This is a genomic window from Brachybacterium sp. JB7 (assembly GCF_003335205.1).
Taxonomy (GTDB): Bacteria; Actinomycetota; Actinomycetes; order Actinomycetales; family Dermabacteraceae; genus Brachybacterium; species Brachybacterium alimentarium.
Map to the genome: position 1 here is coordinate 57,672 of NZ_QPGN01000011.1, position 42,780 is coordinate 100,451.

37 protein-coding genes (1 of these 37 cut by a window edge) are annotated in these 42,780 nt (G+C 71.1%); 19 read left to right on the forward strand and 18 right to left on the reverse strand.

Annotation, left to right across the window (positions count from 1 at the left end; genetic code table 11):
- Both CIK81_RS12955 and CIK81_RS12960 read left to right on the forward strand, forming a co-directional pair.
- Window positions 1-529: the 3' portion of a ThuA domain-containing protein gene (locus CIK81_RS12955; RefSeq protein WP_241964158.1), read on the forward strand. The gene continues 287 nt to the left of window position 1, outside the view; 529 of the gene's 816 nt are visible here — the last part of the coding sequence; its start codon lies beyond the left edge, outside the window; its stop codon occupies window positions 527-529.
- Window positions 530-567: 38 nt separating this feature from the next.
- Window positions 568-1,647 (forward strand): Gfo/Idh/MocA family protein, encoded by a 1,080-nt coding sequence (locus CIK81_RS12960; protein ID WP_096163765.1) that lies wholly within the window; start codon window positions 568-570, stop codon window positions 1,645-1,647.
- A gap of 109 nt (window positions 1,648-1,756) precedes the next feature.
- On the opposite strand, the gene CIK81_RS12965 is transcribed toward CIK81_RS12960, so the two are convergent.
- The 4 genes from CIK81_RS12965 to CIK81_RS12980 all read right to left on the reverse strand — a co-directional run bounded on the left by CIK81_RS12965 (window position 1,757) and on the right by CIK81_RS12980 (window position 6,088).
- Entirely contained in the window at window positions 1,757-2,752 is a 996-nt protein-coding gene (locus CIK81_RS12965; protein WP_241964159.1) for a M23 family metallopeptidase, read from the reverse strand.
- 5 nt (window positions 2,753-2,757) lie between these two features.
- Entirely contained in the window at window positions 2,758-3,345 is a 588-nt protein-coding gene (locus CIK81_RS12970; protein WP_096163696.1) for a helix-turn-helix transcriptional regulator, read from the reverse strand.
- A 217-nt stretch (window positions 3,346-3,562) separates the two neighbouring features.
- A complete protein-coding gene (locus CIK81_RS12975; RefSeq protein WP_096163697.1) occupies window positions 3,563-5,134 on the reverse strand; it encodes an aspartate:alanine exchanger family transporter in 1,572 nt (523 codons plus the stop codon).
- A 228-nt stretch (window positions 5,135-5,362) separates the two neighbouring features.
- On the reverse strand, window positions 5,363-6,088 hold the full coding sequence (locus tag CIK81_RS12980) for a maleylpyruvate isomerase N-terminal domain-containing protein (RefSeq protein WP_096163698.1): 726 nt from the start codon (window positions 6,086-6,088) through the stop codon (window positions 5,363-5,365).
- 349 nt (window positions 6,089-6,437) lie between these two features.
- Between CIK81_RS12980 and CIK81_RS12985 the strand changes: the two genes are divergently transcribed.
- From CIK81_RS12985 to CIK81_RS13005, 5 genes are all read left to right on the forward strand, one after another.
- Window positions 6,438-7,592 carry a Gfo/Idh/MocA family protein gene (locus tag CIK81_RS12985; protein ID WP_114355791.1) on the forward strand — a complete coding sequence of 385 codons (1,155 nt, stop codon included), beginning with the start codon at window positions 6,438-6,440 and terminating at the stop codon, window positions 7,590-7,592.
- Between the two features lie 100 nt (window positions 7,593-7,692).
- Window positions 7,693-8,781, forward strand: coding sequence for a Gfo/Idh/MocA family protein (locus tag CIK81_RS12990; RefSeq protein WP_096163700.1), 1,089 nt, complete (start codon window positions 7,693-7,695; stop codon window positions 8,779-8,781).
- Window positions 8,782-9,143: 362 nt separating this feature from the next.
- A complete protein-coding gene (locus tag CIK81_RS12995; protein WP_096163701.1) occupies window positions 9,144-10,460 on the forward strand; it encodes an extracellular solute-binding protein in 1,317 nt (438 codons plus the stop codon).
- 110 nt (window positions 10,461-10,570) lie between these two features.
- Window positions 10,571-11,416: a carbohydrate ABC transporter permease gene (locus CIK81_RS13000; RefSeq protein ID WP_176485518.1), complete on the forward strand. Its 846-nt coding sequence runs from the start codon at window positions 10,571-10,573 to the stop codon at window positions 11,414-11,416.
- A gap of 1 nt (window position 11,417) precedes the next feature.
- Window positions 11,418-12,239 carry a carbohydrate ABC transporter permease gene (locus CIK81_RS13005; protein WP_114306208.1) on the forward strand — a complete coding sequence of 274 codons (822 nt, stop codon included), beginning with the start codon at window positions 11,418-11,420 and terminating at the stop codon, window positions 12,237-12,239.
- A gap of 160 nt (window positions 12,240-12,399) precedes the next feature.
- Here CIK81_RS13005 and CIK81_RS13010 read toward each other — a convergent pair whose 3' ends face one another.
- The 3 genes from CIK81_RS13010 to CIK81_RS13025 form a co-directional block, all read right to left on the reverse strand.
- On the reverse strand, window positions 12,400-13,815 hold the full coding sequence (locus CIK81_RS13010) for a GntP family permease (RefSeq protein WP_096163704.1): 1,416 nt from the start codon (window positions 13,813-13,815) through the stop codon (window positions 12,400-12,402).
- Window positions 13,816-14,005: 190 nt separating this feature from the next.
- Complete coding sequence (gene dgoD, locus CIK81_RS13020; protein WP_096163705.1) at window positions 14,006-15,154, reverse strand: galactonate dehydratase; 1,149 nt, start codon at window positions 15,152-15,154, stop codon at window positions 14,006-14,008.
- A 223-nt stretch (window positions 15,155-15,377) separates the two neighbouring features.
- Window positions 15,378-16,013, reverse strand: a complete 636-nt coding sequence (locus CIK81_RS13025; protein ID WP_096163706.1) for an SRPBCC domain-containing protein — start codon at window positions 16,011-16,013, stop codon at window positions 15,378-15,380.
- Window positions 16,014-16,315: 302 nt separating this feature from the next.
- Between CIK81_RS13025 and CIK81_RS13030 the strand changes: the two genes are divergently transcribed.
- From CIK81_RS13030 to CIK81_RS13045, 4 genes are all read left to right on the forward strand, one after another.
- Window positions 16,316-17,830 (forward strand): mannitol dehydrogenase family protein, encoded by a 1,515-nt coding sequence (locus CIK81_RS13030; RefSeq protein WP_199586369.1) that lies wholly within the window; start codon window positions 16,316-16,318, stop codon window positions 17,828-17,830.
- Window positions 17,830-18,834: an L-idonate 5-dehydrogenase gene (locus tag CIK81_RS13035; protein WP_096163708.1), complete on the forward strand. Its 1,005-nt coding sequence runs from the start codon at window positions 17,830-17,832 to the stop codon at window positions 18,832-18,834. Before CIK81_RS13030 ends, CIK81_RS13035 begins: the two co-directional genes overlap by 1 nt.
- 108 nt (window positions 18,835-18,942) lie before the next feature.
- Window positions 18,943-19,596: a bifunctional 4-hydroxy-2-oxoglutarate aldolase/2-dehydro-3-deoxy-phosphogluconate aldolase gene (locus CIK81_RS13040; RefSeq protein WP_096163709.1), complete on the forward strand. Its 654-nt coding sequence runs from the start codon at window positions 18,943-18,945 to the stop codon at window positions 19,594-19,596.
- Window positions 19,593-20,576, forward strand: coding sequence for a sugar kinase (locus CIK81_RS13045; RefSeq protein WP_096163710.1), 984 nt, complete (start codon window positions 19,593-19,595; stop codon window positions 20,574-20,576). The genes CIK81_RS13040 and CIK81_RS13045 overlap by 4 nt, the downstream gene beginning before the upstream one ends.
- 9 nt (window positions 20,577-20,585) lie before the next feature.
- Here CIK81_RS13045 and CIK81_RS13050 read toward each other — a convergent pair whose 3' ends face one another.
- Window positions 20,586-21,668 carry an alkene reductase gene (locus CIK81_RS13050; RefSeq protein ID WP_096196218.1) on the reverse strand — a complete coding sequence of 361 codons (1,083 nt, stop codon included), beginning with the start codon at window positions 21,666-21,668 and terminating at the stop codon, window positions 20,586-20,588.
- Between the two features lie 240 nt (window positions 21,669-21,908).
- Here CIK81_RS13050 and CIK81_RS13055 point away from each other — a divergent pair, with 240 nt between their 5' ends.
- Window positions 21,909-22,349, forward strand: a complete 441-nt coding sequence (locus CIK81_RS13055; protein WP_241964160.1) for a MarR family winged helix-turn-helix transcriptional regulator — start codon at window positions 21,909-21,911, stop codon at window positions 22,347-22,349.
- 149 nt (window positions 22,350-22,498) lie between these two features.
- Window positions 22,499-23,803, forward strand: coding sequence for an MFS transporter (locus tag CIK81_RS13060; RefSeq protein ID WP_096196220.1), 1,305 nt, complete (start codon window positions 22,499-22,501; stop codon window positions 23,801-23,803).
- A 201-nt stretch (window positions 23,804-24,004) separates the two neighbouring features.
- On the opposite strand, the gene mgtE is transcribed toward CIK81_RS13060, so the two are convergent.
- From mgtE to CIK81_RS13080, 4 genes are all read right to left on the reverse strand, one after another.
- Window positions 24,005-25,363, reverse strand: a complete 1,359-nt coding sequence (mgtE, locus tag CIK81_RS13065) for a magnesium transporter (RefSeq protein WP_096163714.1) — start codon at window positions 25,361-25,363, stop codon at window positions 24,005-24,007.
- A gap of 126 nt (window positions 25,364-25,489) precedes the next feature.
- Complete coding sequence (locus CIK81_RS13070) at window positions 25,490-27,319, reverse strand: aryl-sulfate sulfotransferase (RefSeq protein ID WP_114355794.1); 1,830 nt, start codon at window positions 27,317-27,319, stop codon at window positions 25,490-25,492.
- Between the two features lie 143 nt (window positions 27,320-27,462).
- Window positions 27,463-28,710 (reverse strand): D-mannonate dehydratase ManD, encoded by a 1,248-nt coding sequence (gene manD / locus CIK81_RS13075; RefSeq protein WP_114306219.1) that lies wholly within the window; start codon window positions 28,708-28,710, stop codon window positions 27,463-27,465.
- Window positions 28,711-28,834: 124 nt separating this feature from the next.
- Entirely contained in the window at window positions 28,835-30,265 is a 1,431-nt protein-coding gene (locus CIK81_RS13080; RefSeq protein WP_338075608.1) for an MFS transporter, read from the reverse strand.
- Window positions 30,266-30,518: 253 nt separating this feature from the next.
- Between CIK81_RS13080 and CIK81_RS13085 the strand changes: the two genes are divergently transcribed.
- On the forward strand, window positions 30,519-31,322 hold the full coding sequence (locus CIK81_RS13085) for an IclR family transcriptional regulator (protein ID WP_158542034.1): 804 nt from the start codon (window positions 30,519-30,521) through the stop codon (window positions 31,320-31,322).
- Here CIK81_RS13085 and CIK81_RS13090 read toward each other — a convergent pair.
- Entirely contained in the window at window positions 31,278-32,048 is a 771-nt protein-coding gene (locus CIK81_RS13090) for a hypothetical protein (RefSeq protein ID WP_114306222.1), read from the reverse strand. The genes CIK81_RS13085 and CIK81_RS13090 overlap by 45 nt on opposite strands.
- Window positions 32,049-32,452: 404 nt before the next feature.
- Between CIK81_RS13090 and CIK81_RS13095 the strand changes: the two genes are divergently transcribed.
- From CIK81_RS13095 to CIK81_RS13105, 3 genes are all read left to right on the forward strand, one after another.
- Window positions 32,453-33,415 (forward strand): Gfo/Idh/MocA family protein, encoded by a 963-nt coding sequence (locus tag CIK81_RS13095; protein WP_096163723.1) that lies wholly within the window; start codon window positions 32,453-32,455, stop codon window positions 33,413-33,415.
- A 251-nt stretch (window positions 33,416-33,666) separates the two neighbouring features.
- The gene (locus CIK81_RS13100) at window positions 33,667-34,680 is read left to right on the forward strand and encodes a Gfo/Idh/MocA family protein (RefSeq protein ID WP_096163724.1); all 1,014 of its coding nucleotides are present in this window, start codon (window positions 33,667-33,669) and stop codon (window positions 34,678-34,680) included.
- A 214-nt stretch (window positions 34,681-34,894) separates the two neighbouring features.
- Window positions 34,895-36,193, forward strand: coding sequence for an MFS transporter (locus tag CIK81_RS13105; protein ID WP_241964161.1), 1,299 nt, complete (start codon window positions 34,895-34,897; stop codon window positions 36,191-36,193).
- Window positions 36,194-36,391: 198 nt separating this feature from the next.
- Here CIK81_RS13105 and CIK81_RS13110 read toward each other — a convergent pair whose 3' ends face one another.
- Together CIK81_RS13110 and CIK81_RS13115 are read right to left on the reverse strand one after the other, a co-directional pair.
- Window positions 36,392-37,006, reverse strand: a complete 615-nt coding sequence (locus CIK81_RS13110) for a DinB family protein (protein ID WP_096163725.1) — start codon at window positions 37,004-37,006, stop codon at window positions 36,392-36,394.
- 63 nt (window positions 37,007-37,069) lie between these two features.
- Window positions 37,070-37,645 (reverse strand): DUF664 domain-containing protein, encoded by a 576-nt coding sequence (locus tag CIK81_RS13115; RefSeq protein WP_096196222.1) that lies wholly within the window; start codon window positions 37,643-37,645, stop codon window positions 37,070-37,072.
- 113 nt (window positions 37,646-37,758) lie between these two features.
- On the opposite strand from CIK81_RS13115, the gene CIK81_RS13120 reads away from it, so the two are divergent.
- The gene (locus CIK81_RS13120) at window positions 37,759-38,886 is read left to right on the forward strand and encodes a YafY family protein (RefSeq protein WP_241964162.1); all 1,128 of its coding nucleotides are present in this window, start codon (window positions 37,759-37,761) and stop codon (window positions 38,884-38,886) included.
- Window positions 38,887-38,978: 92 nt separating this feature from the next.
- Here CIK81_RS13120 and CIK81_RS13130 read toward each other — a convergent pair whose 3' ends face one another.
- The 3 genes from CIK81_RS13130 to CIK81_RS13140 form a co-directional block, all read right to left on the reverse strand.
- Window positions 38,979-39,851: a sulfite exporter TauE/SafE family protein gene (locus tag CIK81_RS13130; RefSeq protein WP_114355795.1), complete on the reverse strand. Its 873-nt coding sequence runs from the start codon at window positions 39,849-39,851 to the stop codon at window positions 38,979-38,981.
- A 203-nt stretch (window positions 39,852-40,054) separates the two neighbouring features.
- Window positions 40,055-40,783 carry a DAK2 domain-containing protein gene (locus CIK81_RS13135; protein WP_114306225.1) on the reverse strand — a complete coding sequence of 243 codons (729 nt, stop codon included), beginning with the start codon at window positions 40,781-40,783 and terminating at the stop codon, window positions 40,055-40,057.
- A 10-nt stretch (window positions 40,784-40,793) separates the two neighbouring features.
- A complete protein-coding gene (locus tag CIK81_RS13140; RefSeq protein WP_114306226.1) occupies window positions 40,794-41,792 on the reverse strand; it encodes a dihydroxyacetone kinase subunit DhaK in 999 nt (332 codons plus the stop codon).
- Window positions 41,793-42,080: 288 nt separating this feature from the next.
- Between CIK81_RS13140 and CIK81_RS13150 the strand changes: the two genes are divergently transcribed.
- The coding region (locus CIK81_RS13150) for a histidine phosphatase family protein (RefSeq protein WP_147272360.1) at window positions 42,081-42,780 on the forward strand (700 nt) is incomplete at its 3' end.

Below are 42,780 nucleotides of genomic sequence, written 5' to 3' on the forward strand. Positions count from 1 at the left end.
CGACGCCGTCGAGGCGGGCACCGGTCTGGCCGGCTGGCACGGCGGCATCGCCGACAGCTACCGCAACAACTCCGACTACCTCACGCTGATCGGCGGTCAGTTCGGCTGCCATCCCGGCAAGCACCCCGACGAGCGCACGGGCGAGCAGTCCGACAACTACGTGCCCTACACCGTGGACATGCTGCCGGCGGCCGCGGAGCACCCGATCACCCGCGGCATCGGCGACTTCGACCTGGTCACCGAGCAGTACTGGGTGCTCTCGGACGACTACATCGACGTGCTCGCGACGACCACGCAGAAGGTGCGCGCATGGGATCCGTGGCACCGTCCCATCACCTCGCCGGCGATCTGGACCCGCCAGTGGGGCGAGGGCCGGATCTTCGTCTCCACCCCCGGCCACCGCGTCGAGGTGCTCGAGGACCCGAACGTCCGCACCGTGATCGAGCGGGGCATGCTGTGGGCGGCGCGCGGCAGCGAGCAGCCCTACGGCGAGCACGGCGGGCGCAGCGCGAAGGAGGCCACCCGATGAACGCGCAGGGCATCCCCGCCACGACGGAACGCTCCCCGATGCGCATCGGCATGATCGGCTGCGGCGTCATCTCCAAGCAGTACTTGGCCAGCTTCGACCAGCTGCCGGACGTGCAGCTCGTGGCCGTGGCGGACCTCGACCGCGCCCGCGCCGAGGCCGCCGTCGAGGGCCGTGACGGGGTGCGGGTGCTGAGCGTGGACGAGCTCATCGCGGACCCCGAGGTGGACACGGTGCTGAACCTGACCATCCCCGCGGCGCACGCCGACGTGGATCTGCGCGCGATCGCCGCGGGCAAGAACGTGTACTCCGAGAAGCCCTTCGCGGTCACCACGCAGGAGGGCGCGCAGGTGCTCGAGGCGGCGCGGGAGGCGGGCGTGCTCGTGGGCAGCGCCCCGGACACCGTGCTGGGCACCGGCACCCAGACGGCGCGGGTCGCGATCGACGACGGCGAGATCGGCACCCCGATCGCCGCGGTGGCCACCATGGTCACCCCCGGCCATGAGCGCTGGCATCCGCAGCCGGACTTCTACTACGTGCCCGGCGGCGGTCCTCTGCTGGACATGGGCCCGTATTACATCCACTCGCTGGTCACGCTGCTGGGACCGGTGGCCGAGGTGATCGGCGCCGGCAGCCGCCTGCGCACCGAGCGCACGATCGGCTCCGGCCCCCGCGAGGGAGAGGTCATCCCGGTCTCCACGGACACCCATGTCACCGGCGTGCTGATCCATGAATCCGGGGTGCTCTCCACTCTCGTGATGAGCTTCGACGCGGTGGGCACGTCGGCTCATCCGATCGAGGTCCACGGCACCGGCGGCACGCTCGCCGTGCCGGACCCCAATCGCTTCGACGGGGACGTGGAGATCAAGCGTCTGGGCGGCGAGGGCTGGGAGACCGTGCCCGTGGCCGGCGGCTACGCCGACGCCTCGCGCGGCATCGGCCTGCAGGACATGGCCGTGCGCGGTGCGGACCTCCGGGCCAGCGGCGACCTCGGCCAGCACGTGCTCGAGGTGATGAACGCGGTGCTCGAGTCGGCCACCAGCGGTGCGCGCGTGGGGGTGGCCAGCACGGTGGCCCGGCCCGAGGCCGTCGAGCAGCAGGACGCCCGCGTCACCGCCTGACGGCCGGACACGGGGGCTCGCGGCTGCCGTCGGGCGTCACCCCGAGCAGCGGCTCGGTCGGGAGCGCGGCAGTGGACGGAAGGGGCACCCCTCCCGCCCGCTGCCGATCTCACCTCGGCTCCGCCGCGTTCTCGATCGGGACCGTCATGTGCTGGCCGTTCTCGGGCAGCCCGTCGACGCACTCGGCCCCAACGCCCTCCCTGGGGACGACGCCGGACCCGGACGCGACGTCGGACCCAGAGGCATCGCCGACCTCGGAGGCGTCGTCGGACCCGGGGGCCATGTCGAGCTCGGGCGGGGCACCGAGCTCGACGTCGGCGAACGCCATGGGCAGCCCCTGCCCGGTCCAGCAGGAGGCGCGATCCATCAGCTGCGCGTGCACGTGGGGTTCGCTGGAGTTCCCGGTGTTCCCGCAGCTGCCGATCTGCTCGCCTGCTCTCACGCGCTCGCCGACCTGCACGAGGACCGAACCGCGTTGGAGGTGAGCGACCATCGCGCAGACGCCGTCGTCGCCACGGATCGTGACGTGATTCCCGACGACGAAACCCGGCCCTCCGATCTCGCGGATCACGCTCTCGAGCATCATCCAGGCCACGCCCCACCGGTTCGAGCGGGCGCGGTGGTCCCGATGCCGGTCCGAGACGCGCACCACCGTTCCGTCGAGCATCGCGTGCACGGGCCGGCCGAAGGCGGGGTACTCCTCCGCAGCCCGCATCGCGGGGCCGCCGAACTCCGGCCGCGGCACATCCAGCGGATCGTGCACGAGGTCGATCGCGTAGGCCTGGCCATAGGCGCGCACGCCGTGGCTCGGCACGACCGAGGCCGGACTGTTGATACCCATCCAGCGACCTCGCACCGGCGACCCGACCACTCGCGCTTCGGGGACCGGCAGCCACCGCGGTGCCACGAAGGTCAGCACCACGCACGCCAGTGCGACGGCGAAGGCGAGGGGCACGAGGGTCGCCTGGACCTCCCGGATCCCGTCCTGCAGGGCCCGGCCCATCGTGACGACATCGCCGAGCAGATCGCTGAGGATCGCCGCGAAGATGACCAGCATGGCGGCGTAGAAGAACGGGCCGCGCACCCGGTAGAGCGACAGCACCATGCCCGTCATCGTTGCGCTCCGGCCAGGCTGGCCAACAGGGGCACGACGCGCGCCGCGGGCACCTCGTAGCTCCCCCGTCCGCTCTGACGGACCCATCCCGCCGCGACGAGCTGGCGCAGATGGTGGTGCAGCTGCCCGGTGGTGCCGAGCGCCGCGACCTCTGCCAGCTCGGCGGTCGCGTGCACGCCCGAGAGCAGATGACGCAACAGCTCCAGCCGAACGGGATGGCCGAGCGCAGCGAACTCCGCAGCCCGGTCGGACCAGTCCGTCTCCAGCATCCCCGTGGTGCCGGCGCTCTGCTGCCACGCGACCGGGGCACCGCCGGGCAGGGTCATCGACCCGATCAGCATCACCGCACCCTCGGCCGTCGCAGGATGATCGCCCAGGCGCGAGCGCAGGCCCGTCAGCGCCCAGTACTGCTCCTCGTCCACCGCCGACGCCTCGGACCGCTCCGGGTGCGCTGATCGGTGCTGGCCGCCCTGGTGCCCGGGCTGCTCCTCCCGGACGCGGCATTCCGTGGCGCTCTCCAAGCGGCTGACCCGCTCGGTCAGCGCCTCCAGAGCCCGCCTCATCTCGTCATCGCTCTCATCCATGGCGCGATAGTACGCTACTCCATACTTACGAACTAGACCTCGACGGGTCCCGCTCGTCCGCCGACTGCGCCGACTGCGCCGACTGCGCCGACCGCGCCAGCTGTCGACTGCCGGACTCAGAGGTGCCCAGTGCCGACCGCCAACCGCCGTCGTCAGCAGTTGCTGGTGCCGACCGCCTGCCGCCGACCGCCGAGTTTCCTGGTGCCGACCGCCGGACTCAGAGGTTCCAGATGACCGGGACCAGCACGATCTTCACCACGATGGAGAAGGCGAAGAGCGTGGCGTAGGCGGTCTCGATGCGCTCGTCGGCCCGCTTGGAGTTCGCGGCGTCGAGCACGGCGGGCTGGCCGAGGAAACCGGCCATGGCTCCGGCGACGCGCGGGGCGGAGAGGTCGAGAACCCAGCGACCCGCGAGCAGCAGCGCCACGCAGCTGAGCGCCGCGACGACCACGGAGAGCACCGCCGCCCGCCAGGCCGTGGGCGAGGAGAGCACGGAGGCGACGTCGGGCCCCGCGGTGAGGCCGAGCCCCGCGAGGAAGAGCAGCAGGCCCAGCTGGCGCAGCGTGATGTTGGCGCTGCCCGGGAGGGCCCAGACCACCGGTCCGGTGCGGCGCAGGGCGCCCAGTACCATGCCCACCAGCAGAGGGCCGGCCGCCGGGCCGAGCGAGAAGCTGCCACCGCCGGGCATCGGCACGGTGACCAGGCCCAGCGCGAAGCCGAGCACGAGGCCCAGCCCGAGCGAGAGCACGTCGAGCTCGCTGGCCTTGCGGTCCGAGTCGCCGAGCAGGGCGTGGACGGCTTCCAGCTTCGAGCGGTCCACGGCCACGGCCATGCGGTCGCCCGGTTCGAGCACGAGGTCATCGCGAGCCAGGAGCTCGAGGTCGCCGCGGCGCACCCGGGTGGGCACCGCCCCGAAGCGCACCGGGAGGTTCAGCTCGGCGATGGACCGCGAGGCGAGGTCCGGGTTGGAGACGGTGAGGCGGGTGAACTCGACCAGCGAGCGGTCATGGGCGATGTGCCGGGCGCTGCGCTCCCCGAGCTCCTCGGTCACCGCCTCGACCGCGTCCGGCATCCCGACGGCGACGACTTCGTCCCCGACCAGCAGGTCCTCCCCGGGCACGATCACCCGCACCGTGCCTGCGCGGCGCAGGTAGGAGAAGCGCACCTGCTGCTCCTGCCACTGGGGGATGTCCCGCAGGTTCGCCGGGCGCAGCACGTGCACGGTGGCCGAGTCGAGGCTGGTGCCGGCGAGCGCGGGGGTGTCCTTGCGGCCGGGCCAGTTGCGGGTGACGACGGTCGAGACCAGCACGATCCCGACGATCACGCCGATCGGATAGCCGAAGGCATAGCCCACCGACGGCGCGGACGTCGAGGTCAGACGGTCGGCGGCGTCCAAGGCAGGGGCAGCGGTGAGCGCACCGGTGAACAGTCCCAGCGAGAGGTCGCGGGCCAGGCCCAGCGTGTGGCCGAGCACGATCGTGGCGATCGCCGCGATCACGGTGCTGGCGGTGGCGGCGAGCAGCAGCGGCAGCTGACGGTTCAGCGTGCTGAAGAAGGCGGCACCGGCGGAGATGCCCACCGTGTAGACGAACAGGGCGAGGCCCAGGGACTGCACGAAGTCCATGCCTGCGCCGAGATGGGGAGCTGCCGCGGAGAGGGCGAGGCCGGTGAACAAGGCCCCCGCCGCACCGAAGCGCACGCGGCCGAACGGGATGGCTCCCAGCACGGCCCCCGTCGCGACGACCAGGAACAGCGTGAGGAGCGGGCTCCCCTCGAGGACGTCGATCACGTGGAACCTTTCCAGAGCCCGCGACCGCGCACCGGCAGGTGCGCATCGAGCGCGGGCACCGCGGTGTGGAGTGGCCTTCCACGATAGTCGCGGCCGACGCGCACCGGGAGGGGAGTTGTCCGAGGTCACGACGTCCGTGACGGCAGGTGACGCGGACGCCTGGGCGCAGGGTCCCGTGGATGCTCTGCTGCAGCGATCTGCGGCTGCTCGGCCGACGGCCGGGGCTGCTCAGCCGAAGGCGAGCGGCAGCATCTGACCGCGCTCGCCCAGAGCGTCGAGTTCGACCTGTTCCGCCTCGGTCGCGGGGCGCCGGCCGGTGGCGACGCGCAGGGCATCGGGGTCGGTCCAGGTCTCGGGGAGCCGCAGCCGCAGGCGGCGTTCGACCATGTCCCGGGCGGCAGCCAGCCCGTCTGCGGGCGGTCCGGCGGCGGGTGCGTGGGAGGCCAGACGACTCTCGGCGGCCGGTCTCTCGGCGGCCGGTCCGTCGGCCGTCGGAAGATGCGCGACCAGGTCCAGATGATGCAGCGTCCACTCGAGCACGTGGGCGCCGAGGTAGTCCCGCACCGTGAGGGTCTTGCCCTGGGTGCTCACCGGGAGGTCGGGGTGGGCGATCAGCGCGGCGCGACCGGCCGCTGCACCGAGGTCCTCGAGATGATGCCGCAGCAGGCCAGGATCCTCGTAGGCGTGGGCCAGGCGCACGACGAGCGCGTCGTGGGGGTCCTGGCCGTCCGGCATATCCGGCGACGGGGTCCAGTAGCTGAGCAGGTCGTGGGTGGGGGCGGTCTCTGCGGGAGTGGCGAGCGTGATCAGCACGTCCTGGGCGTCGATCACCAGATGGGTGACCAGATCCCGCACGAGCCAGCCCCGGCAGCCGGACGGTTCCGCGAAGGCGTCGTCCGGAAGGGCGGCCACCGCCGAGCGCAGGGCCGACCAGGTCAGCGAGAAGAGGTCCACGGGGGCACGCTAGCAAGCAGCCCCACAGCGACCCGGCGCGATCCACGCCGGTCCAGTGCGGTCCGAGCCGGCCCAGCGCAGTCCAGAGCGGGCCCACCCACCCCAGGGCGCGCCAGCTCAGCTCGCCCCAGGGCGCCCCCAGCTCAGCTCAGGCCAGAGCGCGCCAGCCCAGCCCATGGCAACATCCGGCACCTGCCTGCCGCCTGCGGCGTGGTGCAGGACACTTCAGGGCAGTGCCCACCGGACCAGGTGCGCCTGTCCGCGACGACGCGGTCCGTCGACGTCGCCGTGCAGCATCGGTCCGCCCGGGCAGTCCCGCACTCCGTCAGCCTCGCCGGAAAGGCGCCCCATGCTCAACGTCGCGATCATCGGCACCGGTTCCATCTCCGATGCACACCTGCGCGCCTACCTGGCCGCCCCTGACCTGGTGCGCATCGTCGCCCTGGGCGATCTGACCGTCGAGAAGGCCGAGGAGAAGCGCCAGGCATTCGGGCTGGAGGACGCCCGCACCTATGGCGATGCCGGCGAGCTGCTGGCGGCCGAGGATCTCGACCTGGTCTCCGTGACCACGCCCCCGTCGGCCCATCGCAGTGTGAGCGTGCAGGCGCTCGACGCCGGGGCGCATGTGATCGTCGAGAAGCCGATGGCGCCCTCGCTCGAGGACTGCGACGCGATGCTCCAGGCGCAGCGCCGCAGCGGGAAGCTGCTCTCGGTGATCGCGCAGAACCGGTTCCGCCCGGAGATGATGCGCCTGAAGGCCGTGCTGGACAGCGGGAAGATCGGACCCGTCGCGCATGCCCGGATCTCCTCGGAGTGGTGGCGCGGCACCTCGTACTACGACCTGTGGTGGCGCGGCACGTGGGCGTCCGAGGGCGGCGGCTGCACCCTGAACCACGCCATCCACCACATCGACCTCGCGCTGTGGCTGCTGGGGTCCCCGCAGGCCGTGGTCGCGATGATGACCAACGCCGCGCACGACAACGCCGAGGTGGAGGACCTCTCCGTCGCGATCCTGCAGTACGAGCGGGGCCTGGCCGAGCTGACCAGTTCCGTCGCGCACCACGGGGAGCGGCAGGAGATCGTGATCCAGGGCGAGCAGGCGCGCATCTCCCAGCCGTGGGAGGCGATCGCCGAGACGGCGATGCCCAACGGCTTCCCCACCCCGGACGGCAACCCCTCGCTGACCGACGAGCTCGAGAGCCTGGTGGCCGATCTGCCCCCGCTGCCGCACACCGGGCACGCCGCCCAGCTGCGCGACGTGATCGGCGCGATCGGCGAGGGCCGTGCGCCGTTCATCGACGGCGAGGACGGCCGACGAGCGGTCGAGCTGGTCACCGCGATCTACGCCTCGGCCATCGAGCGCCGCACGGTCGACCTGCCGCTCGCGCCGGAGAACCCCTACTACCGCTCCGGCACGCTGGTGGAGCGGGCGCCGCATTTCTTCGAGAAGACGGCCTCGGTGGGCGCGCTGGACGGCGACATCACCGTCGGCGGAGACTCCTAGCGGTCGAAGGGCCCCGTCCCGCGGTCCATGACGCCCCCGCCTCACCTCCCCTCCCCGGCCTTCTCCCTCCCGCCCTGACCACCCCGTTGAAAGGATCCCCATGGCAGTCTCCGAAGGAGCCAACTACGCCCCCGCCGCGATGCCGAAGCCGGTCGTCGAGCCCGGCGAGTTCGTCTTCGCCGTCATGCACCTCGATCATGGCCACATCTTCGGCATGACCCAGGGCCTGATCGGTGCCGGCGGCACCCCGAAGTGGGTCTACGACACCGACGCCGAGCGCGCCGCCGCCTTCCAGGAGAAGTTCCCGGAGGTGAAGATCGCCAGCAGCGAGGAGGAGATCCTCGCGGACGACGACGTGCTGCTGGTCGCCGCCGCGGCCATCCCCTCCGACCGCGCCGCGCTGGGCATCCGGGTGATGGAGGCCGGCAAGGACTACTTCACCGACAAGACCCCGCTGACCACCCTCGACCAGCTCGCCGAGGCGAAGGCCGCCGTGGAGCGCACCGGCCGGAAGTACATGGTCTACTACTCCGAGCGCCTGCACGTCGAGGCCGCGGTGCTCGCCGGCCAGTACATCGAGCGCGGCGCGATCGGTCAGGTCATCCAGGTCCAGGGCATGGGCCCGCACCGCCTGGGCGATCCGGCCACCCGCCCTGACTGGTTCTACGAGCGCGCCCGCTACGGCGGCATCCTCACAGACATCGGCAGCCACAACTTCGAGCAGATGCTCACCTTCACCGGCTCCGACGACGCCGAGATCCTCTCGAGCGCGATCGGCAACTTCGCCCACCCCGACCACCCTGAGCTCGACGACTTCGGCGAGGCGCACATCGCCCTCTCCTCCGGCGCCTCCGGCTCGGTGCGCGTGGACTGGTTCACGCCCGACGGTCTGCGCACCTGGGGCGACGGGCGCACGTTCATCGTCGGCACCGAGGGCTACATGGAGCTGCGCAAGTACGTCGACGTCACCACCGACAACGGCGGCGGCCAGGTGATCCTGGTCGACGGCGAGGGCGAGCATCGCATCGACGCCACCGGCAAGGTGGGCTACCCGTTCTTCGGGGACCTCATCCTCGACGTCCTGCACCGCACCGAGAACGCCATGACGCAGGCCCACGCCTTCAAGGCCGTGGAGCTGGCGCTGAAGGCCCAGGAGCAGGCGCGGGTGCTGCAGGCTCCGGGCGCCTGACCCTCCGCGCCCCGCGGGACGCACGCCTCTCCTGCAACGGCCGCTGTCCCCTCGGGGACGGCGGCCGTCGGCGTCGTGAGGCCCTCCCCACCGTCCCGACCCGCTCTGCCCCTCGCCCCAGCGCCTCCTCCACCGCCACCGCGCGCCCATCGCGCGCCCACGTGGAGGGGCGTGACCTGGGACGCCATCGCACCCCAGTCCCATGACCGACATCCCGACGTGTTTTCTGCTGTATTTCGGACGTTAATCCACCTCTGGCCACCGCTTGACCTGAGGGTAGGCCTGGGCATACCGTGTCGATATCGACAGAAGTTTCCGAAATCTTTTCGGCATGGACGCCGAACTTGCGAACTGGAGCAGCAATGAAGCCTGTCACTCGCCGTGCGACTCTCGCCGGCCTCGGGATCTCCGTGCCCGCCCTCGTCACCCTCAGCGCCTGCGGCGGAGGCAAGCAGCCCGCCGGCGGCGCCGGCTCGTCGTCGAGCCTGTCCGTCTGGGCGCTGACCGGGGCCAAGGAGGACACCTACCAGCAGTCCTTCGATGCCTGGGACGACGCGAACCCGGACTCCCCCTTCGCCGTCGAGTTCTTCGCCAATGACTCCTACAAGGAGAAGATCCGCACCTCAATCGGCTCCGGCAACGCTCCGACCCTGGTGTTCAACTGGGCCGGCGGCACGCTGGAGGACTACGTCTCCAACGAGTCGGTCGTGGGCCTCTCCGGCAAGGTGGACGACGTCCTCTCGCGCACGATCGAGTCGATCGCCAAGGTCGGCGAGGTCGACGGGAAGCAGTACGGCGTCCCGAACAACGACACCCAGCCGGTGGTCCTCTACTACAGCACCGAGCTCTTCGAGGAGCACGGCGTCACCCCGCCCACCACCTGGGCAGAGCTCATGACCGCGGTGGAGACCTTCGTCGAGGCGGACATCATCCCGATCGCCCTGGCCGGGCAGAGCGTGTGGCCCGAGCTCATGTACATCCAGTACCTCACCGACCGCATCGGCGGCGAAGGGGTCTTCGAGAAGGTTCTGAGCGGCGAGGCCGATGCCTGGTCCGACCCGGCCATCACCTCCGCGCTGGAGTCGATCGTGGAGCTGGTGGACGCCGGCGCCTTCGGCTCGAGCTTCGGATCGGTCGCCGCGGATGCGGGCGCCGATGCGGCCCTGGTGCACACCGGCCAGGCCGCGATGCTCCTGCAGGGCAGCTGGGTCTACGGGACCTTCAAGCAGGACGCGCCCGACTTCGTGGCCGACGGGAAGCTCGGCTTCCTGAACTTCCCGGCGGTCGAGGGCGGCGACGGCGACCCGTCCAACGTCGTCGGCAACCCTGCCAACTTCTGGTCCGTCTCCTCCGACGCGGACGAGGAGGTGCAGGAACTCGCCATCCAGTACCTCAACGATTTCAACCTCAACGAGGAGATGGTGGAGAGCTTCCTGGCCATGGGCGCGATCCCCGCGGTCAAGGACCTGGAGGACAAGCTGCCCGACCTCGACGACGGCGACTTCCTGTCCTTCGCCTACGACATGGTGACCAACGCACCGCACTTCCAGCTGTCGTGGGATCAGGCGCTGCCCGCGGCTCCAGCCCAGGAGCTGCTCACCAACCTCTCGCAGATCTTCCTCGGCGAGAAGGAGCCGGCCGATCTCGTCAGCGCGATGAACGCGACCCTGGACTCATGACCGCAGCGCAGTCCCCTGCTCCGCCCGTTCCCCGGGAGGGTCGGGCGCCCTCCCGGGGCTCGGCGCGGTCCAGGGCCCGCACGAGCCTGCGCACCGCGCCGAGCAACTGGATGCTGGCCCCGGCGCTCGCCTTCTTCGGCATCTTCGCGCTGCTGCCGCTGGCGGGCGTCGTCGTGCTGTCCTTCTTCGCCTGGGACGGACTGGGCACCCCGTCGTTCGCCGGGTTCGATGCGTGGGTCTCGGTCTTCCAGAACCCGGTCACGCTGAACGCGATGAAGCTGACCTTCCTGATGACGGCACTGAGCTTCGTCGTCCAGTTCCCGCTGAGCCTGCTGCTGGGAACCTTCATGGCGGGGCACCAGCGGTACCGCGAGGCCTTCTCCGTGCTCTACTTCCTGCCGCTGCTGTTCTCGGCGGCGGCGACCGGTATCGCCTTCAAGGCGCTGCTGGACCCGAACTTCGGGCTCTCCCGGGCGTTCGACGCGGACTTCCTGCGACAGGATTGGCTCGGTTCGCCGAACCTGGCGTTCTACACGCTGATCATGGTCATCTCGTGGTCCTTCGTGCCCTTCCACTCCCTGCTCTACCAGGCAGGGGTGCGGCAGATCCCGAAGTCGATGTACGAGGCGGCCACCCTCGACGGCGCGGGACGCACCCGGCAGTTCTTCAACGTCACCCTGCCCCAGCTGAAGTACACGATCGTCACCAGCTCCACGCTGATGCTGGTGGGCTCTCTGACCTACTTCGACCTGATCTTCATCCTCACCGGGGGCGGGCCCGGCAACGCGACGCGAGTGCTTCCGCTGGACATGTACCTGACCGGCTTCCGCTCGTATCAGATGGGGCCCGCGAGCGTCATCGCCGTGATCCTGATCGCCGTGGGACTGCTGCTGTCCCTCGGCCTGAACAAGGTCTCGGGCGCGGACAAGATGGAAAGCCAGATGGAGGGCGCCTGAGATGAGAACCCGCAATCCGAACGTCGTCGGCGGGATCCTGGGCTTCGCCTGGCTGCTGGTCATCCTGGTGCCGATCTACTACATCGTCATCACCAGCATCCGTCCGCGCGAGGACTACTTCAGCTCCAACCCGCTGTCGATCCCCTCCGAGTTCACCCTCGAACCGTTCCGCTACGTCCTGGAGAACGACTTCCTGCGGTACTTCGCCAACAGCGTCTTCGTGACCGTCGTGACCGTCGTCGCGGTGGTGGTGTCGTCGCTGATGGCCAGCTACGTGATCGTTCGCAGCCGCACCCGGCTGGCCCGCTTCAGCCAGAAGCTGTTCCTCATGGGCATCGCGATCCCGCTGCAGGCCACGATCATCCCGATCTACTACCTCATCGTGCAGCTCGGGCTGTACGACACCCTCTGGGCGCTGATCCTGCCCAGCGTCGCGTTCGCCATCCCGATCACCGTGCTGATCCTGACGAACTTCCTGCGCGACGTGCCCAAGGAGCTGTACGAGTCGATGACGGTGGACGGCGCCACCGACCTGCAGATGTTCCGGCGCCTGGTGCTGCCGCTGGCGAAGCCCGCGGTGGTCACCGTGGGCATCTACGACGCCCTGCAGGTGTGGAACGGCTTCCTGTTCCCGCTCGTGCTCACGCAGAGCTCCGAGATGCGCGTGCTGCCGCTGTCGCTGTGGGCGTATCAGGGGGAGTTCACCACGAACATCCCGGCGGTGCTCGCGGCCGTGATGCTCTCGGCGCTGCCGATCCTGGTGCTCTACATCGCCGGTCGGCGCCAGCTGATCAGCGGTCTCACCGCTGGGTTCAGCAAGTAGCAGAGCAGGCGGTTCCCGGCCCGAGGACTCGGGCCGGGAACCGCCTGCTCATGCGGCCGACGTCCGACGGTCATCAGGCATCGCCATATAGGAGTCATCGGCCGTCGACCATCAGGCATCAGCCGTCAGCCGTCAGCCGTCAGCCGTCAGCCGTCAGCCGTCAGAACAGGGTCGCGACCCCGTAGATGGCCAGCACCATGGCGAAGGCCACCACGGATTCGATCGCCTGCTGCACGGTCCAGACCCGCAGCGTGGTCTTCACGTCCATGTCCAGCAGTCGGCCCACGAGCCAGAAGCCCGAGTCGTTGACGTGGCCGGCGAACACCGAGCCCGCCGCGAGCGCTAGCACCATGCAGGCCGTCTCGAAGGGGCTGAACCCGCCGGTGATGATCCCGGGGGCGACGAGCGCCGCGGCGGTGGTCAGCGCGACGGTGGCCGAGCCCTGCGCCAGGCGCAGCGCCACGGCGATGAGGTAGGCAGCCAGGATCAGTGGGATGCCGAGGTCCGAGAGCGAATCGGCGAGCGCATCGCCGATGCCGGTGGCCTGCAGGACGCCGCCGAACATGCCGCCGGCACCGGTGATGAGGATGACCGCGCAGACCGGGCCGAGGGCGTTGTCCATCGTCTTCTCGATGGTGGTGCCGCTCTTGCCGCGGCGGAAGCCGAGCACGATCACGGTGAAGAGCGCCGTGATCAGCAGCGCGATCGGCGTCTCGCCGAGCATCCGCATCGCCTGCACGATCGTCGAGTCCGGATCGACGGCGCCGACGCTGCCGAGAGCATCGAAGCCGGTGTTCAGCAGGATGAGGATCAGCGGCAGGATGAGGATCAGCATGATCGTCCACGGGGCGGGAGGGTTCTCGACCTCCTCCTCGTCACCGGTGAGCCCGGCGAAGGCGGTCTCCGGCACGTTGATGCGGAAGCGGTTCGAGACGACCTTCCCCCACAGGTGACCGGAGACGTACCAGGTGGGGAAGGCCAGCACGAGGCCGAGGAGCAGCACGTACCCGAGGTTCGCCTCGAGGAACGCGGTGGCGGCGACCGGGCCGGGGTGGGGCGGCAGATACACGTGCATCACGGACAGCGCCGCGGCCACCGGGATGCCGAAGGCCAGCAGATTCCCGCCGAGGCGGCGTGCCACGGCGTAGACGATGGGCACCATCAGCACGAACGCCGCGTCCATGAAGATCGGGAAGCCGATGAACAGCGCCGCCACGCCCAGGGCGAAGGGGGCCCGTTTCTCGCCGAACAGCGAGATCATCCATTCGGCGAGCGCCCTCGCGCCGCCCGAGGTCTCGACCATCGCACCGAGCATGGCGCCGATGGCGACCAGCAGGGCGACGTTGGAGAGCGTGTCCCCGAAGCCGAAGAGCATGGTCGGGACGACCTGGCCGGCCGGGATGCCGGCCACCACCGCGGTGAGCAGGCTGACGATGATCAGCGCGAGGAACGCGTGGATCTTCAGCTTCATCACCATGACCAGCAGGAGCGCCACGGTGACGACGGCGACGGTGATCAGTCCGCCGGCACCCAGCCAGCTCTCCCATCCGGTCTCTTCTATCCAGTCCAGTTCCATGGTCAGGTCCTCTCGGGGTGATCGGAGCGATCGGAGTCGTCACGGCGATCAAGGTGGTGGGGGCGTTCAGTGCGATCGAAGTGGTGCTGGCGATCAGAGTGATCAAGGTGGCGGGGGTGGTGATCGGCGCGGCCGCGAGGACCAGGACGATCGCGGGGCGCGCCCGGGAGACCGGCGTGCCTGCACTCGGTCACCATTCGGCGAGCGAGCCGTCGCGGTGGCGCCAGATGGGGTTGCGCCAGCGGTGGCCGATCTCGGCGCGCTCGCGCACGTAGTCCTCATCGATCTCGATGCCGAGCCCGGGGCCCGTCGGGATGCGCACCATGCCGTCCTCGTAGGCGAAGACGGAGCGGTCCTTCACATAGTCGAGCAGGTCGTTGGCCTCGTTGTAGTGGATGCCGAGGCTCTGCTCCTGGATGAAGGCGTTGTAGGCCCCGGCATCGATCTGCAGGCAGGTGGCCAGAGCGATGGGGCCGAGCGGGCAGTGCAGCGCGAGGGCGACATCGTAGGCCTCGGCCATCGCCGCGATCTTGCGGGTCTCGGTGATCCCTCCGCTGTGGGAGGGGTCGGGCTGGATGATGTCGACCGCGCCGCTGGCCAGCACCCGCTTGAAGTCCCAGCGGGTGAACAGCCGCTCGCCCAACGCGATGGGCGTCGGGGTGGCGCGCAGAGCATCGAGCACGGAGTCGAGGTTCTCGCTGAGCACGGGCTCCTCGATGAACAGCGGATGGAACGGCTCGAGCTCGCGAAGCAGCACCTTGGCCATCGGGGCATGCACACGGCCGTGGAAGTCGACGGCCACGCCGATGTCGTCCCCGACGGCCTCGCGGATCGTCGCGACGTTCTCGACGGCGCGGGTCACCGTGTCCCAGCTGTCGATGAACTGCATCTCCTCGGTGCCGTTCATCTTCACCGCGCTGAAGCCGCGCTCCACCGCGTTCTTGGCCTGCCGTGCGGTATCGGCCGGGCGGTCGCCGCCGATCCAGGAGTAGACGCCGATGCGGTCGCGGACCCGCCCTCCCAGCAGCTGGTGGACGGGCATGTCGTGCACGCGGCCCTTGATGTCCCACAGCGCCTGGTCGATGCCGGCGATCGCGCTCATGAGGATCGGCCCGCCGCGGTAGAAGCCGCCGCGGTACATGACCGTCCAGAGGTCCTCGATGTTCTCGGGATCCTGGCCCACGAGGTAGTCGCTGAGCTCCTCGACCGCCGCGCACACCGTGGCGGCGCGACCCTCGACGACCGGTTCTCCCCAGCCGACCACGCCTTCGTCGGTCTCGATGCGCACGAACGCCCAGCGGGGTGGGACCTGATAGGTGGTGACGGTGCGGATCTTCATCGGTGATGCTCCTCGGACGGGCAGTTCAGGCGGCAGGACATGCCGAGCCGCCCGTGGGACGAAGTCGTCCGCGGGGTGGCCACGAGCGGCCAGGGTGCCATATCCCCAGCTTGCCCGGTGGAATCACGCGCGCCACGGCTTCGTCCCCCCGCTGGATGCCCAGTCGGTCGGGTGCTCAGTCGGTCGGGTGCTCAATCGGCGGGGTGCTCAATCGGCGGGGTGCTCAGTCGGTGAGAGCGGCGTAGTCGTCTCCGAGCGCCATGTAGCGGGAGTCCCAGACGTCCATCCCGGGGACCTCTCCCCCGGTGACCACGCCGACGAGCCGGTCCAGGTACCACTCCCAGCCGGGGCCGACGTGCCGGATCATCTCGGTCGGCACGTCGTGGTGGCGCAGTCGCACGCGGGTGACGGGCTCGGACGGGTCGCTCGGCCCCGGCGCGTCGGCCACTCCGGCGGCATCGGCCGCCCCCGCGACATGGGTCGCCCCCGCGGCGTCGGCCGACCCGTTGGCGGTGGCCGCGCCGGCCACCCGGGCTGCGTCGGCCGTCTCGGACCCGAGCGCGTCGACGAGCTCGACGGAGAGTCGCCAGCCGCCCGCCTGCGGCGAGGTGCTGACCGTGAGCAGCTCGGCCGGCTCACAGGCATGGATCGTGCACTCGCTCGCAGAGGCCTCACCGGGCTCGGCAGTCATCGTGATCTGGACCCGGCCCGTCGTCGGATCACCGGTGAACGTGCCGAACCAGGTGGCCAGCAGGTCGGAGCGGGTGAGATGGTCCCAGATCAGCGAGCGCGGGGCGAGCACGGAACGGGTGAGGACGAGATCGTGGCCGTCGTGGTCGAGAAATCCGGTGATCGCCATCTGTCTGCTCTCCTGGTCGTCAGCGCGGGCATCTCCGCGGATGCCGCCCACGGTAGCCGGGGCGCTGGACCGGGAACAGGGGCGACGACCGAGGAGAGCCGAGCGCCAGCAGAGCGACAGCCAAGGCGGCAGCGAGTGCGACAGCAGAGGCGACAGCAGGGACGACGGCAGAGCGGGAACGGAACGAGAACAGAGGTGTCCCCGGGCCGACCTTGATAGTATGTTACGAGTCCCGAAACTGTCGTTCCGCATGTCGAAACGCGATGTCGGGAGCCGTGCCTGACAACGACCAGGAGGTACCCGTGCCGTCCCCGGACAGCCTGCCCACCCTCGGCCGGGCGAGCGCCCGCCGCCTGCCCCTGCTCGGAGCCTCGGCCCCTCAGGACCCCTCGCGCGCCGGCATCATCCACCTGGGTCTCGGCGCCTTCCATCGCGCCCACGGCGCCGTGCACACGGCCCGCGCGCTCGCGGCCGAGGAGGGCGACTGGGGGATCATCGGCTTCGCGAACCGCTCCCGTTCCGTGGTGGATCCGATGCGCGCGCAGGACGGCCTGTACAGCGTGCTCGAGCTCGCGGACACCGGCACGCGGGCGGATGTGGTCGACGTGCACCGCGGATTCGGCATCATGGCCGAGGATCCTCAGGCCGTGGTGCGCGAGATCGCCACCGCGCAGCGCCGCATCCTCACCCTGACCGTCTCCGAGGGCGGCTACTCCGTCTCCCCGCGCACCGGACACCTCGACGTCGACTCCGCCGCGATACGCCGCGATCTCGAGGACCCCGCGAACCCCCGCAGCGTCATCGGACTGCTCGCCCGCGGCCTCGCGGAACGCGCCGCCAGCGGCGAACCGTTCACGGTGCTGCCCTGCGACAACGTCTCCTCCGCCGGGCAGACGGCGCGGCAGATGGTCACCGAGTTCCTCGACCACACCTCCGCGCCCGACGACGTCCTGGCCTATGTGCGCGATCAGGTCGCCTTCCCCGACGCGATGGTGGACCGCATCGTCCCCGCCTCCACTCCCGGAACCTCCGACCAGGTCGCCGAGCTGCTGGGCGTGCGTGACGACGCTCCGGTGCGCGCCGAGAAGTTCTCCATGTGGGTGATGGAGGATCACTTCCCCGCGGGCCGCCCCGCATGGGATCGCGGCGGCGTGATCATGTCCGACGAAGTGAGTAAGTACGAGCAGGTCAAGCTGCGGATCCTCAACGGGCCTCACTCCCTGATCGCCTATCTCGGGGCGCTCGACGGCCGTGCCACGATCCCCGCCTCCTTCGAGCAGGACTGGATCGCGGAGTCCACGCTCGCGCTGATCCGGGACGAGAACCTGCCCACGATCGACCTGCCCTCGGGCCTCGACGCCGACGGCTACATCGAGGACCTCACGCACCGCTGGCACAACCACGACCTGGGGCATCGCACCCGCCAGGTGGGGTCCGACGGGTCGATGCGCCTGCCCCAGCGGATCCCGACCCCGGCCCTGTTCCATCTCGAGCAGGGGCGGATGCCGGCCCTGCTCGCGCTCACCGTCGCCGCCTGGTTCGCCTGCGTGGTCCCGCCCCGCGGCTTCGAGCCCGGCGAGCAGGCCCGGGCGATGAGCGACCCCGATCAGGCCCGGCTGCAGGAGATCGCCTCCCGTGCCGACACCCCTGCCCAGCACGCTCGCGCCCTGCTCGAGAGCGGCTGCCTGTCCGAGCAGCTCGCTCAGCACGAGGACTTCGTCGTCGCCGTCGGAGAACTGCTCACCACGATCGTCACGTCGGGTCCGCGCGCCGCGGCCGCCGACGCCCTCGCCGCATCCCTGAAGGAGAACCGCTGATGAAGGCACTGACCATCCACGCCGCCGAGGACATCCGCTGGGCGGACGCCCCCGAGGTCGAGCCCGGCGAGCACGAGGTGCGCCTGCGCGTCGCGTACGTCGGCATCTGCGGCTCCGACCTGCACTACTACTTCCACGGGGCCAACGGGGCGTTCGTCATCACCGAGCCGCTGATCCCGGGCCACGAGCTCTCCGCCGTGGTCGACCTGGACCCCAGCGGCGAATTCGCGCCCGGCACACCCGTGACCGTGCACCCCGCCCGCTACGGCACGAGCGCCCCGGACATCGAGGACCGCCCCCACCTGTGGCCCGGCGGCGACTACCTGGGCAGCGCGAGCGTCACCCCGCACCGCCAGGGCGCCGCGTCCGAGTACCTCGTCATCGACCGCGAGAACCTGCGCCGTCTGCCCGAGTCGCTGCCGCTGCGCCGTGGCGCACTGGCCGAGCCGCTCGCCGTCGCACTGCATGCGGTGACGATCGCCGGCGACGTCACCGGCAAGAAGTGCCTGGTGCTGGGCGCGGGTCCGATCGGACTGCTGGCCGTGGCGGCGCTGCTGCACCGCGGCGCCGCGTCCGTCGACGTGACCGATGTGCGCCCCGAGCCGCTTCAGCGCGCGAAGTCCCTGGGTGCCTCGGAGACGATCCTGGTCACCGAGACGGGCCCCGAGGACAACGCCTACGACGTCGTGCTCGAGTGCTCCTCCGCGCCGGTGTCGCTGTCCTCCGGTGTGTGCGCGGTGCGGCCCGCCGGGATCATCGTGCAGGTCGCGATCCTGCCGAACACGGACATCCCCGTGAACCTCGCCGCGCTCGTGGCCAAGGAGGTCCAGCTGCGCGGCACCCAGCGCTTCGACGGGGAGATCGACGAGGCCATCGAGGTGCTCGCCGCCGACGCCCGCTTCGACGCCGTCGTCACCCAGGTCCTCCCCGCGGCAGACGCGGTCGAGGCCTTCGCGACCGCGAAGGACGCCTCCCGCTCCGCGAAGGTGCTGCTCGAGCTGTGAGGACCACGAGGGCCGACGCACTGCGCGTCGGCCCTCCCCGCCGCTTCAGGCCCTCCCCGCCCCGTCAGCCGTCCTGCCCTGACCGCCGACCCTCCGAGAGGATCCCCCATGACCACCACCGATCGACCCTCCCTCCCCGAGCGCACCGCCGCCGCTCGACTGATCGTCGTGATCCGCGGCGAGCGTGCCGATCAGTACGCGCCCGTGCTGGAGACCCTCGCCGGCGCCGGGATCCGCTCCGTGGAGCTGACCCTGTCGACCCCGGGCACCCTCGATGAGCTGCCCACCCTGCTGGAGCGCTTCGGCGACCGGCTGGACATCGGCATCGGCACGGTCACCGACCCCGATGACCTCCGCCTCGCAGCCGAGCGCGGCGCCCATTACATCGTCACGCCGATCACCCGGGCAGACCTGCTCGACGCCGCATCGGACGCCGGGATCGCGATCGTGCCCGGTGGGCTCACCCCGAGCGAGCTGCACGCCGGTTGGGCCGCGGGCGCGGCCGCCGTGAAGGTGTTCCCCTCGAGCGTCGTGGGCCCGGGCTACCTCAAGGATCTGCGCGGGCCCTTCCCGGGCATCCGCGTGATCCCCTCGGGCGGCGTGGACCTCGAGGCCGCGGCGACCTGGCTCCGCGCCGGGGCCGACGCCGTCTCCGTGGGCGGCCCGCTGCTGGGCGACGCGCTCAAGGGCGGCAGCCTGGACGACCTCGCCGACCGCGCCGCCCGGTTCGTCGGCGTCACCACCCGGGAGTCGGGAGCATGAACGAGGCGCCCGACCCCACCGCGGGCCCCCGGGTCGTCGCCGTCGGCGAGACCATGGCGATGATGCGCAGCGGAGTCATCGGCTCCCTCGCCCACCTGCCCTCCGTCGACATCTCGCTCGGCGGTGCCGAGTCGAACCTCGCGATCGGTCTGCGTCGGCTCGACATCCCGACCGCCTGGGTGAGCCGGGTGGGCGATGACCCGCTGGGCACGCGCGTGACGCGGGAGATCCGCGCCGAGGGCGTCGACGTGCGCTGCACGGTGGACCCGGAGCGGCCGACGGGCCTGATGATCAAGTCCCGCCCCTCGGGCACGACCACCCGGGTGGACTACTACCGGGCGGGCTCCGCCGCTTCCGCGCTCACCCCCGAGGACCTGCCGGCCGGGCTGCTCGAGCAGGCAGAGATCGTGCAGGTCAGCGGGATCACTCCGCTGCTGTCGGAGTCGGCGCACGCCACCAACGTCGCCGCCGTGCAGCGCGCCGTCGCCGCCGGGACCACCGTCAGCCTCGACGTGAACTACCGCTCCCGCCTGGGCTCCCGCGAGCTGCTCGCGCAGCGGCTGGGCGAGCTCCTGGAGCACGTGGACATCCTCTTCGGCGGGCCCGAGGAGCTGTCGATCCTCGCCCCCGGCGTGGACGATTCCGACCCCCGCGCCTTGCTGCACGCGCTCGCCGCTCCGGGCCGTCAGGTGATCGTCAAGCTCGGGGCCGACGGCGCCGCCGCCCTCGCCGACGGCGAGGTCCACGAGGCGGCCGGGAACCGGGTCGACGTGGTCGACACCGTCGGCGCCGGCGATGCCTTCGTCGCCGGCTACCTCAGCGCCCAGCTCGACGGCCTGGACGTGCCCGCACGCCTGGCCCGGGCGAACGCCTGCGGAGCCCTGGCCTGCACGACTCCCGGCGACTGGGAGGGCGCGCCCCGCCGGGCGGACCTCGAGGCCCTGCTCTCCGGCGAGGCCACGGACCCCGTCGCCCGCTGACGCGGCAGCTCAGGCGTCCGCCGGCACCTGCGCCATCGCCGGGTAATCGGTGTAGCCCACGCGCAGGTCCGCGCCGTCGACCGGGTAGAACGTCGCGGGGTCCTGCGCGTTCAGCGCCGCGCCGGCCGCGATGCGCTCGGCGAGGTCCGGGGTGGCGATGTAGTCGCGGCCGAAGGAGACGGCGTCGGCCATGCCCGCCTCGATGAGGCGCTCGCCGGCGGCCGCCGTCATCAGGTCGTTCGCGACGACCGGACCGCCGAACAGCGAACGGATCACGCCGATGAGGCTGTCCTCCGCCTCGACCTCGCGGATGAACAGGAAGGCCACCTCGCGGCGCCCGAGCTCCTCGGCGACGTGGCCGAAGATCGAGCGCGGATCGCTGTCGCCCATGTCATGCTCCTCGCCGCGCGGCCGCAGGTGCACGCCCACGCGGCCGGGGCCCCAGACGTCCGTCACCGCGTCGGTGATCTCGAGCAGGAAGCGCGCACGGTTCTCGACGGTGCCGCCGTACCGGTCCTGGCGGTGGTTGGTGCTGTCCTGCAGGAACTGGTCGATCAGGTAGCCGTTCGCGCCGTGGATCTCCACGCCGTCGAAGCCGGCCCGCTTCGCGTTCTCCGCACCGCGCCGGAAGTCCTCGACGATCCCGGGGATCTCGTCGGCCTCGAGCGCGCGGGGCTGCACGTAGGGGCGCTTGGGGCGCAGGCGCGCCACGCGGCCGGCCGGCGTGACGGCGCTCGGCGCGACCGGGGCGTCGCCGCCCAGGAGCTCGGGGTCGGAGATCCGGCCCACGTGCCAGAGCTGCAGGAGGATGCGGCCGCCCGCGGCGTGGACGGCGTCGGTGACCAGGCGCCAGCCCGCGACCTGCTCGTCGCTCCAGATGCCCGGGGTGCCGTGGTAGCCCACGCCCTGCGGGCTGACGCTGGTGGCCTCGCTGATGATCAGACCGGCGCCCGCGCGCTGCGTGTAGTACTCGGCGGTCAGCTCGGTGGGGACGCGCTCATCGCCCGTGCGGGCACGGGTCAGGGGCGACATGATGATCCGGTTGGGGAGCGAGAGCTCGCCGAGGTCGAGCGGCGTGGTCAGAACGGACATAGGGGTTCTCCTCCGCGGCACGCGGCCGCTGGTCGTGATCGGCGCCTCGTCTCCCGGCAGGAGCCGACGGGCCTCCGGCGCAGGGCCGACGGGCGCACTCCCTGCGGGCAACCGTGCCGGTCGCCGCCCTATTCCTCGTCGCGTCACAGCTCACGCGATGCCTGCTGAGCCGACGGAGCACGCACTGGACCGACACCGCCCCCTTGCGATCGTTCGCATTGCTAACTACTCTGGGGCATCGTGACCACCTCTCCTCCCGCCTCCGGCGATCTCCCCCAGCACCTCGCACTGGTCTGCAGCCAGTTCTCGCGGCTGGCGGCGCGACGCTCCGAGGTCGGCGTCGGAGCCGTCTCCTGGCGGGTGGTCTCCACGATCGAACGGCACGGGCCCCTGCGCCTGAGCGAGATCGCCGATCGCGAGCGGGTCTCCCGCCCCACGGCGACCACCGTCATCCAGCGCCTGGAGGAGGAGGGCCTGGTCCAGCGCGAGGGCGACCCCACCGACTCCCGGTCCTCCCTGGTCACCACCACCGAGCAGGGCTCGGCGCAGCTCGCCGCGTGGCGCCGCCAGCTGGCCGTGGGCGTCGGCGGTCTGCTCGCACCGCTCCCCGCCGAGGACCTCGCCACCCTCGATCGCGCCGCCGAGATCCTCGCCGGTCTCATCGACACCCACGACGGGTGACCTCGCGGGGCGGCCCCAGGGCCGTCCTCGCCTCGTCTCACCCGCACCCCTCCCTGACCGCCAGCGCCCGGTCCTGTCCCTCGTCACGGACAGCTGACCCACCTCGGCCCGCTCCCGGACGCGTCCGTCCCCACCGAAAGGTCCCCCGCATGACCGCACACGCCACCGAGGCCCCGACCGCCGCACCGTCGGCCGCGACCCAGCACGCCGCGCCCACCCTGCGCGACGCCTTCCACCAGCCCAAGTCCGTGTGGGCGATCGCGTTCGCCGCGACCGTGTCCTTCATGGGCATCGGCCTCGTGGACCCGATCCTCCCCGCGATCAGCACCCAGCTGGACGCCAGCCCCTCGCAGGCGATGCTGCTGTTCACCAGCTACCTGTTCATCACCGCGATCGCGATGTTCTTCACCAGCTGGTTCGCCTCGAAGATCGGGGTGAAGCGCACGCTGCTCATCGGGCTGGTCCTGATCGTGGCCTTCGCCGCTCTCGCAGCGGGCGCCAGCGGGGTCGAGGAGATCATCGGCCTGCGCGCCGGCTGGGGCCTGGGCAACGCCCTGTTCATCTCGACCGCGCTCGCGGCGATCGTGGGCGCCACCGCCGGCCCCAGCAGCGGCGCGATCATCCTGTACGAGACCGCGCTCGGCATCGGGATGGCGCTGGGCCCGCTGCTCGGCGGTCTGCTCGGCTCGGTCTCCTGGCGCGCGCCCTTCGCCGGCACCGCGGTGCTCATGGCCATCGGCTTCCTCGCGATCCTGGTGCTGCTGAAGAAGGAGGACAGGCCCGCGCACGTCTCCCCGCTCGCGGCGCTGAAGGCCCTCTCCCACCCGGCGCTGCGCACCCTCGCGCTGACCGCCATCTTCTACAACTTCGCGTTCTTCACCCTGCTGGCCTACTCGCCCTTCCCGCTCGAGGCGGCTGCCGCCGCGAAGGGCGGCGAGTTCGGGGCCATGGGCATCGGCGGCGTGTTCTTCGGCTGGGGCGTGGCCCTCGCGATCACCTCGGTGTTCGTCGCCCCGATCCTCACCCGGAAGCTCGGGCTGATCCCGACTCTGCTGACGGTGCTCGGCCTGCTCGCCGTGCTCATGCTCGCGATGAGCTTCGCCCAGGCCTCCATGCCGGCGCTCATCACGCTCATCGTGATCGGCGGTCTGCTGCTGGGCGTCATGAACACGGCCCTCACGGAGACGGTCATGGAGGCCACCGATCTGCCCCGCGGCGTGGCCAGCTCCGCTTACTCCGGTGTGCGCTTCCTGGGCGGCGCGATCGCCCCGGCCATCGCCGGACCGCTCGCCGCGGCGACGGCGCCGGGTGCCCCGTACCTGCTGGCCACGGGCACGCTGGTGCTCTCCATGCTCATGCTCGTCATCGGCCGCCGCCACCTCGCGAGCGTCGGGCAGCACCACCTCAGCCCCGCCGAGGAGGCCGAGGCGATCACCACCGGCGACGAGGTCTGAGCCGGATCCTCGCCCCGGCTCCGCCGCTCGACCCGGCGTGCTCGCCGCCCTCCCGGGTGGCGAGCACGCCGGGTCGCCGCGTCCGAGCACGCCGACGTCGGAGCATCCGAGCAGGCAGGTGTCGCGGCGCGCGACCACGCGGGCCTCGCAGCCTCCGACCACCCAGGTGTCGCAGCCTCAGAGCAGGCAGGTGTCGCGGCCTCAGAGCCCCAGCACGGCGGTGGCGATCGAGAAGTAGATGATCAGGCCGGTGGCATCGCAGAAGGTGGAGATGAAGGGGTTGGAGAAAACCGCCGGGTCCGCGCCGATCCTCTTCGCCACCAGCGGCATCAGGCCGCCGACGATCGCCGCCATGGTGCAGATCGACATCAGCGTCAGCCCCATCACGGTCCCGATCGACAGCCCGTAGACCAGGCTGGCCACGACGAAGCCGAGCACGCCCAGCACGAGGCCCAGGGTCGCGCCCACCCGCAGTTCTCGCCAGACCACCCGCGGCAGATCACGCACTCGCACCTCGTCCACGGCGAGCGCGCGGGTCACGGTGGTCGCCGCCTGGTTGCCGGTGTTGCCACCGGTGCCGGTCAGCAGCGGGATGAACAGTGCCAGGACCACGACCTGGTCGAGGCGGTCCTCGAAGATCTCGAGCACCTGGACGGTGAGGATCGCGGAGATCGCGAGCACGAGCAGCCAGACGATGCGGCTGCGCACGATCCCGAAGATCGAGGTGGACAGATAGGCGCGCGGCAGGGGCTCCGAACCGCTGGTGCGGGCGGAGTCCTCGGTGTTCTCCTCCTCGATGATGGCGACGGCGTCGTCGACGGTGAGGATGCCCACCAGGCGGTTCTCGGCATCCACGATCGGCATCGCCAGCAGCTTCGCGCTGAAGAAGCGTCGCGCCGCGTCCTCTCGGTCATCGGTGGCCAGGGCGTGGACCGCCTCGTGCGCGATGTCTCCCACGCGGGCCTCGGGATCCACCAGCAGCAGGCGCCGCAGCCCCACCACGCCCTCGAGGCTGCGGGTGGCGTCGATGACCGGGAGCAGGTAGATGGTCTCGGGCTCCGCAGCATGGGTGCGCACGTGCGCGAGCGCCTCCGCCACGGTCCACTCCGGCCGGAGCGAGAGCACCTCCGGCGACATGTAGCGCCCGATGGAGTCGCGCGGATACCCCAGGACCGAGGTGGTCATGGCCCGCTCGTCGGCGTCCAGTCCGTGCATGAGGCGTTCGGCGACCGATGCCGGCAGCTCGTCGAACAGCGAGGCACGGTCATCCGGGTCGAGGTCCCCGATGATGTCGGCGACCTGCTGCGTGCGCAGCCCGGAGATCAGCTCGGCCTGATGGTGGGCCGGGAGTGCTTCGAAGACCGTCAGCGCGATCGACTTGGGGAGCACCCGGAACAGCAGCGCCGCCTCGGTGGCGGGGCGAGTCTCGACCAGATAGACGAGCTCGCCCACGGGCAACTCGCGCGCTTCTCGCGCGAGATGCTCGAGCTGCCCCTCGTGCTGGGGCTCCTCACGCAGCAGGGTGAGGACGGAGTCGACGGTCGCCTGGGTTCTGGTCACGAAGCCATTGTGTCCGACTCCGGAGCGATTGTGGGCAGCGCCGAGGGCAGGCCGGTCACCTGATCGGCGCCGAGCCGCCCGACCATGTGCTCGGGGCTGAGGAGCGCAGCGGGAGCGGCGCCCGGGTCACTGTCCGCTGAACCAGAATCCGTCGAAGGGGTCCTTGTAGACCCGGTAGCCGTGGCTGGCGGAGTCGTAGCGATAGGAGGCCAGGATCGTCCCGTCGGCCGTGCGCTCGGAGAACTCGTTCGCGCGCCCGGAGTTGGTGATCATCGGCTGGTCGATCCCGCCGTCGCCGAGGCGGAACACGCTGGAGACCACCGAGGAATACGGCAGCTCGACGACGGAGTCCTCGCGGAAGCTGCCGGAGGCCTCGTCGACCAGGTAGCGCAGGGCGTGGCTGACGCCGTCGTGCTCGTCCGTGGTGGCGTTCTCGGGCCCCGCGTCCTGCCAGTCCGCCTCGTCGCGGGTGCCGAGGTCCCAGTAGTTGTTGTTGAACATCTCCAGATAGAACTGCCCCTCGGGCAGGGCGTCGTCGTCGAGCCGGCGCACCGTGTGCTGGCCCGCGTTGCCGATCACGGTGCCCTCCGGGGCGAGGAAGCGATCCTCGTAGCCGGTGCCCTCCCACAGCTCCTGGACGCCGATCATCCACCGCACGGAGGGCTCGGAGCCGGGGTCGAGCGCGTCGTCGAGGGCGATGATCGTCGAGGTCTCGCGGGCCGAGAGGATCATGACCCCGTCGACGATGTCGATCGAGTTGACGTGGATCCAGTCCTTGCCGGGGACGGCCGAGCCGCCTGCCTCGCCCTCCTGGGCGTGGGCGCGGCTCTCGTACTCGGGCAGCACCTCCTGGAGGTCCACCACCTGGGCGACCTCGCCGGTGCCGAGATCCACCCGCACCACCCGGTCCTCGACCCGGTCCGACGTGGAATCCGACGTCAGCACGTAGGCGACGTCCCCCACGAGGGTCAGGTCGTGGTGGACGCTGTGATCCCCCAGGTCGATCAGGTCCGTGGCATGGCCGAAGGGGTCCAGCACGCCGATCTGCCGCGAGCCCGTCGTGGTGACGATGCGGCCGCCCTCGGGCGCGAAACGATGGGCGGCGGTATCCCCGGAGAGGACTTCGCCGCGCATCGTGCCGGTGTTGTCGAACAGGTAGGTGTTGTTGCTGAGGACGGTGACGCCGTTGAGTGCGAACAGACCCGGTGTGAGGGCGTCGGCGTCGGTGATCTCGGCGGCGAGGGAGGTGCCGTAGCCGGACTCGGTGGTGGGGGCCTTGATGCGCAGCTCGCCGACGCCCTCGCCGCTCGCACCGTTCTCACCGCTCGCACTGGCGTCCTCGCCGCCGTCGCCGGCGCCCTCGGCGCTGTCCTCGGGGCGCCACGTGAGGGTCAGCGTGTTGTGGGCGCCGGGGACCAGGCCGACGACCAGACCCTCGAAGCCGGTTCCGGTGGCGTGGTTGGCGATGGTGCGCCCGAAGTCGGCGGTCGACGCGGCCCGCACCAGGGCGTCGAGCTCGCCGGCCGATCCGTCCTCGAAGAACACGTACAGCCCGGTGCGGGTGCTGCCGTAGGGATCCAGCACCAGCAGGGGATCCTCACGGGTCCACTGCTTCTCCGCCTTCTTGGCCTGCAGCGCCTCATGGCGCGCCTGCTGAGTGGTCGCCTCGTACAGGGGCGGCGCCTCCTCCCCGTCCGGGAGGTCGTAGCCGACGATCCACACCGTCCAGTCCCCGCGGGAGGCGGGGTCCTCGCGGTAGACGACCTCGAGGTCGGCGACCGCCTCGGTGTCCGGCTCCTGCGGGCCGAGCTCGGCGTCCTCCTCGTCGCAGGCGGCCAGCGCCATCAGCGCCAGTGAGGCACCGGCGGTGCCCGTCAGCAGGGTCCGACGGCGCACCGGGGAACCGGCCGAGGGCGAGGCGGGCCGTGGGGTGCCGCGGAATCGATCGGTGAGCATGGGCCCACCCTAGGAGGGAACTCCCCCAACGGTGCCGCGAAGGGCGCGAGAAGCGCTGCGAGCACGCGGGCTTCGAGCACCGCGCGCTCGCAGCCCGTGCGGACTCACCGCGCATGGTCACCGCTCGTGGTCACCGCGCGGGTTCACCAGTCGTGCACGGAGCCGTCCCGGAGACGGTTCACCGGCAGGTAGGCAGGCACGTACTCGTGAGCGGCCGCCGCCTCTTCGTCGAGATCGACGCCGAGGCCCGGGGTCTCGCCCGGGTGCAGCAGACCGTCCTCGAAGACGTAGCTGGTGCGGAACACCGACAGGGTGGTCTCCGAGTGCGGCATGAACTCCTGGATCCCGAAGTTGTGGATCGCCAGGCCCAGGTGGAGGTTCGCGGCCATGCCCACCGGGGAGACGTCGGTGGGGCCGTGGAACCCGGAGCGGATCCCGTAGACGGCGGCGAAGCTCATGATCTGGCGCAGCCCGGTGATGCCGCCGGCGTGAGTGGCCGAGGAGCGGACGTAATCGATCAGGCGCTCGGTGATCAGGGTCTGGTAGTCGTACACCGAGTTGAAGACCTCGCCGATGGCCAGCGGCGTCACCGAATGCTGGCGCACCAGGCGCAGCACATCCTGGTCCTCGCCGGGGGTGCAGTCCTCGAGCCAGAACGGGTCGTAGGGCTCGAGCGACTTCGCGAGCCGGGCGGCCTCGATGGGGCTCATCCGGTGGTGGCCGTCGTGCAGGAGACGCAGCTCGGGGCCGAACTCCTCGCGCACGCCGGCGAAGACGGTGGGCAGATGACGCAGGTAGGCCCGGGTATCCCAGGTCTCCTCCGTCGGCCGCATCGCGGAGCCGTCGCCGAGCGTCTCGGCGCGGTCGGCAGGCTCGTACTCGTACTTCCCGCCCGGGGCCGAGTCGTGGACCCCGTAGATCTGGTCCAGTCCGGGCACGCCCGCCTGGATCCGCACGGCCTGGAAGCCCTGCTCGACGTATCCGTGGATCGCCTCGTTGAGCTTCTCGATCGTGGTGCCGGAGGCATGCGCATAGGTGAGCAGACCGGTGCGCGAGGCGCCGCCGAGCAGCTTGTACAGGGGCACGCCGGCCTTCTTCGCCGCGATGTCCCACAGCGCCATGTCGATCGCGGAGATGGCCGCCATGGTGACCGGGCCGCGGCGCCAGTACGGGCTGCGGTAGAGGTACTGCCAGGTCTGCTCGATCGCGGACTCGTCCCGACCGATGAGCGTCGGGGCGACGTGGTCACGCAGATAGGAGACGACCGCCAGCTCGCGGCCGTTCAGCGTGCCGTCGCCGAGGCCGACGACGCCGTCGCTCGTGGTGACCTTCACGGTCACGAAGTTCCTGCCGGGGCTGGTGACGTTGACGTCGATGCGTTCGATGCTCATCGGGTGCTCCTCCGGGGAGTTCTGGTGTGGTCGTGGGGTAGGGAGATGAAGCGTGGGGTGCGCGCAGCAGTGCTGCGGCTGCCAGCGGCCCGTACCTTCCCGCGGGTGGCACGGGCGGCCGCCCTCACATGGCGGGGCGGGGATCGGTGAGGTCGCGCCCGGCGACCTCCTTCATCCAGATGGCGGCGAACAGGGCACAGGCGCTGAAGAACATGATGATCACGGCGACGGGGATCCAGGAGCCGGTGACGTCCACGAGCACGGCCGCGATCACCGGGGTGGCGCCGGTGGCGATGATCGCCGCGACCTCGCGCACCACACCGGTGGCCTGGTAGCGGTTCTTCGCTCCGAAGATCTCGGGCAGGGTCAGGTTCTCCATCGATGCCAGGGCCATCACGCCGAGGTTGTGGATGATCACGTAGCCGACGATGACCTGCCAGGTCACCCCGCTGACAATCAGCAGCACACAGGGCAGGGCCGCGATCAGGCCGGCGGCGCTCATGATCGTGTACATCGTCTTGCGGCCGAACCTGTCGCCGAGCAGGCCGATCACGGGCACGGTCGCGAAGGCGAAGAGCGAGGAGATGATGACGACCTCGGTGGAGAGCTGCTTGTCCAGCAGCAGGAAGACCGTCATGAAGGTGATCAGGTAGGTCTGGATCATGCCGGAGTTGCCGGCCTGGCCGAAGCGCAGCAGGAAGGCGACCGCGACCGACTTCACCGTGAGCGACCGGGCCTCGGCGAACTCCTCCGCCTCGGCAGGCGCCTCGCCGGCGGCGATCTGCTCGTCATCGACCACCTCACCGTCGGCCACGTCGCCGCGGGCCTCGAAGACGGGGCTCTCCTTGAGGTTCAGACGCACCCACACGGCGAAGACCATCACCACGGCGCTGGCGATGAAGGGGACGCGCCAGGCCCAATCCAGCAGCTGCTGCTCGGTGACGACCACCAGCAGCAGCCCCCAGATCGCGGAGGCGAACAGGGTGCCGCAGTTGGTGCCGAGCGCGACCAGGGAGGCGACCAGACCGCGCCGCCTGACCGGGGCGTACTCCGCGAGCATCACGCCCGCGCCGGAGATCTCGGCGCCCGCTCCGAAGCCCTGCAGGAGTCGCAGCAGCACGAGCAATGCAGGCGCCGCCAGGCCGATCTGGCCGTAGGTGGGCAGCACGCCGATCAGCGTGGTGGCCGAGCCCATCAGCACGATCGTGTAGAAGAGCACCTTCCTGCGGCCGATCCTGTCGCCCATCCGGCCGAAGTACCAGGCCCCGACGGGGCGCGCTACGTAGCCGACGCCGTACGTGGCCATCGCGCCGATCACCGCCATTCCCGGATCCGAGGAGGCGAAGAAGAGCTGACTGAACACCAGCGCCGCCGCGAGCGAGTACAGCTGGAAATCCATGAACTCCAGGGCGGTGCCGAGCCAGCCGGAGATCGCCGCCCGCACGAGGTCGCCCACCGAGCGCACAGGGACTTCCTTGCCGGGAGGCATGGCCCCGGAGTGCAGCCCATCGGGCGTGTCATATCGATCGGCGGAAGCGGTCGGGTTGGTGCTCATCGTGCTCCTTCGCGCGGCCCACTGGACGCGGGCGAGCCGGGATCTGCGGGTGGCTTTCCCCGTCTGATCCCTGTATCGTTTCGTAGTGCAAAACGTCTGTTTCGAGATGCGCGACAAGCATAAACCTGCCGACGGAGGTCAGCAACGCCGTCCCGGCGCGGCACCGAGGCGGGACGACGAGACGGAACGAAGAGACGGAACGAAGAGACGGAACGAAGAGACGGAACGAAGAGACGGAACACTGAGGAGATCGATGACCGGCACACCAGCACCTGGACCCACTGCCTCCCCCGTCGGGAGTGTCGACAAGGCGCTGATCCTGCTCGAGATCCTCGCCGAGGCCGGCCCCGAGGGGATCACGCTGCGCGATGTCGCCGAGCGCAGCGAGCTGAACAAGGCCTCCGTGCACCGTCTGCTGCGGGCCCTCATCCACCGCGACTTCGCCGAGCAGATCGCGCCGGATCAGCGCTACCGGATGGGCGGTGCGATCCCGCTGCTGGCCGGCCATTTCGAGCGCGGGGAGAACCTCGCGACCCTGTTCGCGCCGGCTCTCGCAGCCGTCTCGCACCACACCCAGGAGCTCGTGCACCTCGGGCGGCTCGACGGCACCAGCGTGCTCTACCTCGACAAGGTCGAGCCCGAGCGCACCGTGCGCGTGTGGTCCAGCATCGGCAAGCGAGCCCCCGCCGCGCGCACCGCCATGGGGCGCGCCGTGCTCGCGGCCGACGGAGTGCACGGATCCGCGCTGGACGCATACGCACAGGCCACCGCTGCGGACATGGGTGAGCCCGGCCAGAGCGTCGACCTCGCGCGCCTCACGGACGTCGTCGAGGAGACCCGGCAGCGCGGGTGGTCCACGGAGGTGGAGGAGAACGAATCAGGCATCGCCTGCGTGGGAGTGGCTCTCGTGCGCCCGGGCGGCCGCTCCGTGGCGGTCAGCGTCACCGGGCCCATCGAACGGATGGGCACCCGGCGTCGCACGGAGGTCGCGGACCTGCTGCGCGAGGAGCTCTCACGCCTTGCTCCGACCGGCTTCCAGGTCGCTCCGCCGGCCTGAGAGGACCGCCTCGACGACGGCACCCAGGATGGTGCCGATCACCAGCACCGCGACGATCACGACCAGCTGCGGCACGAGCGGGATCCCGCCACTGCGGACGTCACCCACTCCCTGGAGATCGACCACGCCCTGAAGATCGCTCGCCTCCAGAGCACTCGTCCCGTGCATCAGATGCATGACCACCGAGAACGCGATCATCGCCGCCGCCACCGCGCCCGCAGCGGCGATGCCGATCTGGAGGGCGCGCACCCGTCCGGCAGCGGCGACCAGAGCGCCGACCACCACGACCACCACGAGCGCCTCGATCACGGTGCCGGCCCCCACCACGAGGTCCGATTGCGAGAGCCCGAGCAGCGCGGGCAGGACCTGACTGGGCTCGCCGAGCCCGATCAGGGCACAGGCGAGGATGCCGACCACGGCGGTCAGCCGCGACCCGTCGGACCGGATCACCACGAAGAGGGCCGCCGCGATCACCAGCGCCATGCCCAGCAGATGGGTGACCGAGGACGCGACCAGCGTGGTGCCGCCCATGTCGAGGAAGTGGCCGGCGATGGAGGCGATCACGCCGAGCAGGATCCCGAGCCCCAGAGCGAGGCCCGCTCCATTCCAGAGTCGGCGGGGCGCGGCGATCGCGGCGGCAGCGAGGGGGAACGAGATCGGCAGGGCGAGCATCACGGCGGTCAGGGCGACCGTGAGGAGCTCGAGGGGGTCCAGATCCAGGGACATACCCATATCGTCCCCCTTCCCAGGCACGAACGGGAGCGATGTTCACGAACCCGTCGTTGCGCGACATCCTCGCGGACTCGTCGCGGAGCTCTCGGGGTCCTCGATCTCGGGGCCGTCGCTCTCGGGGGTCGGCACTCTCGGGGCCGTCGCTCTCGGGGACCTCGGGAGCATCCGCGTGCCTCTCAGGCATTTCGCCCCCAGGGCGCCCCGCCGTCAGGGCGCCCGACAGGGCCCGAGATGCCGGGATTCCGACTCCCCGCAGGACGAAGCGGTTAAGTCTTGGCAAAAAAGGGCGCCCCGAGGGGGTGCACATCGTCGAATCATCTGTAGGCTTGGTCACACCATCAACGCGGCTGTAAGTCCTGCGGGCACGTCGCTCCCCCAACCCTGGATCGTGAGGATTCGTGTCCGCACCGCTGCGCATCGCTGCCCTTTCCGCCTGGCATGTCCATGCCGAGGAGTACGCGAGAGAAGCCCAGAACCACCCTGATACCGAGCTCGTCGCCGTCTGGGACGACGACGCCGAGCGCGGCCGGGCGCTGGCCGAGACCGTCGGCGTCGACTTCGTCGCCGATCTCGACGAGCTCCTGGCCCGCGAGGACCTCGACGGCGTCACCATCACCACCGCCACCACCGTGCACCGCGAGGTGATCGGCAAGGTCGTCGCCGCTGGCAAGCACGTGTTCACCGAGAAGCTGCTCGCGCCCACCCTGGCCGAGTGCGATGAGCTGCTGGAGGCCGCTCGGGCCGCCGGAGTGCAGGTCACCGTGTCCCTGCCGCGCCTGTCCCACGGCTACACCGTCGCCCTGCGGAAGGTGCTCGAGGCCGGCACGCTCGGTCGCCTGAGCTACTCCCGGGTGCGCCTGGCCCACAACGGCTCGACCGCGGACTGGCTGCCCGCGCGGTTCTACGACCCGGCCGAGGCGATCGGCGGCGCCTTCAGCGACCTCGCCGCGCACCCCGCCTACCTCACCCAGCTGATCCTGGGCACCGACGTCACCGTCGCCTCCGCCACCTACACCGACATGACCGGTCGCGGCGTGGAGGACAACGCGGTGGTCACCGTGGCCAGCCCCGACGGCGCGATCGGCGTGGTCGAGACCGGGTTCGTGACCCCGTTCAGCCCGTTCTCCATCGAGGTGCAGGGCACCACCGGCACCCTCACCTACGGGCTCGGGGCCGACGGCGGCATGGTGGTGGACACCGGCGAGGGCCCCACCCCCGTCGATGTCCCCGCCGACATCCCGAACCCCTTCGCCCAGTGGGTCGACTCGATCCGCACCGGCGAGGAGACCACCGAGAACCTCGATCGCGCTCGGGCACTGACCGAGCTGGTCGTCGCCGCGAACGCCGCCGCGTCCGCCTGAGACGGCCCACGCCCGACGACGGCCGACACGCGAGGGCGGCTGGCGAGCGTGGTCAGACCGATCGCGCGGATCGCGCTGGTCCGGCCGATCCCGTCGGTCAGGCCGGTCACGCCGATTGATCAGATCTCTCGGGTCCCGTCGCACCGGCCGTCACCCCGCCGTTCCCACGTGCCAGTCACCGTCGGGACGGAGTCCACAGCACTCAGCACACAGCACACCGCATGACCCATCACCCTCCGGAGGAGAACCCCATGACCACCAACGTCCAGTCCCCCGTCCGCATCGGCATCATCGGCGGCGGCGGCATCGCCAACGCCCACCTCAAGGGCTACGCACAGATCCCCGACCGCGTCACCATCACCGCGATCGCCGACGCCAGCGAGGAGACCCTCGCCCGCCGCGTCGAGGAGACCGGCGCGACCGGGTACAGCGACTTCACCGAGATGGTGAAGGACCCCAATGTCGACGCGGTCGACATCTGCCTCCCCCACCACCTGCACACCCCCGCGATCATCGCGGCAGCCGAGGCCGGCAAGCACATCCTGTGCGAGAAGCCGCTGTGCCTGACCCCCGAAGAGGCCACCACGGTCAGCCAGGTCATCGAGAAGACCGGCGTCACGCTGATGTGCGCGCACAACCAGCTGTTCATGCCCGCCGTGGCGAAGGCCAAGGAGGTCATCGACTCCGGTGCACTCGGCCAGGTCTACGAGGTGCGCACCACCGACTCCTTCTTCAACGACTTCGACCCGGACTCGATGGGCTGGCGCGGGCAGGCCGCGACCTCGGGCGGCGGCGAGCTGATCGACACCGGCTACCACCCCACCTACCTGATGCTGCACCTGGCCGGCGCCACCCCCGTCAGCGCCTTCGCCATGCTCTCGACCCACCGTCTGAAGTTCATGGAGGGCGAGGACTCCGCACAGGTCCTGGTGCGCTTCGACAACGGCGCGGTGGGCCAGATGGTCACCTCCTGGGCCTACCAGGCGGCCCCCGGCACCGATCGCTTCTCCGCCGTCGGCGAGAAGGGCTCGCTCAGCTCCGACGGCTCCACCCTGCGCGTGCAGCTGCGCGGCGAGGAGGAGCAGGTCTTCGAGCACGAGCAGGTCGACACCTTCGCCGCCGAGATCGCGCACTTCGTGGACGTGCTCACCACCGGCCAGCGCCCGATCAACAACCAGGTCGAGGGCGTCAGCGTGCTCGGCGTGATCCTCGCGGCCTACGAGTCCTCGAAGACCGGCCAGGTCGCCGACGTCATCAGCCTCTGAGAGGCCCGGGCGGGCCGGCGTCGGCTCCCGCGGTCGCCGACCCACGCCTCAGTTATGCGGCCCCAGGACCGATGTTTCGCACATCATCGGTCCTGGGGCCGCATAACTGGCCTCCGTCGCGCGCACCTGCGCCCCATCTTCTCCGCTGCTCGGCACGCCATCTCCTCCGCTGCCTGACACCCACTGACACCCATCGACAGAGAGGCCCCGCCTCGTGACCCGCTCCGACGGCCCCGGCGATCCTTCCGTGGAGGGACGAGATGCTGCCGGCGCGAGCACGTCCACGTCGGGCACCGGTCCGGCGGGCCCGAGCGGTGTCCCGTACAGCACGCTGATCTGGCTGGCGGTCGCGACCTTCACCACGGGCATCGACGGGTACGTGCTGGCCGGCCTGCTGCCGGACATCGCCGCCGACCTCGACGTGACCGCGGCCCTGGCCGGGCAGCTGGTCTCCGTCTTCGCGCTCACCGCGGCAGTGGCGGGACCCATCCTCGGCGCGACGACCAGCGGATGGGAGCAGCGCCGCGTGATCATGGGGGCGCTGACCACCTTCGTCGCCGGCAACCTGCTCAACGCCGTCGCGCCCACCTATGGGGTCGCGCTCGGCGGGCGCGTGATCGCAGCGCTCGGCGGATGCCTGCTGGGGGCGGCCGTGACCGGGTACGTGGTGCACCTGGTGGCCGAGCGACATCGTGGTCGGGCGCTGTCCTTCGTGCTCGGCGGCTGGATGACGGCGACTGCGCTCGGGGTTCCCGTCGGCCTGATCCTCGGGCAGACCAGCTGGCGCCTGCCGCTGGTGCTCGTCTCCGTCGTGGGCACGATCGCCCTGATCGGGATCGGGCTGCGCCTGCCGCCGCTGCGCTATCCATCCTCCTCCCTCGCGGACCGGCTGCGACCGCTCGCCCAGCCCCGCCTGGTCGCCGGTCTGCTGGTCTCCACCGGGGTGCTGTGCGCGAGCTACACCTGCTTCACCTATGCGGTGCTGATCCTGGAGCCGACGCACCCTGCCCGGTGGATGATGATCGTGATCATGTGCGCCTACGGGGTGGCGAGCATGGTCGGCAATGCCATCACCGGGAGGCTCGTGGACCGCTTCTCGCCGGTGCGGGTGCTCACCGTGATCCTCTGCGGCCTGCTGGTCGACGCCCTGTTCGGAGCGCTCGCCTTCTCGCTGGCCGCCCCCGCCGCGTTCGCGGTGCTCAGCCTGGTCTGGTTCGTGCTCGCAGGCGTCGGCAACGGCGGGCATGCGGTCCCGCAGCAGGCGCGCCTGGCCGCGATGGCCCCGGCGTCGGTCGCCGTGGTGATGGCGCTGAACGCGAGCGCGATCTCGCTGGGCAGCGCTCTCGGCGGCGGAGTGGGCGGGCTCGCCCTGAGCACGGGCCTGGCTCCCGGGCACCTTCCTCTGCTCGCCGCCGGGATCCTCGCGCTCACCCTGCCGTTGCACCTGCTGGTGGCCCGCTGGTCACGGAGTCGGCGCGGGCCGGGGCCGGACCCCTCTGCCGCAGCAGTCTGAACCGGCCCCTGCCCACGCCGCGCTCACTCCAGGACTCCCTGCCAGGCGCTCCTGACGCTGCCACGTCCGAGACCCGGATTCGAACTCCTCGCGCGGCCACTTCCGAGGCCCCCGGGTTCGAGCTCCGGGGGCCGTCCTCTCCGCGCCTCCCGGGCTCGGCCTCGTGGCACGGCCCTGTCCGGCGAGTCGCCCGATCGCTCAGGCCCGGTGCGCCCAGAGATCCCGCAGCAGGGCGATCTCGGCGAGATGGTGGATGAGCTCGCGGTTGACGTGAGCGACGAGCGTGGCCCGGGAGTACTCGGCCCATGGCCCTTCGGCCTCCCCGACCGCGACCTGCAGGTCCTCCGCGCTCCAGGACCGCACCCCGGTGATCCAGCGGTCGTACTCCGTATCGAACTGGGCCAGCGCCTCCTGGGCGGTGGCGGCATAGGTCCAGCTCATGTAGTCCGCGGGCGGCCCACCGAAATGCGAGCTGGTGCGCATGGCCAGGACACCGACGATGACGTGCCCGAGCCGCCAGGCGATGGTGGTGAGCGGGCTCGGCTCGGGTTCGGGGAACTCGAAGTCGATGACCATGTCCCCGTCACCGCCCTGGAGCGAGGTGGGCGGCGTCTGCCCGGCGGGAGTGCGTGGGTGGATCGTCCAGGCATTCCCGTCGGCCGACGGGTCGAAGAAGTACTCCTCGTCGGTCAGGCCCTCGAGCCGTGGCCGCAGATGCTCCCGGACATGGAGCTCGATCTGGTCGACGAGGACGGTGGGCAGGTCCCCGTCCCGGCCTTCGGTCGGAGCGGTCGGTGCGTCGTCGTCGTTCATGGGGTTCTCCTCATCGGTCGTGGGGTCATCCGTCGTCGGCCGCGCTGCGCTCATCCGCCGGGCTCACCAGCCGGCGGGCGGCCACGTCTCCCCCGCGGCGAGGGCGTTGAGCTCGTAGGCCCCCTTGCCGTCGATGCTCTCGCGGAGGATGTCCGCATGGCCGGCGTGGCGAGCCTGCTCCTCGATCTGGTGCAGCGCGTACCAGCGCATGCTCCAGGTCTCCCGCCCTTCGAACCAGGGCTGCCCGGGCACCGGGCCGCGGGTCTCGGGGTCGACGCCGCGGATGGCTGCGGCGAGCTCCTCGGCGACCCGATGCAGCTGCTCCGCGAGCGATTCCGCGGTGTCGTCCTCGCGCAGCGCGTCCGGAGCGATCGTCCCCTCGGACTGGTACTGCTCGGCGGTCCGCTCGGGGACGGGGGCGGCCTCCGGGGCCGCCGCGAACTCCTGTGCGGCCCGTTCGGCCACGAAGAGGCTGTGCCGGGCAAGGGCGCCGAGGCTCATCCCCGACGCGCTCGGCTGCGACGCGAGCTGCCCGCGGTCGAGCCCGACGAGGGTGGTGGCGATCTGGTCGAGCTGCTGCTGCGCGAACGTCGCGAGGCTGTCGCGCTCGTCGGTGGTCTCTGCGGTGAGGAACGGCATGGGGTCTCTCTTTCGTCGATGCGGAGGTCCGCACGTCCGGGCTGTCCGGTCGAGAACTACTGTCGACCCCTGGGAGGACAGCTTCTGTCCGCGAAGAGAGGCAGACTCCTCTCATGAGCGACGTGACGAAGAGGGCCCTGCGACTCCTGGCGCTGCTGCAGTCGCGCACGGTCTGGAGCGGGCCGGAGCTCGCCGCGGAGATGGCGGTGACCACCCGGACGGTGCGCCGCGACGTGGACCGGCTGCGTGAGATGGGCTATCCGGTGCTGACCTCGGCCGGACACGGCGGCGGGTACCAGCTCGGTGCGGGCAGGGAGCTGCCGCCGCTGCTGCTGTCCGCGCAGGAGGCGGTCGCCGTGGCCGTGGGCCTGCGGCTCACCGCCGCGTCGGGCCTGGAAGGGCTCGACGCCGAAGCGCTGCGTGCCCTCGCGGCACTGGATCGCCTGCTCCCGCCGACGGTCCGCTCGGAGGTCTCGGCCGTCACCGATGCGCTGGGCGTGGTGGCGCGGCCCGTCCCCGCCGCCCGCGCCGAGGTGCTGATCGCCCTGGCCACAGCGGTGCGGGATGGTCTGCGCGTGCGCATCGACTACGAGAAGGGGGACGGAGAGCGCGGGGAGCGCCGGCTCGAGCCCCGCCGCGTGCTCGCGGTCGACGGACGCTGGTACCTCTTCGCCTGGGACCTCGGCCGCGAGGACTGGCGCACCTTCCGCCTGGACCGTATGCAGGCGGTGCATCCGAGCACGTTCGCGATCACGCCGCGCCCCACCCCCGACATCGAGCGCACGGTGCGCGAGTCGATCACCGTCGGCGCCTATACGCGGGCGGTCACCGTGAGGATCCGCCGCCCGCTGCACGAGGTCGAGAAGCTGGTGCCGGTGCGCGCTGCCACCGTCACGGCCGACGGGGCCGACGACGACGCCTGCATCGTGCGCGCCGGATCCGGCAACGGGGATCTGCGCTGGGTGGCCATGCACCTGATCGGTCTGGGCGCGCCGATCGAGGTGATCGAGCCGCCCGAGCTGCTCACCGTGCTCCAGGACCTCAGCACGTGGGCGGGCCGCGCCACGCTCGCCCCCGATGCAGCAGGCAAGCCTTCAGCACCCGGCGCACCCGCCACCGCCGAGCCGCCCGACGCACCCGGTGCGCCCGAGGCACCCGAGGCACCCGAGGCACCCGAGGCACCCGAGGCACCCGAGGCACCCGAGGCACCCGAGGCACCCGAGGCACCCGAGGCACGATAAGTCGCAGCATGCCGCCCGAGAGATGTCGCGTCCGCCGCTCGGCTTGGAGTCCCGTTCCCCGCTCTCCTCGACTCGGCTCGGCTCGGCTCGGCTCAGAGGACGAGCAGGGCCAGCGCCGAGACGACGGTGAGCACCAGGATCAGCTTCTCGAAAACGCCTTGCGGGATGCGCCGGGCGATCTTCGCCCCGCAGTACGCGCCGATCAGCACGAGCGGCACCAGCATCAGGTCCATCACGAGGGTGTCGCGGGTGATGAGACCGAGGCCAGCGGAGAACGGCAGCTTGATGACGTTGACGATGGCGAAGAACCAGGCGGAGGTGCCGAGGAAGGTCAGCACCGGCATCCGCATCGCGTAGAAATACATCGACATCACGGGTCCGCCGGCGTTGGCGACCATGGTGGTGAAGCCGCCCAGCACCCCGTACCCGGCGCGGCTGATCGCCACGCCGGGGCCCGACGGCGCGGGAGCGGGGGCGGGGGTCGCCGTGGCGGGCGAAGGGGCCGACAGGTCAGGCGAGGGGCCCGACGGGTCACCGGCCGGAGTCGCCGAAGGCACCGGTCCCGCCTTCGTCACGCGGGCCGCGCGCCGTCGCCACACGGTCACGGCGATCAGGACCAGCAGGATCACGCCGATGGTGGTGCGCACGGTGTCCCCGCCCACGGTCGCGAAGAAGACCGTGCCGAGCACGATGCCGAGGAGCACGCTGGGGATGAGCCGCACCAGCGTGCGGACGTCCGGCTCGCGCCGGTAGACCCACAGCGCGGTCGCGTCGCCGACCATGAGCAGGAGGAGCAGTGCGGCGGTGGATTCCTTCGCGGGCAGGGCGAGCGCGAAGACGCCCACGGCGATAGTGCCGCCGCCGGGCATGGCGGTCTTGGACAGGCCGACGACGAGGGCGCCGATCATCACGAGCACCCAGCTGGCTGTGCCGAGGGTGGGGATCAGGGCGGCGAGGTCGGACACGAGAATCGAAACTACCAGCGCTGCTCACGACGGATCATCCCGGTCCAGCAGCGCGCTGTTCGGCCCGTCCGTCCACCGCCTGCGGCCGAGGCGTCAGAGACGAGCCGCGACGTGCACGCCATGGTCGCGCTCGATCGACGCAGCGGCACGGGCACATCACGAGGCCTGGGAGCGGTGACGGGGTGGGCGGACGTGCGGGTCGGTCAGGCGATCCAGCCGAAGTGGGCGACGCCGGATCCGTCGGCGCCGGCCCGGGCGGAGCTGATCACGAGGGCCATGGCGGCGGCGCCGGGGTCGATGACGCCCTGGGAGGCGTCGCCGACGTAGCTCGCGCGGCCGCGGCGCGCGGTGGTCTGCGCCGTCGCAGTGGCCGCCTGGACCGCAGCATCCTCCGCCGCGAACAGGGCCTCGACGGAGGTGGTCTCCGCATCAGCCTCGAGGGCCGCGCGCAGGGCGGCGACGGCCGGGTCGAGGGAGTCGATCATCGTCTTGTCGCCCACCTCCGCCTCGCCGTACTTCTGGATGGTGGCCTGGCCGGCGGCGAGCGCGTCCGCGAACTGGGCGATGGTGGGGACGTCGGCGCCCGCCTCCGACCCGGGCTCCTCCCCCGGCCCGTCGCCGCGCGCTTCTCCCGCCTTCGCCAGGTCGCGGAAGAACATGCCGAACAGCGGTCCGCTGGTGCCGCCCACGCCGAGCCACGCCCTGTACAGCGCGGTCAGATACTCGCGGTAGCTGCTGGGCAGATCGGTCTCGAGGGTCGCGTCGAGGTGCTTCATCGCGGTGCGCACGTTGGTGCCGAAGTCGCCGTCGCCGGCGCGACGATCGAGGTCGCCGAGGTCGTCCGCCGTACCCTCGAAGGCTTCGCGCAGGGTGAGCACGAAGGCGCGGCCGAAGCCGGCGGGAAGAGTCCTGCTGGGGGTCTGATCGTTCATGGCGTGTTCCTTACCAGGTCAGGGCCGGCGTGCGGACGGGCGCGTCCCACAGTCGGCGCATCTCGTCGTCCAGCGGCATCAGGGTGATCGAGACGCCGTGCATGTCCAGGCTGGTCACGTAGGGGCCGACGAGCGAGCGGCTGATCTCGATGCCCGCCTCGCCGAGCCGCTGGTGCAGGGCGCGGGCGACGACGTTGAGCTCGAGCGGGTAGGTGGAGCCCAGACCGTTGACGATCGCGAGCACCATGTCGCCGTGGCCCAGCTCGAGCTCGGCGAGCAGGGGGCCCAGCAGCAGGTCGGTGAGGCCATCGGCGTCGGTGAAGGGGACGCGCTGCGCGGCCCGCTCGCCGTGGATCCCCACACCGAGCTCCACCTCGTCGTCTCCGAGGGTGAACTGCGGTTCCTCGTCGCCGGGATGGGTGCCGGCGGAGAGCGCGAGGCTCATGGTGCGGGCCGATGCCGCCGCGCGGCGCCCGATCTCCGCGACCTCGGCGAGGGTCGCGCCCTCCTCGGCGGCGGCGCCGCATACCTTCTCGACGATCACGGTAGCGGCGGTGCCGCGCCGACCGGGGCCGCCGCCGTCCTCGGTCTCGGTGGCGAGGTCGTCGTCGACCAGCACCATCTCGGTCTCGATCGCGTCGTCGCCGCTGATCTCGCCGGCGATGCGGAAGTTCAGCACGTCGCCGGTGTAGTTCTTGACGATCTGGACCACGCCGCGGCCGGAATCGGCGGCCCTGGTCGCTTCGAGGACCTGCAGGGCGGTGGGGCTCGCGAACACCGCGCCCGCCACGGCGACGTCGAGCATCCCGGTGCCGACGAAGCCGGCGTGCAGGGGCTCATGACCGGAGCCTCCCCCGCTGACCAGGCCCACCTTGTTGCGGGCAGGCTCCTTGCGGGTGAGGAAGCGGTGCTCGGCATGCAGCTCGAGCAGGGTGGGATGGCTGAGCGCGAGTCCTTCAAGGGCCTGCGGGATCAGCTCGTCGGGGTCATTGATGATGCTGCGACGCATGGGCGCTCCTCGGGTGGGCACGTGGTCCTGACCAGGCTACGCCGAGAGGCCGCACGAACCCATTCCCCGCACTGCTCCGGCTCACCCCCTGTTCTCGCGTGCGCCCGACGTGCGCTGCCCGCGACCGGAGCCCGGTCCCGGGCGGGGGCGCGGCCACCGGCCTCCCGGGCCGTCGGCGCCCCCAGGTCCCGGTCCGTCGGCGCCCCCAGGTCGCGGACGTCCTCGATGCCGTCGGTCTCGGCCCTGCGTCCCACCATGGCCTCACGTTCGTGGCCTAAGGTCCGGCCTATGCGTCTTCTCCTGATCCGCCATGGCCAGACCCCGAACAACGTCCTCGGCGCCCTCGACACCGCCGTCCCCGGTGCCGGGCTCACCGACCTCGGGCGCGAGCAGGCGCGCGCCCTGCCCGACGCGCTCGCGCACGAGACGATCGAGGGCCTGTACGTCTCGAAGCTCGTGCGCACCCAGGAGACGGCCGCGCCGCTGGCGACTGCCCTGGGCTTGGACGCGCAGGTCACCGAGGGTCTCGAGGAGATCGTCGCGGGTGACGTCGAGATGCACCGGGACGCGGAATCCGTCGAGGCCTATCAGCAGACCCAAGCGATCTGGGGCAGTCACGACTTCGACCACGCCCTGCCCGGCGGCGAGGACGGCCACACCTTCTGGGAGCGCTACACCGGTGCCCTGCGCCGCATCGCCGCCCACCACGCCGAGGATGCGACGGTCGCGGTGGTCAGCCACGGCGCGGCGATCCGCGTGTTCGCGACCATCGTCGGCGGGCTCGCACCGTCCACGCGCGAGGGCAGCCCGCTGTTCAACACCGGCATGGTCACGCTGGTCGGGCACCCCGACCAGGGCTGGACTCTCGAGGAGTGGATCGGTGATCCGCTCGGCGGCCGCCACCTGCTGGGAGACACCCGGCACGACGTCACGGCCGACGAGGAGCTCGACGAGACCCTGCTCGAGGCCGCCGCCACCACGGACCCCG

Excerpts from the sequence above, each read along its gene's own strand:
- CIK81_RS12960 (WP_096163765.1), top strand. The coding sequence starts at position 568 with ATGCGCATCGGCATGATCGGCTGCGGCGTCATCTCCAAGCAGTACTTG.
- CIK81_RS12965 (WP_241964159.1), bottom strand. The coding sequence starts at position 2,752 with ATGGTGCTGTCGCTCTACCGGGTGCGCGGCCCGTTCTTCTACGCCGCC.
- CIK81_RS12970 (WP_096163696.1), bottom strand. The coding sequence starts at position 3,345 with ATGGATGAGAGCGATGACGAGATGAGGCGGGCTCTGGAGGCGCTGACC.
- CIK81_RS12985 (WP_114355791.1), top strand. The coding sequence starts at position 6,438 with ATGCTCAACGTCGCGATCATCGGCACCGGTTCCATCTCCGATGCACAC.
- CIK81_RS12990 (WP_096163700.1), top strand. The coding sequence starts at position 7,693 with ATGGCAGTCTCCGAAGGAGCCAACTACGCCCCCGCCGCGATGCCGAAG.
- CIK81_RS12995 (WP_096163701.1), top strand. The coding sequence starts at position 9,144 with ATGAAGCCTGTCACTCGCCGTGCGACTCTCGCCGGCCTCGGGATCTCC.
- CIK81_RS13000 (WP_176485518.1), top strand. The coding sequence starts at position 10,571 with ATGCTGGCCCCGGCGCTCGCCTTCTTCGGCATCTTCGCGCTGCTGCCG.
- CIK81_RS13005 (WP_114306208.1), top strand. The coding sequence starts at position 11,418 with ATGAGAACCCGCAATCCGAACGTCGTCGGCGGGATCCTGGGCTTCGCC.
- CIK81_RS13010 (WP_096163704.1), bottom strand. The coding sequence starts at position 13,815 with ATGGAACTGGACTGGATAGAAGAGACCGGATGGGAGAGCTGGCTGGGT.
- dgoD (WP_096163705.1), bottom strand. The coding sequence starts at position 15,154 with ATGAAGATCCGCACCGTCACCACCTATCAGGTCCCACCCCGCTGGGCG.
- CIK81_RS13025 (WP_096163706.1), bottom strand. The coding sequence starts at position 16,013 with ATGGCGATCACCGGATTTCTCGACCACGACGGCCACGATCTCGTCCTC.
- CIK81_RS13035 (WP_096163708.1), top strand. The coding sequence starts at position 17,830 with ATGAAGGCACTGACCATCCACGCCGCCGAGGACATCCGCTGGGCGGAC.
- CIK81_RS13040 (WP_096163709.1), top strand. The coding sequence starts at position 18,943 with ATGACCACCACCGATCGACCCTCCCTCCCCGAGCGCACCGCCGCCGCT.
- CIK81_RS13045 (WP_096163710.1), top strand. The coding sequence starts at position 19,593 with ATGAACGAGGCGCCCGACCCCACCGCGGGCCCCCGGGTCGTCGCCGTC.
- CIK81_RS13050 (WP_096196218.1), bottom strand. The coding sequence starts at position 21,668 with ATGTCCGTTCTGACCACGCCGCTCGACCTCGGCGAGCTCTCGCTCCCC.
- CIK81_RS13060 (WP_096196220.1), top strand. The coding sequence starts at position 22,499 with ATGACCGCACACGCCACCGAGGCCCCGACCGCCGCACCGTCGGCCGCG.
- CIK81_RS13070 (WP_114355794.1), bottom strand. The coding sequence starts at position 27,319 with ATGCTCACCGATCGATTCCGCGGCACCCCACGGCCCGCCTCGCCCTCG.
- manD (WP_114306219.1), bottom strand. The coding sequence starts at position 28,710 with ATGAGCATCGAACGCATCGACGTCAACGTCACCAGCCCCGGCAGGAAC.
- CIK81_RS13080 (WP_338075608.1), bottom strand. The coding sequence starts at position 30,265 with ATGAGCACCAACCCGACCGCTTCCGCCGATCGATATGACACGCCCGAT.
- CIK81_RS13085 (WP_158542034.1), top strand. The coding sequence starts at position 30,519 with ATGACCGGCACACCAGCACCTGGACCCACTGCCTCCCCCGTCGGGAGT.
- CIK81_RS13090 (WP_114306222.1), bottom strand. The coding sequence starts at position 32,048 with ATGTCCCTGGATCTGGACCCCCTCGAGCTCCTCACGGTCGCCCTGACC.
- CIK81_RS13100 (WP_096163724.1), top strand. The coding sequence starts at position 33,667 with ATGACCACCAACGTCCAGTCCCCCGTCCGCATCGGCATCATCGGCGGC.
- CIK81_RS13110 (WP_096163725.1), bottom strand. The coding sequence starts at position 37,006 with ATGAACGACGACGACGCACCGACCGCTCCGACCGAAGGCCGGGACGGG.
- CIK81_RS13115 (WP_096196222.1), bottom strand. The coding sequence starts at position 37,645 with ATGCCGTTCCTCACCGCAGAGACCACCGACGAGCGCGACAGCCTCGCG.
- CIK81_RS13120 (WP_241964162.1), top strand. The coding sequence starts at position 37,759 with ATGAGCGACGTGACGAAGAGGGCCCTGCGACTCCTGGCGCTGCTGCAG.
- CIK81_RS13135 (WP_114306225.1), bottom strand. The coding sequence starts at position 40,783 with ATGAACGATCAGACCCCCAGCAGGACTCTTCCCGCCGGCTTCGGCCGC.
- CIK81_RS13140 (WP_114306226.1), bottom strand. The coding sequence starts at position 41,792 with ATGCGTCGCAGCATCATCAATGACCCCGACGAGCTGATCCCGCAGGCC.